Origin of the sequence: Stenotrophomonas sp. FR024 (assembly GCF_047500745.2) — a bacterium.
Lineage (GTDB): Bacteria > Pseudomonadota > Gammaproteobacteria > Xanthomonadales > Xanthomonadaceae > Stenotrophomonas > Stenotrophomonas maltophilia_A.
Map to the genome: position 1 here is coordinate 1,989 of NZ_JAXAXM020000009.1, position 56,063 is coordinate 58,051.

Below are 56,063 nucleotides of genomic sequence, written 5' to 3' on the forward strand. Positions count from 1 at the left end.
CTGGCCGGCAACTGCAGGTTGCGTCCGAAGCTCATGCAGTTGCCGGCCAGCGGCCGGCACTACCCGTGGCGTCCGAAGCTCATGCGGTTGCCGGCCGGCGGCCGGCACTACCCGTGCCGGTGCCGCGCGTTCCAGATATGCGTGGCGGCCAGCAGCAGGCTGCCAGTGACCGTCATCGGCGTTTCCCAGTCATGTGAGGGCAAGGCCAGCGCGCCGGCCAGCAGCAGGCCGAGCCCGGCGCCGGCGGTGGCCCAGGCCAGCACGGGCAGTGGGTGACGGCGCTCGGCCCGCCACAGCGCGTAGCCGGTCAGTGGCAGGGCGATGGCCACGAACAGCAGGTGGACCCATTCCGCTTCGGCCCAGGTGCCGAACAGCGGCAGCGCGGCGGCAAGCAGGGGCAACGCCAAGCAGTGCAGCAGGCACAGGCTGGACAGGGCGACCGCGCCGGCATCGAGCAGGGCGGCAGAAGGCGACTTCATCAGGGGAGGTTCCTTGCGCGGCAACTGTTATACAGTAACATTTCCGTTCCGCAGCCAACCCGCTCCGACATGAACACTGTTTCCCGCGCCGACCGTCGCCTTCCGGTCACCGTGCTGTCCGGCTTCCTTGGGGCCGGCAAGACCACCCTGCTCAACCAGATCCTGCGCAACCGAGAGGGCCTGCGCGTGGCAGTCATCGTCAACGACATGAGTGAGGTCAACATCGATGCGCAGCTGGTGCGCGAAGGTGGCGCCGAGCTGCGCCGCACCGAAGAGACGCTGGTGGAGTTCAGCAACGGCTGCATCTGCTGCACCCTGCGCGACGACCTGCTGCAGGAAGTGCAGCGCCTGGCCGAGGCCGGCCGCTATGACTATCTGTTGATCGAATCGACGGGCATCGGTGAACCGATGCCGGTGGCGGCCACGTTCGCGGTGCGCGACGAGCACGGCTTCAGCCTGAGTGATATCGCGCGGCTGGACACGATGGTGACGGTGGTCGACGGCAGCGCGTTCCTTGCCGACTTCGGTTCGACCCTGCGCCTGGCCGAGCGCGGCCAGCAGGCCGGGCCGGACGATGATCGCGGTGTGGTCGACCTGCTGTGCGAGCAGGTGGAGTTCGCCGACGTGATCGTGGTCAGCAAGATCGACCAAGTGGATGACGAAGTGTTGCAGGACACGCTGGCGGTACTGCGTGGCTTGAACCGGGATGCGAAGCTGCTGCTGTCCAGCTTCGGTGATGTGCCGTTGGCCGAGCTGCTGGATACCGGCCGCTTCGACATGGAGCGTGCGCAACGCGCGCCGGGTTGGGTGAAGGAGCTGCGTGGCGAGCACACACCGGAAACCGAAGAGTACGGCATCGGCAGCTTCGTCTACCGTTCGCGGCGTCCGTTCCACCCCGCGCGATTCGCCCGCGCGCTGCAGTCCGGCATGCCCGGCGTGATCCGCAGCAAGGGCTGGTTCTGGCTGGCCAACCGCATGGATTGGGTAGGCGAGTTGAACACCGTGGGCGCCGCGACGCGGACGCAGGCGGCGGGTTTCTGGTATGCCGCGCGCGACCGCGTGCGTGCCGGCCTGGAAGACACCGCACCGTTGTTGCCGCCGACACCGCTGCCCTACAGCGACCTTGGCTGGGCGCGGCAGCAGGCCGATTGCTGGAGCGCACCGTTGCCGGGGCTGGAAGAGTTTCCGGATGCAGCCGCGCACACGGCGATGCAGCGGCTGTGGCACCCGTTGTGGGGTGATCGCCGCCAGGAGCTGGTGGTGATTGGTGTGCACATGGATGAGCGTGCGGTGCGCGCGGAGCTGGATGCGTGCCTGCTCAATGACCAGGAGCTGCGGGCGGGGCCGCTGCTGTGGCAGCAGATGCCACAGGCGTTCCCGGTGTGGAAGCGCTGACGGTGCATTGAGGTTTCCTGGGCTGCCGGCCAGCGGCCGGCACTACCCCGGGTCGATACGCCATGCGTGGATCTACAAGGCGTCATGCCACTGCCAGCCCTCGGTGCTCACGTGCAGCACCTGGGTCGGCCGCAACGCCTGCAGCAGGTGCCGGTCGTGGCTGACCATCACCAGTGCGCCCGGCCATGCCGCAAGCAGTTCTTCCAGCGCCTGTAATGCACTGAGGTCCAGTGCATTGCCGGGCTCGTCCAGCAGCAACAGTTGGGGCGCGGGATCGGCGTAGAGCACACTGGCCAGTGTGCCCTTCACCCGTTCGCCATCGCTGAGGCTGCGGGCGGGGCGCTGGATGCGTTGTGCGTCCAGACCCAACAGGGCCAGGCGCGTGCGCAGCTCCCCGGGGTCGGCACTCGGGTTGGCGGCCTGCACGCTGTCGAGGATGCTGCATTCGCCGGACAGCCCCAGCAGCTGCTGGTCGAGCAGAGCCAGTGGCGCATGCCGTTGCACGATGCCGCTGCGCGCCGGCAGCTGGCCGGCCAGCACACGCAGCAGGGTTGATTTTCCACTGCCGTTGTCACCGACCACGGCGATGCGCTGCCCTCGACGGATCTCCAGCTGCAATGGTGCGCTGCAGCCATGTGGCAGGACCAGATCCTGTACCTGCAGCAGGCGTGCGCTGCCACGCTCGCCATCGGTGGCAAACAGCGCCAGTTCCGGTGCCGCATGAACCGCCGACGCCGCTGCGCGCAGCTGCTCTGCACTGGCCTGCAGGCGTTCGGCCTGCACCTGCTGCGCGCGGCCGTGGCTGGCCTCGGCGCGCTGCTTCTGCCGGCCGAGCAGGATGGGGGCCTGGTTGGCCTGCTTCGCATCACGGTTGCCACGTGCCTGGCGTTGCTGCTGGCGTTCGTGTTGTTCGCGCGCGCTGCGTTGCTGTTGCCGGTGCTGCGCACGCGCATGGTCAAGCTGGGCGGTGGCGGCTTCACGTTCGGCGGCGCGTGTGTCGGCGTAGTGCTGCCATGCGCCGCCATAGCGATGCAGGCCACGCCCATCGAGTTCGACAATCTGCTGCATGCGGCCCAGCAGTTCGCGATCATGACTGATCACCAGCAGGCCACCGCGCCACTGCTGCAACTGTTCGTACAGCTGTTGGCGATGGCGTGCGTCGAGGTGGTTACTGGGTTCGTCCAGGATCAGCCAGTCGGCACCGCTGGCCCAGGCGCCGGACAGCGCCACCTGCATGGCCTGGCCGCCACTGAGGCGCGCGGCCGGCTGGGCGGGATCGAGGTCGTCGGGAAGCTGCAGCGCACGCCATTGCTGCTGCAGGCGTTCGCGCAGGTCCCAGCGCTCGCCTAGGCAGGTGAAGTCGGCCTCATCGACGCTGCCGGCTTCGATGCGTTGCAGTGCGGCCAGTTCCGCGCCGACGCCGGCCAGTTCACCGACCGTGCCGGCGGGTGGATAACCGGGTGTCGGCAACAGGAACACGCGGCCACTGCCACGCACCTGGCCACTATCGGGCGACAGACGCCCGGCCAGTAGGCGTGCGAGCACGCTTTTGCCAGCGCCATTGGCACCGACCAGGCCGGTGGCGACCGGTTCGAAGGAAAACGTCAGATCGGAAAACAGCGGGCGGCCGTCGGCCAATCGATACGACACGCGATCGAGCGTGAGGGAATGCGGGGTCATGCGACCTCCATGGATGCCGGGTTCTCCCCTGCGCGCAGGGGCGGGAAGAGTCAGGCCGTCTGTTGCGAAGACGGCGGCATCAATGGCGCATTGGTCGCGAGCCTCTGGGAGGGATGAGGGGAGATTATACCGCCCGCAGGGCATGCGAATTGTAGAGTCGAGCTTGCTCGACTGCTTTTGAGGAGCAGTCGAGCAAGCTCGACTCTACGTGGCACGGCCATCGAGCGCGGATCTACCGGCCTACGGCACGGTTTCCAGGCGCGCGCTGACGAAGTCGATGAATACCCGCAGCTTCGGAAGCACGTGGCGGCCGGAGGGCCACAGCAGGTGGAAGATGCCGCAGGAGTGCACATGCTCGTCGAGCACGGTCAGCAGCCGGCCGTCGGCCAGTGCATCGCGCACCGAGTGCACCGGCACGAAGGCCAGGCCGATATCGCGCAATGCAAGCGCCACCCGCGCTTCGATGGTATTGGCCACCATGTGTACCGGCAGTTCCTGCGGTGTTTCATGGTCGGGCCAGTGGATCGGCCACAGTTCCAGCTTGCCGGTGCTGGGGAAGCGATAGTGCAGCAGCGTGTGCTGCATCAGATCGGCCGGCGTGCGCGGCGTGCCGCGCCGCTGCAGGTACGCCGGCGAGGCGACGATGCGGCGTGGGAACACGCCCAGGCGTCGGGCGTTCATGCGCGAGTCGCTGGGCTCGCCGACGCGCAGCACGGCATCGAAACCCTCCTCGATGACATCGACCAGGCGGTCGCAGAAATCGAGGTCGAGGCGGATGTCCGGATACGCGGTCATGAACTCGGCCATCAGCGGCAGGGTGAGATCGCCCACCAGCGGCAGGCTGATGCGCAGCGTGCCACTCGGTGCGGCATGCGGTTGCGCCAGCTCGGTGCGTGCGGCATCGCGTTCGTCGAGGATGCGCCGGCAGCGTGCCAGGAACAGCTGGCCCTCGGCGGTGAGGGTGATGCTGCGCGTGCTGCGGTGGAACAGGCGCACGCCCAGTGCCTGTTCCAGCCGGGCAACGCATTTGCCCGCGGCCGAGGCCGAGATGCCCTGCAGGCGCCCGGTCTCGACGAAGCTGCGGGTGTCGGCCGCGTGCACGAAGGTCTGCAGATTGGCGAGGTTGTCCAGGACTGACATGGGCGTGCGGGCAATGAAAGCGGCAGGGTAGGTCGGCGCGGCTGTAGCGGACGGCTCCGCCATCGCAACACTGTGGTGCGAAGTGGTGTGGAGCCCGTTGCGGCCTTGCAGTTCCGGCCATCATGCCGATTGCGGACTGCAGGGTCCATGATGCCCGGAGCCGCAACCGGCTTTTTGCACGAGGGCGTGGTGCCTAACGTGGCGGGCCTCTCCCCACGGATCACCGCGATGAACGCTGTTCCTTCCCTTGCACCTGCGCCGACGCTGCCGTCGGTGCAGCGGCTGCTGCAGCAGGTCCACCCACAGCGCCTGGTCGGTACGGTAGTGCTGGTGCGCGAGCACGGTGTGCTGCGCCACGCCAGCGCGACCGGGCTGGCCGATCGCGAGTCGGCCACGCCGATGCTGCGCGACCAGTTGTTCCGGCTGGCATCGGTCAGCAAGCCGCTGTTGACCACGGTGATCCTGCGCCTGGTAGCCGAAGGCGTGCTGGACCTGGATGCGCCGGTACAGCGCTGGCTGCCGGACTTCCGCCCGGCGCTGGCCGATGGCAGCACGCCGCCGATCAGCCTGCGCCAACTGCTCAGCCATAGCAGCGGGCTGGGTTACCGCTTCCTCGAAGCCGATGCGGATGGCCCGTACGCACAGGCCGGCGTCAGCGATGGCATGGATGCGAATCCGCTGACGCTGACCGACAACGTGCATCGCATCGCGCAGGCGCCGCTGCTGTTCGCGCCGGGCAGCCAATGGTTGTACTCGTTGGGCGTGGACGTCGCGGGCGCCGTGGCTGAAGCCGCGACTGGTGAAACGCTGCAGGCATTGTTCGCACGCCTGTTGGCCACGCCGCTGGGCCTGCGCGATACCGCGTTTGCCATCGACGATGCCGCACGGCTGGCCACGCCCTATGTCACCGACGCGCCGCAGCCGCATCGCCTGCAGGAAGGCGAGGTGGTCGCTCCATTCGAGGGTACCGTCGGCATCGAGTACAGCCTCGCCCGTGCTACCGATGCCAGCCGTTTCCCTTCGGCCGGTGCTGGACTGATTGGCAGCGCCGACGAGGTGATGGCGGTGTTGGAGGCCCTGCGCGATGTGCAAGCTTCGAATCTGTTGCCGCCCGCGCTGGTGGCGGCGATGGCCACCCCGCAGGTGGGCGAGCAGGGGCCGCCGGAACCGGCCGGCTGGGGCTTCGGGCTGGGCTTTGCGGTGCTGCGCGATGCCGCCGCCAGTGGCACGCCACAGAGCGAAGGCACCTGGCGCTGGGGCGGTGCCTACGGCCATAGCTGGTTTGTCGATCCTGCGCGTGGGCTGAGCGTGGTGGCGCTGACCAACACCCTGTACGAAGGCATGGACGGTGCCTTCGTTGATGAGCTGCGTGACGCGGTCTACGCCGATCTGGAGGCTGCGCGATGAGCGGCCATGCCATTGATGCGGCGAGTCCTGCCGGCGAAGCTACACGCCTGCCGTGGGCCGGCCTGCTGGCGCTTGCAGGTGGCGGCTTCATCACCCTGCTGACCGAAACCCTGCCGGCCGGTGTACTGCGGCCGATGGGCGAGAGCCTGGGCGTGAGTGATGCGGCGGTGGGCCAGCTGGTCAGCGTGTACGCGCTGGGATCGGTGATGGCCGCACTGCCGATGACCGCGTTGACCCAGCGCCTGCCGCGACGCCCCTTGTTGCTGGCCGCCATTGCCGGCTTCGTGGTGGTCAACACGCTGACCGCCGTGAGCAGCAGCTATCCGCTGATCCTGGCCGCGCGTTTCCTGGCCGGTGTGAGTGGTGGCCTGCTGTGGTCGCTGGTGGCCGGCTACGCGGCGCGCATGGTGGTGCCGTCGCTGCAGGGCCGGGCAATTGCGGTGGCGATGGTTGGATCGCCGTTGGCGCTGTCGCTGGGCGTACCGGCGGGCACGTTGCTGGGCCAGCAGATCGGCTGGCGCTGGGCGTTCGCGTTGATGAGCGTGCTGGGGGTCGGCCTGCTGGCGTACGCGCGCTGGGCATTGCCGGCGTTACCGGCGGCCGCGGCCGGTCAGCGCACGTCGTTGGGTACGGTGTGGCGCATGCCCGGCGTGCGCAGCGCGTTGGCGGTGATGGTGCTGTACGTGCTGGCGCACAACGTGCTGTACACCTACATCGAACCGCTGGCGGTGGAGGCCGGCGCCGGCCCGTGGCTGGACCGCCTGCTGCTGGCCTTCGGCGTGGCTGCCATCGTTGGTATCGGCATTGCCGGTTGGGGCGTGGACCGTCATCTGCGCACGCTGGTGTGGGCGGCCGTGATCGGTTTCATTCTTCCGGTGTTGGCCCTGCTGTTGTGGCCAGGACAGGCCACACCGCTGCTGCTGGCAACGATCCTGTGGGGCGTGGCGTTCGGGTCGGTTGCGACCCTGTTCCAGACCGCGCTCGCACGCCGTGCCGGTGCTGCTGCCGACCTGGCGCAGTCGATGCTGGTGACCGGCTGGAACCTGGCGATTGCCGCCGGTGGCGTAGCAGGCGGTGTGCTGTTGCAGGTCAGCGGCCCGAGCCAGCTGGGCTGGTTGCCGTTGCTGTTGCTGGCGGTGAGCGCGGCGTGGCTGTTGGCACGGCCGAAGGCCTGGGCGTAGGCGCAGACCAGACGTTACCGAGGTGCCGGCCAGCGGCCGGCACTACCGTGGTCCACGCCATCCACGCATGGCGTGGATCTGCCGAGCGCAGCGACCCGCGTTTGCTTTTGCTTTTGCTTTCTTCTGTTGATTCCGTGGTGGGACGCCGCCGCAATGTGTCCGTGGCCGGGTGGATGGGTTGCGCAGGGGCGTGAGCCGCATGGATGCGGCGACCGAGCTTACATGGACGTACTTGCAGCGCCCCCTGCGCGACCCATCCACCCGGCCCCAACTGATGGATCCACTGTACGCGACTCACCACGAGGGGCTCCGCCGTTGGCCGTCCTACTCGATCCCCTCACGCTCGATCGGCACGCTGCGCGGATTCTGCATGTGCTCCCGCGCCGCGCCATAGCGCTGCTGCCGCTTGTGATGGAACACCACGAACTCATCCCGCGGCAGCGGCCGCGAGAACAGCCAACCCTGCGCGAACTCGACCTTCCGGGTATGCAGATACGCCAGCTGTGCCTCGGTCTCCACGCCCTCGGCCACCACCCACAGGCCCAGCTCCTTGGCCATGTCGATGATGTGCGGGGTTACCGGGCTGGTGGCGCTCTCGGTGTCGATCGCATCGATGAATGATTTGTCGATCTTCAACGCGTCCAGTGGCAGCTGTTCCAGGTACTGCAGGCTGGAGAAGCCGACGCCGAAATCGTCAATGGCCACGCTGTGCCCGGCCCGACGCGCCTGCGCCAGCATCGTGCGGGCGCGGTCCAGATCCAGGAAGCCGCGCTCGGTGGCCTCCATCCAGATCTGCTGCGGCAGGATGCCGCTGCCGGCCATGTGCTTGGAGATCATCTTCAGCGCACGGCCGCTGCTGATATCTTCGGCGGCCAGGTTGATCGCGATGTGCGCGCTGCGGTCGGCCACCAGCAGTTCACGCATGTCGCGCACCACGTTCTCGATCACCAGATCGGTGACCGCGCCGATCATGCCGGCCTCTTCGGCCAGCGGAATGAACAGGTCCGGCCGCACCTGGGTGCCATCCGGGCGCTGCCAGCGCACCAGCGCTTCGGCGCCGACGCAGATGCCGGTATCCAGCTCGATGATCGGCTGGTAGTGCAGGTACAGCTCGCGGCGGCGGATCGCTGTGGCCAGCTCGCCGCGCAGGGACAGGCGGCGACGCGACAGCCAGATCACCAGGCCGGCACCGGCAGCGGCCAGCAGAACGCCGATCGGCACGAACAGCCACGCCTGCTGGCGGAAGGTCGCGGCAAGCGCGGTACGCGGCATGGTCGCGATCGCCAACCACTCTTCGTTGCGGGCGGTGGCATACAGGGTGTGGTGGTCCAGGCCTTCATCGGGGGCGCGCAGCAGGGTCTCCAGCAATGCCGGATCCATGCCGTCCTGCCTGGCCAGGAGACGCCCATCGGGGCTGGCCAGGGCAAGGCGCACGTTCGGGTCGGCGATGACATCGACGAAGCGGCGCGGATCGACCAGCACGTCGTAGTTGCCGTACAGGAACGACAGGACCTGGCGCCGTCCGCTGGCCTCGGGGCGCACATCCACGGCGATGCCGGCGCCATCACTGGTGACGTGGTCGGCCTTGGGCTGGTTGACGTCGGACAGGAACGGCCCCCACGACGTACAGCGCAGCTTGCCACCCTCGAAGTAGCCCATCTGGTCGACCGACGGCGAGGTCATCACCAGTGTCTGCATGCGCCGGATATGCTCGGGCCCGCAGGCGTCGTGGGCGCCGACCTCGGCCGACTGCAGTGCCGCCAGCGCTTCCTGGTAGGACTGGTCGGCGCGGCGCAGCGCGCGACCGGCGATGTCGCGCAGCCGCTGCTGCTCGACGCTGACTGCACGGTCCCAGGTGGCATAGGCCATCACCGCGATCGGCACGGCCGCGGCCAGCAGCGCCAGCGCGGTGCCACCAATGATCACGCGCAGCCGACTCAAGGCCGGAGCTCCAGCGGGGCGGGCAGGGCAGGGCACATGGTCGGGCCGATCCTTGGGCAGGTGCGGCTATCTGAGCATGACGCCGGGCCGGGCGGAATGGGACGAATCCGGTATTCGGTCACAATGTGATGAAAGCGACCATGATTGACGCAATCGGGCCGTCCAGCGCTGGCGCTCCGGGCCGGGGAGGACTAACGTCGAACGCTTCGCCCGCCCCAATGCACGCCCATGACCGAGCCCGCAACGCCCCCCGAGCACCTGCGCCGCAGCCTGTCCAACCGCCACCTGCAGCTGATCGCCATCGGCGGTGCCATCGGCACCGGCCTGTTCATGGGCTCGGGCAAGACCATCAGCCTGGCCGGCCCGTCCATCGTCTTCGTCTACCTGATCATCGGCGCGATGCTGTTCTTCGTGATGCGCGCGATGGGCGAGCTGCTGCTGTCCAACCTGCAGTACAAATCCTTCATCGATTTCTCCACCGATCTGCTCGGTCCCTGGGCCGGCTTCTTCTGTGGATGGACGTACTGGTTCTGCTGGATCGTCACCGCCATCGCCGACGTGATCGCGATTGCCGCCTACGCGCAGTTCTGGTTCCCTGGGCTGGATGCCTGGATACCGGCACTGGCCTGCGTGCTGCTGTTGCTGGCACTGAACCTGGTGACGGTGAAGCTGTTCGGCGAGATGGAATTCTGGTTCGCGCTGATCAAGATCGTGGCGATCTGTGCACTGATCATCACCGGCGCCGGGCTGGTGGCGTGGGGCTTCACCTCGCCCAGTGGCCACACCGCGTCGTTGTCGAACCTGTGGAATGACGGCGGCATGTTCCCGATGGGCCTGGTCGGCTTCTTCGCCGGTTTCCAGATCGCGGTGTTCGCTTTCGTCGGCATCGAGCTGGTGGGTACCACCGCCGCTGAAACCGCAGACCCCGAGCGCAACCTGCCCAAGGCGATCAACTCGATCCCGGTGCGCATCATCATCTTCTACGTGCTGGCGCTGATCGCGATCATGGCGGTCACCCCGTGGCGCCAGGTGGTGCCGGACAAGAGCCCGTTCGTGCAGCTGTTCGTGCTGGCCGGCATTCCTGCCGCGGCAAGCCTGATCAACTTCGTGGTGCTGACCTCGGCCACGTCCTCGGCCAACAGCGGCATCTTCTCCACCAGCCGCATGCTGTACGGTCTGGCCGAAGAGGGCCACGCACCGCGCGGGTTGTCGAAGTTGTCGCGCGCCGCAGTGCCCGCCCGTGGCCTGCTGTTCTCGTGCCTGTGCCTGCTGGGCGGCACGTTGCTGATCTACCTGATCCCGAACCTGGTGACCGCCTTCACCCTGGTGACGACGCTGGCCACCGTGCTCTTCATCTTCGTCTGGTCGCTGATCCTGGTGGCCTACATGGCCTACCGCCGCCGCTACCCGGAACGCCACGCCGCCTCGATCTTCAAGATGCCCGGCGGCGTCGCCATGTGCTGGGCCTGCCTGGTGTTCTTCGCCGCCGTGCTGGTGCTGCTGAGCCTGCAGGCCGACACCCGCCAGGCGCTGGTCGCCAGCCCGGTGTGGTTCGTGCTGTTGGGCGTGGGGTATTGGGTGCGGCGGAGGACCGCGAAGTAATCCAGCATTTGCGTTCCATCGATTGATCCAGAGATCTCTCTGGAGTGGGGTCAGAGACCGTTGCGCAGCAACGGGATCCGACCCCCGCAGGAAATCGGCCGTTGCCGTTGCTGTTGAGGTTGCCGGCCAGCGGCCGGCACTACCACGGGTGCAGGGCGCAGCCCTGCCGACCCCCATTCACCCAGCATTAGCGGGCGCGGCCGGATGATCCGGCCGCCATGTTCCGTCGCCCTCTCCTGCTTGCGCTGTTGCTGCTGCCCAGCCTGTGGCCCGGGCTGGCCGCCGCGCGCACCGTCTACCGCTGCGTGCAGGGCAACACCGTCAGCCTGGCCACCGCGCCGGAACCCGGTTCACGCTGCACCCCGAAGGAAATCGACGACAACGCCATCCAGACCCCGAATCTGTGGGGCAACATGGGCGTGTTCAGCGGCGTGCTGTACGAGCGCGAGCAGGATGGCGCGCTGGTCTACTCCACCCGCAACCTGCCCGGCTCGCGGGTGTTCCTGAAGTTCACCATGGCCACGCCGGCGGGTGAACCTGCCCACGAAGGCCTGGGCAAGGTGGGCAAGCCGCAGCTGGCGCAGCATGCCAAACAGTTCAAGGCCGCCGCCAAGGCCACCGGCGTGGATGACGCGTGGCTGCGCGCGATCGCCCATGCCGAAAGCAACTTCGATGCACTGGCGGTGTCCAGCAAGGGCGCACAGGGCGTGATGCAGTTGATGCCGGACACCGCGCAGGAGTACGGGGTGAATGATCCGTTCTCGCCGCAGCAGTCGATCGATGGCGGCGCCCGCTACATGCGCGCGTTGCTGCGTCGCTACAACGGTGATCGGCCGCTGGCAGCGGCCGCCTACAACGCCGGCATCGGCGCGGTCACCCGCTACAAGGGCGTGCCGCCCTATGCCGAAACCCTGGCCTACGTGGACAAGGTGATGGCCCTGTACGCACGCTACCGCGAGGCGATGGGCATCCGTACCGAGGTGCCGGCGCGCTAGGCGGGTGGTGCTGCACGCACGTGGTTCTACATGGGAGCTTGCTCAGCGCGAGGTGGAGGTGCTGACCAGTTCGTAGCGTTCGATGCGGCCCAGGCGGGCAACCTCGGCCTGCACGTCGGCGCGCTGCTTCAGCGCACGCCAGGCCGCATCGATCTTCACGTCACCGGGCAGCGACGGATAGGTGCGCATGTCCTGCAGGCTGGCCAGCGTTTCACCGCGTTCAACGGGTGAGCGCAACTGTTCGATCAGCACGGCAGCTGCGCCGTCGAGATTGCCCTCGTCCAGCAGCATTTCGCGCTGGAACAGGCGCGCGTCATCGCCCTGGGCCAGGATCGCTGCACGCGCGGCCTGTTCGGCCTTGGCATCGCCACGTTCACGGGCGGCAACGAACTGCAGCAGTGCCTGGGCCGCCTTGCCGTAACCGGCCAGGCCCGGTATGTCATTCACTGCCGTGGCGGCATCCTGCATGCGGCCCAGCGAACTGAACACGAAGCCGACGTTGAACTGGTGCTCGGCACCATCGGGGCCCAGTGCACCGATGCGTGCGGCCAGCTTGGCTGCCGCCAGCGCATCCTCGTTGCGACCCAGCCGGCGCAGCGCCGTAAGCCGGCTGTTGAGCAGCCATGCCACCCATTCGGCTTCCGCTGCCGAAGGCGCCTCGCCTTCGGCGGCCGCAGCGGCCATGCCATCGGTCAGCGCCAGCACTTCCTCGTTGCGGTCCAGCATCAGCAGCGTGCTGCTGAACTCGGCCATGCGCGCGTCCAGCGCCCGGTCGAGCAGGCCGGAAACCCGCAGTTCGTCGAGGTGCTTCTGTGCAGCCTGCACGGGATCAAAGCGCGGGTTGGCGCGGTCGACATAGGGATCGAAGCGCTTGTCACTGCGCAGCCGGATGATTTCGGCGGGCGCGGAGATGCGGGCCAGGGTCGCGGGGATGGCCTCGCCACGGCCGTTGTCGGCCTGCAGCGTGGCCAGTGCCAGCCACAGTCCGGTGGGTTCCAGGCCGCCGCTCTTCCAGCCGTTGTCGAACAGTGCCTGCAGCAGTTCCATGCGCTGCTGCGGCTGGTCCCGCAGGCGGAACTGCAGGTAGTTGATCGCGTGGTGGTCCACCGGCAACGGCGCTTCGGCATGCTTCAGCGCCTGCACCAGGTGCTTGGTGGCAGGCGCCGGTTGGTTCTCGGACAGTTCCACCGAGACCAGGGTCAGCAGGATCTGCGCATCGTCCGGCAGTGCCTCCTGCGCGCGCTGCAGATAGCGGCGAGCCTGGTCCGGCTTCTTCTGCACCATCGCGGTCCAGCCGGCCACCTGCGCGGCGCGGCCGCGATGTTCAGCATCGAAGTCATCCAGCATCGGATCTTCCATCAGCCGTTCCATCGCGATCAGTGCGCCCAGCGTGTTGCCACTGCGTGACTGCTGGATCGCCTCATCCCATCGCGTGGCATAGGCCTGGTGCATCGCATCGGCGGTGACTGACGGCTTCTGTGGTGCCACCGAGATCGAGGCGGAGGCCGGCGTGCTGGCCAGTGCGGCCACCAGCAGGGCGGCGAGGGGGAAGATGCGGGGCATGGAGGATCTCCATCCGTGGGAAGAGCATTGAACCCGCTGTAGCCAGGGAGAACAAGCGCAACGCATGGAACTCTGGTATCCGGCAGTACGTTTGGCCGTGGCGGATCCTGCGTTCAGCGTCTATTGTCAGTGCCTCTTCAGACAGCAGGCAGGCAGCACAGCACGATGGCACGGTGGCAATGGATGGCGGCAGGCGTAGCGTTGGCGACCGTAGTGGCACTGGCCGCGACCTGGTGGGAGACGCCGCTGCATACGCCGGCTGAACCGGCAGGCCCGGTTCCAACGCCGCTGGCGTGGACCGCGCAGATCGAGCCGCTGGCCGGCGATGGCCACCCGGGTGACCGCGATGGCGCGTCCGCGCAGGCGCGTTTCGCCGATCCGTACGCGTTGCTGCGCAGTGCCGATGGCAGCGTCTATTTCACCGATGCCGGTGACAACAACCGGATCCGTCGCCGCCTTCCCGATGGCCGCGTTGAAACGGTGGCCGGGCAGGGCGAGGGGCGTATCGATGGCCCGGCACTGCAGGCCAGTTTCAATACGCCCTCGGGCATCGCCGCCGACGCGCAGGGCAACCTGTATGTGGCCGACACCGGCAACCACGCGATCCGCCGTATCGGCACCGATGGCCAGGTGACCACGCTGGCCGGTGGCGAACAGGGCTACGCCGATGGCCCTGCCGCGCAGGCGCGCTTCGATGCACCGATGGGCATCGCGGTGGACGCGCAGGGCCAGGTCTATGTGGCCGACACCTTCAACGACCGCATCAGGGTGATCGGTACCGACGGCAACGTGCGTACCCTGGCTGGCGGCGAGCGCCCGGGGCTGGCCGATGGCCTGGCGGGTGATGCACGCTTCGATACACCGGTGGCACTGGCCTTCGATGCGCACGGCGCGCTGCTGGTGGCCGACCTGTTCAACAACGCGGTGCGTCGGGTCGGTGCCGACGGCATGGTCAGCACGCTGCTGGGCGATGGCGGCGTGATCAATGGGCCGCTGTCGCTGGCCACCACGCACGACGGCGTGCTTTACGTGGGTGACCTTGATGGCCGCATCGTGCAGGTAACACCGCAGGGCCACCAGATCGCGCTGGTGGGCAACGGCCGCCTGCCACGCCTGGCCCGCCCCAGTGGGTTGGCGATGGATGCCGATGGCAGCGTGCTGGTCGCCGATTCCGCCAGCTATCGCCTGCACCGCCTGCGCCCGCTGCCGGTGGGTGACCTGCCGGCACCGGCGCTGGTCGGGCCCGCTGCCGATGCAGCGTTGCCGGACACCGGTGGGCGCTGGCCATTGGCACCCCAGGATGGCTGGCATGAAGTGGTCGGCACGCTGGGCGAGGTGCGCGGCAACTTCAAGGGCGAGAGCCGCCACCACCTGCACGGCGGTTTCGATGTGCGCGGCGATGTCGGCCAGACCGTGCTGGCGATCGCCGATGGCAAGATCAGCAGCCCGGTAGCGGCGTGGAGCCTGGGTGGGCAGGCGGAGGGCCTGGCCGTGGACCGTCTCAAGTACATCCACATGCGGGTCGGCCGCACCCCGCGCGACCAGCCGTTCGATGCGCGCTGGCAGGCGCTGTACGACGAACAGGGCAAGCTGGAGCGGATGCGCGTGCGTCGTGGCATGCGCATCCACGTCGGTGATCGCCTGGGCAGCATCAACAACCAGGCGCACGTGCATCTGGCGGTGGGTACCGGCGGTTTCGAAACCAACGCGGTGGCGCTGGGCTTCCACAACTACGCCGACCACTTCGCACCGCGCATCACCGATGTGGCCCTGCTGGACGACAACGACCAGCCGATGACCGCAGGCAGCGACGGCGTGGTGATGGTGGCGCGGCAGGGACGTGGCGTGCAGATCGTGGTCGAGGCCTGGGACCAGGTCGACAACAACCTGCCGCGGCGCCGGCTGGGCATGTACCAGGTGGGTTACCAGATCCTCGATGCCGGCGGACAGCCGCTGCAGGGCTACGAACAGCCACGCTGGAACATCGTGTTCAACCGCATGCCGCCGCAGAACGAAGCGGTGCGCGTGGCCTACGCGCCGGACAGCGGCATCACCGTGCATGGCAGCGCGGTGACCCGTTTCCGCTACCTGGCCACCAACACCGTGCGTGACGGCCTGATGGAAACCGGGCGCTGGCAGCCGGCGGCATTGCCACCGGGCGAGTACACCGTGCGCGCCAGCGTGCGCGACTACAGCGGCAACGAAGGCGTGGGTCCGCGCGAGATCAGGGTACGGCTGCTGCCATAGCCGCAGCCGGGGCGCCGCAGCGTTCGCGCTCGGCGTCCATGTCTTCCAGCGGCCGCACCTCGATGCTGCCGAAGCGTGCCCACGGGAAATCGCGGGCGATGCGCATGGCTTCGTCGCGGTCGCGGGCGACGATCAGGTTGAAGCCGGCCAGCAGTTCGCGGGTTTCCGCGAACGGGCCATCCAATACACGGCTGTGGCCATCACGCACGCGCAGGGTCTGCGCGGTGTCAACCGGCTGCAGCTTCTGCGCGGCCAGCAGCGTGCCTTCCGCCTGCAGTCTGTCGGCGTGGGCGAGGCAGTCGCGCATCAGCGCGTTGAATTCTTCGGTGGGCAGGGCCTGCAGCAGGGCAGGCTCGATGTAGATCAGAAGCAGGTACTGCTGCATGGGACGGTCCTGGCGGGGGCGAGGTGTCCATGATGGCGCAGGTTTGCCTGCCAGCATGCTGCAGCGCGAAAAGCCGCCTGCGGCGGGCGATCGGCGAACGGCGGAGCCCCTCCGTGGTGGGGTGGGTTGGTTGCTGAAAGCTCGGGTTCTTGGATTTGGCCGGGTGGGGAGGCAGGGCAGGGGGCGCTGCAAGTACGTCCATGTAAGCTCGGTCGCCGCATCCATGCGGCTCACGCCCCTGCCCTGCCTCCCCACCCGGCCTTGGACAGATCTCTGCGGCTGACCCACCACGGGAGATCAACAACAAGAGCAAAAGCGGGTCGCTCCGCTCGCAAAGCCGAGGTCGCCAGCCACCCGCTGTTGCTGTTGCTTCTGCCTTTTTTCTTGATCTTCCCGTGGTGGTTCGGCCACCGGAATCTGTCTGGGGCCGGGCGGGTGGGGTTGGCGGGGTATCCGCGGCATGGATGCCGCGGCTAAGCCCCCATGGACGGGTTTACGGCGTCCCCGCCAATCCCACCCGCCCGGCCCACCCACAGGAAACCAGCTTTCAGCGACCAGCCCACCCCACCACGGAGGGGCTCCGCCGTTCGCCGACGCCCGCCGAAGGCGCGCTTTCCACGGAAGAAATAATTTTCAAAAGACGTGTCGATTCCCAGCCCCCTGGTTCGTTGTACCCAGTGAAGGGCACGCACCACGCGTCCCCACGGGAGACCGCAATGAAAGTGATGGTGATCGTGAAGGCCAACGCCGACTCCGAAGCCGGCCGCATGCCCAGTGAACAGGAACTGTCCGAAATGGGCGCCTTCAACGAACAACTCGTGGCCGCCGGCATCATGCTGGCCGGTGAAGGCCTGCATGCCACCCAGCGCGGACGTCGCATTCATTTCGGCAGTGGCGCGCCCAAGGTCGAGGCCGGTCCGTTTGGCCCTGCGGGCGAGCAGATCGCCGGCTTCTGGCTGTGGGACGTGCGCTCGCTGGACGAGGCCGTTGAATGGGCCAGCCGCGCGCCGTTCAACAGTGGTGGCACGCTGGAGCTGCGCCCGCTGATCTCCGCCGAAGACTTCGGTGAAGCCTTCACCTCCGAATTACAGCAGCAGGAACAGCGTCTGCGTGCACAGCTGGAAGGTTGACCCGATTCATTTCCCCCGCCGGGCATGGCCCGGCGCTACCCCCCTGAAACCCACGACGGAGTATTGCCATGAAACTGATTCCTTTCCTCGGCTTCAGCGGCCAGGCCCATGAGGCGATGGCGTTCTACGCCAAGGCACTCGGTGGCCAGGTCACCTCGGAAATGAAATACCGCGACATGCCGCCCTCCGATGGCTCGCCGGGCTGCAACGAGATGCCGCCGGAAACCCTGGACCACGTCGCGCACAGCCAGCTGGAAATCGGTAGCGCCATCGTGATGGCGGCCGACGGTCCCGGCGGTGGCGAGGGTGGCTCGACCACCATCAATGTCGACGTCGACAGCATCGAAGAAGCCGAACGCGTGTTCGCCGCGCTGGCCGACGGTGGCCAGGTGCAGATGCCGATCGCCGAAACGTTCTGGGCGCACCGCTGGGGCATGTTGATCGACCGCTACGGCAAGCCGTGGATGGTCAACTGCATGAAGCAGCCCTGATCCCTCTTCTTTTCATCCACAAGGAGCTTCACCGATGAATGCACCGCAACCGCAGATGATCTTCGTCAATCTTCCGGTGAAGGACCTGGAGAAATCCAAGGCCTTCTTCACCGCGCTGGGCTACAGCTTCAATCCAACTTACACCAACGATGACGCGGCAGGCATGGTCATCAGCGAGAGCATCTACGTGATGCTGCTGACCCAACCTTTTTTCCAGCAGTTCACCAACAAGCCGATTGCCGATGCGCACACCCACACGGAAGTGATCAACGCACTCTCGGCACCCAGTCGCAAGGCAGTTGACGAGTTGGTGGACAAGGCACTGGCCGCCGGCGGCAGCGAACCGCAGCCGGCGCGCGACCTGGGCTTCATGTACCAGCGCGGCTTCCAGGATCTGGATGGCCATCTCTGGGAAATCGCACACATGGACGGCGAACCGGGCTGACGGCCGCCGCAGGGAGAATCCTCATGGCTTACGTGGATGCTTACGTGCTGCCGTGCCCCCAGGACAAGGTGGCGGCCTACCGCCGCCTTGCCCGCAAGGCCGGTGCGGTGTGGAAGGACCATGGCGCGCTGCAGTACATGGAATGCGTGGCCGACGATGTGGAACCGGGAAAGAGCACGTCGTTTCCGCGTGCGGTCAAGGCCAAACCTGGCGAAACGGTGATCGTCGCCTTCGTGGTGTTCCGTTCGCGCGCGGCGCGCGACCGTATCAACGCGAAAGTGATGGTGGACCCGCGGTTGGCGTCGCTGGGCCCGAAGGACATGCCGTTCGACACCAAACGCATGTTCTGGGGCGGCTTCAAGCCGATTGTTGAAGCGTGAGCTGCGGCGCTTGTGCGGGCCGGGCGTGCGTGCTGTGATCGGCGCATGCTCGAGCCCGCACTGACGCAGCGTCTGGAAACCCTCTGGCGGATGGAGTCGCCGGTGTTGATCGCGCGCCTGGCGCGGCTGCTCGGGGGCGATGTCGGCCGCGCCGAGGAGCTGGCCCAGGACACCTGGCTGGCCGCGCTGGAGCGCTGGCCGGAGCAGGGCATCCCGGACAACCCCGGAGCCTGGCTGATGACCACTGCGCGCAACCGTGCCATTGATGTACTGCGCCAGCACCAGCGGGTGGCGCAGCAGCATGCGCAGTGGGGCGAGGAACTGCATCCGGCGCCGCTGCCGGCGCCCGACGACAGTCAAGCGCTGGAAGATGATCTGGGTGACGACCTGCTGCGGCTGATGTTCGTGGCCTGCCATCCGGTGCTGCCGGCCGATGCACGGGTGGCATTGACCCTGCGCCTGCTCGGTGGCCTGACCACTGTCGAGATCGCGCGCGCGTTCCTGCAGCCCGAGCCGACCATCGCCCAGCGCATCGTGCGCGCCAAGCGCACCTTGGCGCAGAAGCAGGTGCCCTACGAGGTCCCGCGTGCTGACGCGATGCCCGAGCGGCTCACTTCGGTGCTGGAGGCGATCTACCTGGTGTTCAACGAAGGCTATGCGGCCAGTGCCGGTGATGACTGGATGCGTCCGGCGCTGTGCGAGGAGGCATTGCGGCTCGCGCGCATCCTGGCGCACCGGCTGCCGGTGCCGCCGGTGCTGGGCCTGCTGGCGCTGATGGAGCTGCAGGCCTCGCGTGCCGCGGCACGGACCGATGCGCAGGGCGTGCCGGTACTGCTGGACCAGCAGAACCGCGCGCGCTGGGACTGGCTGCAGATTGAACGCGGGCAGCAGGTGCTGGCGCGCGCGCTGGCCGCCGGTGGCGCTGATGATCCCTATGTACTGCAGGCGCGTATCGCAGCGTGCCATGCAGCGGCGCGCCGCCCCGAGGATACCGACTGGCCGCGCATCGCAGCGCTCTATACGCAGCTGCTGCAGGTGCAGCCCTCGCCGGTTGTTGCATTGAACCGGGTCGTGGCGGTGCTGCGCAGTGACGGTGCCTTCGCGGCGTGGGCGCAGCTGCAGCCGTTGCTGGTGGACGCGCGACTGCGCGAGTACGCGCCGCTGCAGGTGGTGCGCGGGGAGTTACTACAGGCGCTGGGGCGCGACCTGGACGCACGTCACGCTTTTGCGGAAGCCGCCAGACTCAGCCAGAACCAGGCAGAGCGGGGCCTGCTGCGGCAACGGGCCGGCCTGCCTCCCACGGAGTGACCTCGACGAAGGCAGCACTTGTCGGCGGGCCCGCGAGCCGTTATGTTTCGCGCCCAGCGGACGCGTCAGCGTCCACTTTCCATGCGTATTGACCGAGGAGCGGTTGGATGTATTCAAGGACGAAGAGCGCATCGCGCGCTTTTGCGCGCCTGCTTGCCTGTGCCCTGTGCCTGGCCGTATGGCCGATGGCCGTGCAGGCGGCAGACAAATCACAGCAGGCCTATTGGGCCGGTTTTGCCTATACCGCTGATGCCGCTGCCGTGCAGGCGACCACGCCGCATGCGCACGCCGTGCTGGAAAAGCGTGGCTTGATCCCGCTCAACCAGACCCTGGGGCAGGGGCTCAAGCGTCGCCCGCCGGCCAATCTGGAACTGATCGACCAGCCGGTGGCGATGCTCGACGGCACCACCAGTGCGACAGTGCTGGCCGCGGCACTGGACCGCGAACTGGTCTCGGTCGAGCCGATCGGCGACCAGTACAAGGTGCTGGTGGAAGTGGCGCTGCAGGCGCTGTTCTTCGATTTCCGCGAGCGCCAGGTGATCGCGTCCTATCCGCTCACCCTGCAGCGCATCGATGTGCAGGATTACCGCCCCGACAACGACGATATCGATGCGATCGTCGCCGATCTGCTGTACGGCAACGCTGCGACCAGCCTGTCGCAGGTACTGGCCGCCAGCCTCGCCCAGGCCAAGCTGCCCGATGCCGCCGTGCGTCGCCTGCAGGTCGGTGGCGTAACCCTGTCCGACGCGGTCCGCGCCAAGCTGCCCGACCCGAAGTGGGAAGCCCCGCTGCGCGCCACGCTGGCCCATGAGCTGTCCAAGACGCTGTCGTCCAATACCGGCGTCGGCCTGCTGCCGCCGGCCTCGGGCCAGGCGATCGGTGGTGCGATGGCGGCGCGCTTTGCCGACGGCAAGGTCTACCAGCTGAAGATTCCCGAGCCGGACTACGTCATCAACCTGCAGGTGGATGCGCTGAAGAACGGCGTGATCGAAGAAACGCCGGCGATGAAGACGATGCTGTTCGGCGCGTTCTTCACCGCCAAGGTGACCGAGCCGTTCTCCGGCAAGGTCTATTTCGAACAGCCGCTGCGCAAGGGTGCCACCAAGGTGGTGCCGGTCACGCAGTGGCAGGTCGACCAGTGGTCGGCCAGCTACGAAACCCTGCTGGCCGGCTTCGACGCCTTCGCCGGCGCCGCCGCCAAGCGCGCCGATTCGCGCGGCTGGCTGGACGAACAGAAGCCGGGCGGCCGCCCGTTGCAGCAGCAGACCCAAGCCCTCCAGGAGTTGATCAAGTCATGTCGTTGATGCGTACCATCCTGCTCATCCTCATCGCCCTGGTGGTGGCCTCCCCGGTCGCTGCACAGACCGCCAGTTCACGCGGTACCGGTTCGGCCAGCTACGGCCTGCGCCTGAGTGCCGACACCCGCGCCCAGGCCCTGAACAAGGCCAAGGTCAATGCACTGGAGGCGTACATCGCCGAAACCGGTGCGGCCAAGCTGCGCCTGTTCGAAGCACGTCGCTCCGAGTTCATCGGCGAGATCGACCGCTACGTGCTCAGCGCCGTGCAGCTGTCGGACATTGAAGACAAGAAGGCCAAGACCTACACCGTCACCGTCCGCGCCGAGATCAACACCACACTGCTGCAGACCAAGCTGGATGCCGGCTCGGCCGTGGCCGGTGCCACCGCCGCGCAGCGCTCGCTGCTGACCTTCCTGTTCATGGCGCGCTCGCAGGACACCGTGCAGTCGTTCCAGGACAAGGAATACCGTCGCGTCGACGCCAGCAGCAGCTACAGCGAGAACACCCGTGAAGGCGACAGCTTCCGCGGCAACTCGGTCAGCACCAACGGCAGCATCAACCAGAATGGTTCGATGTCGGTCACCAGCGGTGGCAGCACCACCCAGCGCAGCGACAACATCAGCTGGAAGGTGGCCAACGCCGCCGAAGTGAACACCGCGATGACCGGCGCCTTCAGCGCCGCCGGCTACGAAGTGGTTGAAGCCGAATACGTGGAAGGCGAGTCGCGCGGTCTGCTCAGCATCGAGCGTATCCGCAAGGACTTCAGCACCGGCAACGACCTGGCCCCGGCCACCCTGCGTGATACCGCCAACGGCATCCGTGCGGCCAACATCCCGTACATCGCCGTCGGCACCCTCGACGTCGGCATGCGCGACCGCGACCCGGCCAGCGGCAACACCCGCGTGTTCGTCACGGTCACCGGCAAGGTGCTGGACGTGACCGGTCGCTTCCCGCGCACCGTGTCGTCGGTGGGCCCGGTGCAGTTCTCCGGTACCGGCCCGAACGAAACCGTCGCCCGTACCAACGCGCTGCAGCTGGCGGCTGAAAAGGCTGCCCAGCAGATGATCAACGAACTGAACGTCAAGGCAGTTCGTTGATCCGCCACCCCGGTGGGTGGGGCGCTCGCTCGGCATCGCCCGGGGTTACCGATTTCCCACGTGCCGCTTCGCGGCCGTCTCTCCCAAAAGGACACTCACATGATCCGCAATACCGCTCTTGTCGTGGCCATCGCGGCCGCCACCCTGTCGATGCCGGCCCACGCTGGCCTGGGCAAGCTGAAGGACCTGGCTGGCGCCGCTACCGGCACCTCCAGCAGCAGCGCCTCCAGCGCCGCCGCTCCGGACGAAGCCGCGCAGGAAGCGCTGGTGCGTCGTTTCGTCAGCTCGCAGTCGCACTCGCTGCAGGCCCAGACCTCGTTTGCCCGCGCCTTCGGCCTGGCCGAGCAGGTGCAGCTGCTGGAAGCCGAGCGCCAGGCGCTGTCGTCGGGTTCGGTCAGCGTCGATGCGATGAAGAAGTCGGTGTCGGTCAGTGAAGCTGCGCAGGCGGCGATCAACGAGCGCCAGGCCGCACAGCCGGAACTGAACGCTGAATCCAAGCAGCACTACGCCGAAGGCCTGGTCTCGCTGCTGTCCTCGGCGGCCGAAGCACAGAAGCTGGGCGGCGAAGCCAGCAACTTCACCGCCGGCATGAAGAACCTGGGCGCGACCCAGCTGGCCACCGTCGGCCGCAAGCTGGCAGCAGGTGCATGGGTGGCCAAGGAATCGCCGGGCTTCATCCAGGGCCTGTACGGTTCGACCAAGTCGGCCGTGACCTTCGCCAAGAAGAGCAAGGTGAAGGTGCCGTCCAACGCCGATTCGATGCTCGACACGCTCTGATCCGAGGCGAATCTCCATGCGTATGACCTACCGTTTGATCGGCCTGGGCCTGGCTGCCACGCTGCTTGCAGCCTGTGGCAAGCAGGACACCCCGGCCGCCGCGCCCGCCAAGGACAAGGCAACCAGTGCACTGGCCAGCAATGCGCCAGTGGAAGCAGCGCCCCTGCGTGGCACGCCGGATTTCGGCGGCATCACCCAGGTCGCGCGCGAAGCCGACGGCATTGGCAGCACCCCGGAACTGGCGGTGCTGGCGGCATTGCAGTCGGCGGTGGCGCAGGTCAACGGCGTACGCGTGGCCAGTCAGATGCAGAGCCTGCGTGCAGGCCTGCATGTGGATGTGGATGACGAACACGTCGGCGATATCCGCGCCGACGCGTTCACCCAGCAGATGATCGCCGGCTCGCAGGGCGCGGTGCTGGGCTATGAAATCCTGTCGCAGGATGAAGTGCGGCAGCTGGACGAGGAAACCATCGCCCGCGTGCGCGCCAGCGACGAAGGCTGGAGCTTCAAGGGCTCGGCGTCGGCCAGTGCCTCCGGCGAAGCATCGGCCAAGAGCGGTTCGGCCTCGGCCAGCGTCAGGGAAAGCTACGACGAGAAGGTCAACGTCGATGCCAAGCGTGGCGCCAGTTCGTTCGATTCCGACGTGACCCATCGCAGCATGCGCAGCTACTGGAAGGTGCGCGTGCGCGCACAGATTGCCCAGTACCGCGCGCCGGACGAGCAGGGCAAGCCGAAGATCGTGGTTGCCCTGCCGCGCACCAAGGCCGGCAGCTACGCCGTCGGAGACGGCCGCGTGGATGCCGATGAAGTGGCCGATGCGATCCGCGCACGGCTGTCCGACACGCTGACCCAGACCCAGCGCTTCATCGTGCTGGACCGCGAATTCGGCGACGAACTGCAGGCCGAGATCGATCACATCAACAGTGGCAACGTGCGCCTGCAGGACACCGCACGCGTGGGCCAGCAGCTGGCGACCGACCTGATCCTGATCCCGACCATCGAACGTTTCGAGTACCCGCGCAGCGTGCGCAACCTGCGCATGTCCGACCGCCAGGTGACCTCGTACTCCGGTGGCGGCCGCATTACCCTGCGCCTGATCAACGCCACCACCGGCCAGGTGGTGATGTCCGACAGCTTCGATCACCAGCTGGCCTCGACCGGCCCGAGCACCCTGCCGCGCGTGGTCAATGGCCGCAACATGGCCGCGGCGATGATGGAATCGCTGTCCGGCCAGATCGGCACCGCCATCGTCACCACGCTGTTCCCGGTGTCGGTGGTTTCGGTGGACGGAGACCAGGTGGTGCTGAGCCAGGGCGGTGACACCGTGCAGGCCGGCCAGCGCTGGCAGGCCGTGCGCCTGGGCGAAGAACTGAAGGACCCGCAGACCGGTCGCTCGCTGGGCCGCAGCGAACACCCGTGCTGCACCATCCGCATCGACCGCGTGGCTGCACAGACCTCGTACGGCACCATCGAAGACGGCGTCGACGCCATGCGCGGCGGCTTCCGTCCGGGCCAGATTGAATTGCGCCAGAAGCTGGGCAGCAAGCCGGCTGCTGCCGCTGCTGGCGCAACGGCCTCGGCTGCACCGGCTGCCGCCGCGCGCCCGGCGGCCAAGCCGAAGCCCAAGCCCGCTGCCGCCCCGGCCGAAGACCCGAACTGGTAACAGGCTCAAGCAACACACCGATGGGGTCAGAGACCGTTCCCGCTGGGAAAGGGAACTGACCCCTTCTTGTTTCCGTCCGTGTCGACCAAGGTCGACACCTACCAGCAGCGGTGTGTCGACCAAGGTCGACACCTACCAGCAGCGGTGTGTCGACCAAGGTCGACACCTACCAACAGCGGCGTGCCGACCAAGGTCGACACCTACCAACAGCGGCGTGTCGACCAAGGTCGACACCTACCAACAGCGGTGTGTCGACCAAGGTCGACACCCACCAACAGCAGCGGGAACCTGTCGAAGGCGGGGTGGGTCCGGTTGCGGGGGTGTAAGCGCCATGGATGGCGCGCCCAAGCCTCCAGGGACGGATTCACGGCGTCCCCCGCAACCGGACCTACCCCGCCTACCCTCAGGAACCCAGCTTTTGCTGTTGCTTCGGCCGTTGCCGTTGTTTCTGCGGGTGCAGGGCGCAGCCCTGCCGAACCCCTTACACTCCAGAAGGATTTCCCTGCTGGAGAGAGCAATGAAACGAGTAGTACTGGGCGTGCTGGCCCTTTCGGTGTCGAGCGCACTGATGGCGGCCACCCCGAAATTCGATGGCGTGCGGATCTCCGCCGACGTCAAGGAACTGGCCTCCGACGCCTACGAAGGCCGCTCCCCGGCCACCGCCGGCGAAGAGAAGACCATCGCCTTCCTCAGCAAGCAGTTCGCCGACGCCGGCCTGCAGCCGGGCGGCGACCTCAAGGACGGCAAGCGCCTGTGGACCCAGGCGGTGCCGCTGCGCAAGGGCGACATCGTCGGCGCACCGCAGCTGGCGCTGCACCAGGGCGGCAAGACCGTTGCGCTGGAACAGGGCAAGCAGATCGCCGTGCGCGCTGCCATGAACGGCGCCAGCAACGTCGACATCAGCAAGGCCCCGCTGGTGTTCCTCGGCTACGGCGTGAAGGCCCCGGAGCGCAACTGGGATGACTTCAAGGGCGTGGACCTGAAGGGCAAGATCGCCGTCGTGCTGATCAACGACCCGGACTTCGAGACCGGCCAGGGTGATTTCGACGGCAAGGGCATGACCTACTACGGCCGTTGGACCTACAAGTACGAAGAAGGCGCCCGCCAGGGGGCGCTGGGCGTGCTGATCGTGCACGAGACCGCACCGGCGTCGTACGGCTGGGCCACCGTGGCCGGTTCCAACACCAACACCATGTTCGACGTGGTGCGCGACAACCCGGCCGACAGCCACCCGCTGCTGGAAGGCTGGATCCAGCGCGACCTGGCCGTGGAGCTGTTCCGCTCGGCCGGGCAGGACTTCGAGGCGCTGAAGAAGAAGGCGCAGCAGCGCGACTTCACCCCGGTGCCGCTGACCGGCGCCAGCCTGGACGCGAAGTACGCGGTGAAGACCGAAGTGATCACCTCGCACAACGTGGCCGCACGCCTGGAGGGCAGCAGCCACCCGGACGAGACCATCGTCTACAGCGCGCACTGGGATCACATCGGCGTGGGCGAGCCCGACGCACGTGGCGACCGGATCTTCAATGGCGCTCTGGACAACGCCAGTGGCACCGCATCGCTGATCGAACTGGCCCGTGGCTTCGCCAAGGCCAAGCGCCCGCAGCGTTCGCTGCTGTTCCTGGCGGTCACCGCCGAGGAAAAGGGCCTGCTGGGTTCGGAGTACTACGCCACCCATCCGCTGTATCCGCTGGAAAAGACCGTGGCGGTGATCAACATGGATGGCATGGCGCCGTTCGGGCCGTCGCGTGATTTCGGCATCTACGGTGCCGCGCGCTTCGAGCTGCTGGACCAGCTGAAGGACGTGGCCAAGGGCTGGGATATCCGCTACACGCCGGACCCGAAGCCGGAAGCGGGCCTGTTCTTCCGCTCCGATCACTTCCCGTTCGCCAAGCGTGGCGTGCCGGCGCTGTCCTGGTCGGCCGGCCAGGACTGGGTGGACGGTGGCGTGGCCGCAGGCAAGAAGGCCTCCGAGGACTACACCGCCAAGCGCTACCACCAGCAGGGCGACGAGTGGCAGCCGGACTGGGTGTTCGCCGGTGCCGCCCGCGACCTGGAGGTGCTGTACACGCTGGGCAACCAGCTGGCCAACTCGCGCAGCTGGCCAAACTGGAGCAAGGACGAATCGTTCCGCGCCGTGCGTGACGCCAGCGCCGACCAGCGCAAGTAAGGGAATGCGCCGGGTTCGCCCGGCGCCTCCCGGGTAGTGCCGGCCGCTGGCCGGCAACCTTGTGATGCTTGTGGAGGTCATGGGGAGCCGGCCAGCGGCCGGCTCTACCAGAATGGCTTCCATCCCCGCTTTCCGGCCCTTCGTCGCAACCCGCTTGTTTGCCCGGCGGGCCGCCCTATGCTCGGCTCACCCCCTTCCTCCAAGGCGCCGCCGTGTTCGCCAGCCTCTCTCTCCTGCTTCGTCACCTGCTGGCCTGGGCTGCGGCGCTGTTCGTCGCCGGCATGGTCTGGAGCGGCATCTTCAGCGGCATGAACGATGGCCCCGGCTGGATCTTCGGCCTGCTGGCGATGTTTCTGATGATTTCCGCGCTGGGCAGCGCGATTACCCATGTACGCCGCGTCTGGCTGGTCGCCGGCCGGCTGGATTCGACCACGCTCTCCGGCCGCCAGCGCCGCCAGGTGGAACTGCCGATGGATGCCGGCCAGGCATTCTCGGTGGTGGAAGCGGCCATCGCTGAACTGCCGCGCGTTGAAGACGTGGAAAGTTCGGCCGGCAGCCTGCAGGTGCGGGCCTACGTGCGCCGCGTGGATGCCTGGAACGGCCGCCAGCCATCGCGCTGGAACCTGCCGGCACGGCTGGCGATCAAGCGCAACAGCGTGCTGGCGACGGTCACGCCGGGGCAGGGCACCAGTACCGTCACCCTGTTGTTTGAGCCGGATGCCGGCTGGTGGGCCGACCTGCTGGCACTGGATGAGGGCAGCAACTTCGAGAACGCCGAAGCGGTCACCCGCGCGATCAGCCGCCGTGTTGCCGACCAGCGTCGCGACGAGCAGGCCGCGGCCGAGCAGACCCAGGTGGAAAAGGAGCTGTCGGTGGCCCGGTTGAACCTGCTGCACGCGCAGGTGGAACCGCACTTCCTCTACAACACGCTGGCCAACGCGCAGGTGCTGACCCGCACCGACCCGGCACGTGCTGACCAGATGCTGGGCCACCTGATCCAGTACCTGCGCAGCTCGTTGCCACAGGTGGACGAATCGCTGTCCACGCTGGGCGTGGAGCTGGAGCGCACCCGTGCCTACCTGGAGATCCTGCGTATCCGCATGGGCGCACGGCTGGGGGTGGAGGTGCAGGTACCGAACGAACTGCACGGCGTGCAGCTGCCGGCGATGGCGCTGCAGACGCTGGTGGAGAACGCGATCAAGCATGGCCTGGAACCGAAGCCCGGCGGTGGCACGATCTGGATCCTGGCGCGTGGCTTCGATGACCATGTAACGGTGACGGTGGCCGACGATGGCCTCGGCTTCGGCCAGGGCACCAGCGGTACCGGCATCGGCCTGAAGAACCTGCGCGAGCGCCTGCGCCTGACCTGCGGCGAACAGGCCGGCGTGGCGATCGTCGCCAACTTCCCCAGCGGCGTGGCCGCGACCATGACCCTGCCGCAGTCGAGCAAGGAGCGCAGCCATGCCGCTTGAGGCGCTCATTGCCGAAGACGAGGAACTGCTGCGGCAGTCGCTGGTCGAGCAGCTGGGCCGGTTGTGGCCGGACCTGAAGCTGGTGGCCGAGTGCGAGGATGGCGCCAGTGCGCTGGAACAGCTGGCCGAGAAACAGCCGGACATCGCCTTCCTCGATATCCGCATGCCCGGCATCAGTGGCATTGAAGTGGCCCGTTCGCTGTCCGAACTGAGCCCGCGCACCCAGGTGGTGTTCGTTACCGCCTACGACCAGTACGCCATCGACGCGTTCGAGCAGGGTGCGATGGACTACCTGCTGAAGCCGGTCAGCGATGAGCGCCTGCTGGCCACGCGCGAACGCATCCTGTCGCGGCTGCCATCAACGCGCCAGGACGATGCCGTACTCGAACGCCTGCTTCAGCGCCTGGGGCCGTCGCAGAGGGCGGCAGAGCGCCCGCCCTTGGCCTGGATCACCGCCAGCAACGGCCGCGAGACGCAGCTGATCATGCTGGAAGACGTGGCCTATTTCCGTGCTGACAACAAGTACACCACCGTGATGACCGCGGCCGGTGAGAGCCTGCTGCGCACACCGTTGCGCGAGCTGCTGGAAGTGCTCGATCCGCAGCACTTCCGCCAGATCCATCGCTCGACCATCGTCAACATGAAGGCGGTGGCAGCGGTCAGCCGCGACGATACCGGGCGCGGGGTGCTGCGCCTGCGTGGGCGTACGGAGACGCTGGTGGTCAGCCAACCCTTCATGAGCCTGTTCCGCGGCATGTAGCCGCACCCTGGAGGCACCATGCGCCTGTTCCTGTTTGCCTGCGTTGCTGCGCTGTCGTTGGCCGGCTGCGAGAAGTCCAGCGAAACCTCGATCACCCGTACCAATGCCAACGGCGTGGACACGCTGTACAGCAAACGCACCGTGGTCGATGGCGAGGCGCGGTTCCAGTGCATCGCCAGCAGCAGTGGCCACTGCCACTACGTGGTGCTGGACCCTGCATGCAGCAGCGGGGCCGCGTGTGCCACGCCGCCGTTGCGTCGGTTCGCGGTGGCGGTGGGAAAGACCGAGGCGATGCGTGACCTGCCCAGGGGCTTCCACCAATGCGTCAGCCAGGACCCGATAGAACAATGCCACCGTGAGTGATCACGGTGGCATTGTGGGTCCCCCCGCTTCCCTGAAGGGTCAGTAGGCAGGTTGCAGTGTCAGGTCGTGGTGGTGCTCGTTCTCACCCACATGGTTCAGGCGGCCGACCAGTTCTGAGTGCTGCTTCATGCGCCCGATCTCGGTCATGATGCGGATGTCCTCATGGCGCAGCTCGCGCTTGGCGGTGACGGCCTGCTTGTAGTCCAGCACTTCCGGGTAGTGCTCGGCCAGGTCCAGTGCCTCGGCCACGTTCTCGACGCTGTCGGCCTTGGAGCTGATGCGGGCGCGGCTGTTGAAGGCCTTCATCCAACGCTCGAAACCGGCGGTGCGGTCGAACATGTTGGCCATGAACCAGATCACGAACAGGATCGAGATCCATGAGCCGAACACCACGACCACGCGGGTGAAGGTGATGTGGTAATCGTCGCGCCACAGGTAGTTGGTGATCAGCCCGAGGATCAGCAGCGAGGCCGCCTGCCAGCCGACGATCGAGGCGATCAGCCATTGGCACTTAGCCTGGGCCAGCACAGCCACTTCATCGCGGATCTGCTGCTCGCTGAGGCTGCGCCAGTGCGCGACCTGTTTTTCGAACGGGCTGCTGTAGAGCTCGTTGTCGCGAAGCAGTAGTCCCAAACCCTTGAACAAAGCAATCATGGCTGGCTCCTTGTGGAACGTGCGTCGATCAGCGTTGGACGGTGTGGCGGGTTCAGTTCTAGCACTTCCAGCGAGCCGTGCAATGGGCGCAATGCCTAGCGGCGTAAGGGTTTTGTCTGAATGGGTGAATGTTGTTGCACTGCAACATCATGGTCGCAGCCTGCGACAGGATGTCGCAGGGTGAAACGTGCTGCGGCTGCACATGAAACCGTGGCTGAGCGCGGAGACTCGCCGTCGGCGTCGTGATCGCCCAGAATCGGGGCCGACCGCGCAACCTGCGGCCGCTCTTCCGCCTTTCCTGGACCTGTGATGCCGGCTCTGCTGCAGCGACTTTCCCGCCCCGTCACCGCGCCTATCCGGCGCTGGGTGCTGGAGGCCTTCCCGCGTGGCCAGAGCGGCATCGATTACGACCACCCGCTGGGAGACCCGGGCTGGTTCGGCCCGGACAGCGTCACCTGGCGGCTGCATGCGGAATTCCCGTCGATGCTGGCCGGTGGCCTGTGTGCGCTGATGCTGCAGACCCTGCACCCGCGCGCGCTGGCCGGCGTCTACGACCACTCCAATTTCCGCCAGGACCTGGTGGGACGCCTGCGTCGCACCACCGCCTTCGTTGCCGGCACCAGCTATGCGCCCAGCGGCGAGGTGGAGGCGCTGGTGGCCAAGGTACGCCGCATCCATGCGCAGATCCGGGGCCAGACCGCGCAGGGGGAGCCCTATGCGGCGGACGATCCGCAGCTGCTGACGTGGGTGCACGTGACCGAGGCGTTTGGCTTCCTGCAAGGCTTCCGCCGCTACGGGCGCGAGGTGCCGGCGCACATCGCCGATCGCTACTACGACGAGTACCGCTGCGTGGCCGAGGCACTGGGTGCGGTGGATGTGCCACGCAGTGAAGCCGAAGTGGCCGCGTACTTCTGCGCGCGGCAGCCGGAACTGCGCGTCGACGAACGCTCGCGCGAAGTGCTGGAGGTGTTGTCCGGCGTGCGCCTGCCGGTACCGGTGCCGGGTCTGTCGCGCGAAGTGTTTCTGGGGGCCGGTGCCGCGCTGCTGCCGGACTGGGCCGAAGGCATGCTCGAGCGCAATGGCCGCCAACGGGCGCAGGCGGCCGCGTCGGCGAAGCTGATGCAGGGCATGGCGCCGCTGTTCCGCCGCGCGCTACCCGATGGCCTGGCCAGCCGCGCCTGCACGCGCATGGGCGTGCCGGTGGCGGTGTTGCGCGGGTGGCCCACCGTTCCCAGGTAGGTGCCAACCTTGGTTGGCACGCGTTTCGCGCGGTGCCGCAGAAGCGCCAACCAAGGTTGGCCTCTACCAGAGCGGATTCCGCAGTAGCTGGATCTACTGACACCTTGGTTCTGGTAGCTGCCGACCTTGGTCGGCACGCATTTCGCGCGGTGCCGAAGAAGCGCCAACCAAGGTTGGCCTCTACCAGAGCGGATTCCGCAGTAGATCCACGCCATGCGCGGATGGGCTTCACCCGGCCGACTTCAACCCACGCAACAGCATCTCCAGCGCCGCCGTCGCCTGCCGCAGGCGCGCGTCGCCATCCTCGCCCTCGGCGATCCAGAACGCGGCCTCGGCCAGGCTGCCGTAGATCAGCGACGCCAGCGCCTGCGCGTCCACCGGCGCCACCACGCCCTGCGCCACCAGATGTTCGATCAGGTGCTGCATCGAGTGCACGCAGTGGCGCTGCGATTCCGGTGAGGCACCACCCAGTACCGCGCGCGCATCGCGCAGCACAATGCGCTGGATCTCCGGCTCCAGTGCCATCTCCAGATAGGCGCGGCAACGCTGCACGAAGCCGTCCCAGGCATCATCCGCGCCATCGCTGATCGCCTGCAGACGCAGGTCGGTCTCGGCATCGAGCTGGGCGACGACAGCCGCCAGCAGACCCCTCTTGTCGCCGAAGTGGTGGTACAGCGCGCCGCGGGTCAGCCCGGCCTGGGCGGTCAGGTCGTCCATCGAGGTGGCGGCATAGCCATGCGCGCTGAACACCCGGCGGGCGGTGGCCAGCAGGGTGGCGCGGGTTTCTTCCATCTCGGCGCGGGTGCGACGAACCATCCGGAGCTCCTTACATACACAGTGCATGATTATTTACATACGGTGCGTATGAATGTAGCCTCTTATTCATACACTCTGTATGTATTGTCGTGGCGCCCAGTGCGCCAGGCAAGTCGCTGCCCTGGAGAACCTGATGGCCACCCCCTATCGCGACCTGTTCGCGGCCCCCGGCACCGCCGGCCTCGCCCTGGCCGGGCTGCTGGCACGCCTTCCTCTACCGATGACCGGTATCGGCATCATCACCCTGCTGTCCCAGCTGCGCGGCAGCTATGCACTGGCCGGTGCGGTGTCGGCCACCTTCGTGCTGACCTACGCGTTGCTGTCGCCGCAGGTATCGCGCTGGGTCGACCGGCGCGGGCAGGGCAGGGTGCTGCCGTGGGCCACCGCGGCCAGTGCGGCCGGGTTGCTGTTGCTGCTTGCGTGCACGCTGCTGGCCGCGCCGGACTGGACGCTGTTCATTGCGGCGATGCTGGCCGGTTGCATGCCCAGTGTGTCGGCGATGGTGCGCGCGCGCTGGACCGCGATCCATCGCGGGCGCCCGCAACTGCAGACCGCCTACTCGCTGGAGACGGTGTTCGACGAGGTCACCTTCATCGCCGGGCCACCGTTGTCAGTCGGATTGTCGGTAGCGGTATGGCCACAGGCCGGCGTGCTGGCTGCAGCCCTTCTGCTGGTGATCGGAGTGACCGCACTGTTCCTGCAGCGTGGTACCGAACCACCGCTGCAGCGCTGCGAAGGCGCAACACCCTCGCGCTCGCTGCTGCGGCAAGCGGAGATCCGCCTGCTGGCGTTGCTGATGCTGGCGATGGGTGTGATTGTCGGTACCGTCGACATCACCAGCGTGGCCTTCGCCGAACAGCGCGGGCAGCCACTGGCTGCCAGTTGGGTGCTGTCGGCCTATGCGCTGGGCAGCTGCGCGGCGGGCCTGCTGTTTGGTGCACTGAAGCTGCAGATCCCGTTGCCGCGCCTGTTGCTGACCGCAGCAGCGGCCACTGCATTGGCCACGCTACCGCTGCTGTGGGTCGGCAGCCTGCCTGCCCTGGCCGTTGCCGTGCTGCTGGCCGGGGTGTTCTTCGCGCCGACGATGATCGTGGCGATGTCGCTGGTCGAACAGTACGTGCCCGAATCGCGCCTGACCGAAGGCATGACCTGGTTGCTGGCCGGATTGAACATCGGCGTGGCGCTGGGCGCGGCACTGTCCGGGCAGGGTGTCGATGCGGGGGGCGTGCGCAGCGGTTTTGCTGTTGCGCTGGTGGCAGGCGGTGGCGTGCTGCTGTTCGCCGTGCTCGCGCACCGTGCACTGCGCCCGTCTGCCTCGACCACATCCCCTGAAGGAATCGTCCCGTGAGCGCTTCATCGCCTGCGCACGCCGCGCCTGTGCCTCGTCATCCGTGGTGGGCGGTTTCCGCCGTCGGCCTCGCCACGTTCTCGGTGGTCACCACCGAAATGTTGCCGGTCGGCCTGCTGACCCCGATCGCCGAAGATCTCGGCGCGTCCACCGGCACAGCCGGCCTCATGATCTCGCTGCCGGCCCTGCTGGCGGCAGTGTTCGCACCGCTGGTGGTGATCGCAGCCGGTGGCATCGATCGCCGTCGCATCCTGTGCGCGCTGCTTGCGCTCCTGCTGGTCGCCAACCTCGCGTCGGCGCTGGCACCGGGCATCGGCTGGCTGTTGGCCGCACGGGTGCTGGTGGGGTTCTGCATGGGCGGCATCTGGGCCATCGCCGGCGGTCTGGCTGCGCGTCTGGTGCCGGCTGACCGCATCGGCCTGGCTACCTCGATCATCTTCGGCGGCGTGGCCGCAGCGTCGGTGCTGGGCGTTCCGTTGGGCGCGCTGATCGGGGATGCATTGGGTTGGCGCAGCGCCTTTGCGGCGATGGCGTTGTTCAGTGCGGCGGTGATGCTGCTGCATCTGCGGGTGGTTCCCGCGTTACCTGTAAGTACATCGGCGCAGCCGCGGCAGTTCGTACAGCAGCTTGGCCAGCGCGACCTGCGGCGTGGGCTGTGGCTGACCGTGCTGCTGGTGTCCGGGCACTTCATCGCCTTCACCTACGTGCGGCCGCTGCTGACGTCCGTCTCGGGCGTGGAGGCGTCGTGGATCGGTGCACTGCTGTTTGCCTACGGCCTGGCCGGCATCGCCGGCAACTTCATCGCCGGGCCGCTGGCAGCACGCCATCCGCGCGGTACGTTGCTGGCGATCGCATCGGGCCTGCTGCTGACGCCGCTGCTGTTGCTGTGGGTGGGGGGCACGCCGAGCGGTGGCATTGCGGTGCTGCTGCTATGGGGCCTGGCCTATGGCGGCGTATCGGTGGGCCTGATGAGCTGGATGATGAAAGCGGTGCCGCAGGCCGTGGAGATCGCCACCGCCCTGTATGTAGGCGTGTTCAACATCGGTATCGCACTTGGCGCGTGGGGCGGGGGACGGCTGCTGGATGGTGTCGGGCCGTACGCCACGCTTTGGGCTGCTGCGGTGTTGGCTGCGAGCGCTCTGCTGATGGTTGCCACCACCCGCAGGTAGATCCACGCCATGCGTGGATTCCTGCTCCGTGCCAACCAAGGTTGGCACCCACCAGAGCGGGGCATTTGCCAACCAAGGTTGGCAGCTACCAGAGCGGGGCATTTGCCGACCAAGGTTGGCACCCACCAGAGCGGGGCATTTGCCAACCAAGGTTGGCAGCTACCAGAGCGGGGCATGTGCCGACCAGGGTTGGCACCCACCAGAGCGGGGCATTTGCCAACCAGGGTTGGCAGCTACCGGGAAATGAAACAGGCGCCTTTCGGCGCCCGTTCCGGTTACATCACCACACCTTGACCCGCTTGTCCGGGGCCAGGTACAGCTTCTGGCCTTCCTTCACTTCGAACGCCGGGTACCAGGCGTCGATGTTGCGCACGGTGAGTGCGCGGAACTGGCCCGGTGCATGCACATCGGTCAGCAGCGAGTTGCGCAGCGCCTGCTCGCGGCTCTTGCTGCGCCACGCCTGGGCGAAGCCGAGGAAGAAGCGCTGGTCGGGGGTGAAGCCTTCCAGGGTCTGCCCCGGCTTGCCCTGCAGCGACAGCTGGTAGGCATCGTAGGCGGTACCCAGGCCAGCCACGTCGGCGATGTTCTCGCCCAGGGTCAGCTTGCCGTTCACATGCACGCCCGGGAACGGCTCGTAGCTGCTGAACTGTGCGGCCAGCGCATCACCAGCGGCGTTGAACTGCTTCAGGTCTTCAGCGGTCCACCAGTTGTGCAGCTTGCCGGTCTCGTCGAACAGCGCACCGGCGTTGTCGAAGCCGTGGCTGATCTCGTGGCCGATCACTGCGCCGATGGCGCCGTAGTTCACCGCGTCGTCGGCAGCACCGTCGAAGAACGGCGGCTGCAGGATCGCGGCCGGGAACACCAGGCGGTTCTCCAGCGGCACGTTCATCGCGTTGATGGTCTGCGGCAGCATCGCCCACTCGCTGTGGTCGACCGCCTTGCCCAGCTTGGCGATGTTGCGCTGGTACTCGAACAGTTCGGCGCGCTGCGCATTGCCCAGCGCGTCATCACGGCGGATCTCCAGGCCGGTGTAATCACGCCACTTTTCGGGGTAGCCCATGCCCACGGTCAGGCCGGCCACCTTGGCCTTGGCGCTGGCCTTGGTCTGCGGCGACATCCACGCGAGCGCGTCGATGCGCTTGGCGAAGGCGGCGATGATGTTCTTCGCCATCTCGTCCGCGCGTTCCTTGGTCTTGGCGTCGAAGTGCTTCTCGACGTAACGCTTGCCGATCGCTTCGCCGATGGCATGGTTGGCGTCGTCCACTGCACGCTTCCAGCGGTCGCTCTGCTGCGGCGTGCCGCTCAGCGTGGTGCCGTGGAAGGCGAAGCGGGCATCAGCGAATTTCTTCGGCAGGTAGGCAGCGGCGCGGTCCAGCGCGTGGAAGGCCAGGTAATCCTTCCAGACATCCAGCGGCTCGGTGGCGACCAGCTTGGACAGGCCGGCCACGGCCTTGGGCTGCCAGACGATGAAGTCCTGCTGCTTGCCCAGCGCGGCCGCGTCGAGGAAGGCGTTCCAGTCCATGCCCGGCGCCTTGGCATTGAAGTCGGCCTGGGTCCAGGGATTGGCGCCCTTGGTCACATCATTGGTTTCTTCCTGGGTGGCGTGCGCCTGCGCGATCTTCGTCTCCAGCGCGAGGATGCGCTGCGCCTTGCCCGCCGGATCGGCGACACCGGCCAGCTGCAGCATCTGTGCGATGTAGGCCTGGTACTGCTTGCGCAGCTCGGCCATGCGGCCGCCGCCCAGGTAGAAGTCACGGTCGGGCATGCCCAGGCCGCCCTGCACCAGGTAGGGCGCGTTGCGGTCCGGCTGCAGCAGGTCCACCGACACCCACAGGCCGAACAGGCGGTCGGTGTAGAAGTTGGTCGCATTGAGCAGGTCGACGTCGGCACGCACGTCGCCGCCCAGGGCACGGGCCAGCCCGGCCTTGTCGGCGATCGCATCGATGGCCTTCAGCTGCGGCTGCACCGGCGCGATGCCGTGCTGCTCGATGCCGGCTTCGTCCATGTAGGCGGCGTAGTAGTCGCCGATCAGCTTGTCGTCACCGCTGGCCTGGGTGTTGCCGGCGGCGCCTTCGAGAATGGCGCGGGTGTCGGCCAGGGTTTTCTCGGCGATGACGTTGAAGCTGCCGAAGCGCGAGCGGTCGGCCGGGATCTCGGTGTTCTTCACCCAGGTGCCGTTGGCGAAGCCGAAGAAATCATCGCCGGCGTTGATGCTGCGGTCCATGCCGCTGGCATCGAAGCCGAAGCTGCCCAGCATCGGCTTGGCGGCCGCAGGTGCGGCATCGGCAGGCGCGGCGGTGCCGGCAGCCGGATCGGCCGGGCGGTCGCAGGCGGCCAGGGACAGGCTGGCAACGATGGCCAGTGCCAGGGTGGGACGGCGCAGCTTGGACATGGACTTCTCTTGCAGCGGAAAACCCCAAGTCTAATCCGCTCCGCCCCGGCTGGCCCTCCCGTAGTGCCGCCCGCCCTGTGCGGGATCTGGCTGAACGCGCGGAAGCGATCTTCACGCCGTCACCGGTGTGGTGCATGCTGGCCTCAGGAGCCCTGCGCGGACACGGGGAGGTGGCCATGCGGGGGCGGGTCAGGCGTCAAGAATGGCGTCCGCCGGCCGTTGAGGTCGGGGATGTGGAGGATTCGTTCGCGCATGAAGCCAGCCGACTGCACAAGGAAGACCAACCGATGCCCGCGCTGAAACGGGCGTTGGCCCGGCCGCTGCGCGCCATTACCTGGGGCGGGGTGTTGCTGGGCATTCTGCTGGTGGCCGGGTTGACCACCATGCTGGCCAACGACCATCACCGCCGGCTGGAGGCCGCACAGCGCCAGAGCCGTGCACTGGCGGTGGGCAGCGAGCGCCTGCTGGCGCTGGAGCTGCGCAACCTGGAGCGGGCGATGTCCGGCATCGCCGCCGATGCCGTTGAAGTGTTCCGCAGCGTGCCCGCGCAGGCGCCGGCGCTGCTTGATGCCTCCATCGGCGGCGTGCTGCGCCGGCATGCCGAGCTGCACAGCATCGTGGTGCTGGACAGCTATGGCCGCGCCCTGACGGCCGGCAAAGGTGACCTGAACCTGCCGCTGTGGACCGATCCGCAGCGCCGCGGCCTGGGCAGTTCGCTGTACATCGGCCCGCCGCTGCGCGCCAGCGACGGTGGCTGGGTGGTGCCGCTGGCGCTGCCGATGGCCGGTGACCGCTGGTTGCTGGCGCGGCTGCGCTGCGGCGAACTGCAGCGCATCATCGGCGGCCTCGATGTTGGCCCGAACGGGCTGGTGTCGATCAGCGATGCGGAAGGCTACATGCTGGCCCGCGTACCGGACCCGCACGGCACGGTCGGCCGACGCTACGATCTCGCGCATCGCGACCTGCTCGGCAAGCAGGCCGTGGTCGAGCTGGGCAGCCTGCCGGGCGCGGTCGATGGTGTGCAGCGCATCATCACCATCAGCACGCTGGAGCGCAGCCCGCTGGCGGTGCAGGTCGGGTTGGCCGATGAGGACGTGCTGGCGCCATGGTGGCCCTACCTGCAGGCGTCAGTAGCAATCGTGCTGGCCTACGTCGGGGTGCTGCTGGTCCTGCTGTACGCGGTGCGCCGCAGCACCCGCCGCCAGCAGTCGATGGCGGAGGAACTGAAGACCGGGCATGCCGAACTGCGCCTGGCCCACCAGGTTGGGCGCGTCTGCACCTGGTACGTGGACGAGGATGCCGCACTGTTGCGCTGGTCACCGCTGGCGCGTGAGATCTTCGGCGTGCAGACCGATGCGCTGCCGGTGGCCGATTTCTTCGCGCGCGTGCATCGTGATGATGCAGCGCGCCTGCAGCAGGCCTTCGACCAGGCCTTCGCCGGTGGCGCGGTGCTCGACCAGGTGTTCCGCCTGGTGCTGCCCGGAGGCGCAGTGCGCTGGGTGGGCGCACGCGGGCAGCGGGTGGAGGTGGCCGACAGCGAGCGCCGCATGATCGGTGCCCTGACCGACCTGAGCGAACGCTACCAGGCCCGCGAGCAGATGAGCGAAGTGGAACGCCGCTTCCGCCTGTTGTTCGACCGCAATCCAGCGCCGTTCTGGGTGTTCGATCCGGATACGCTGCGCTTCATCGAGGTCAACGATGCCGCCGTGCGCCAGTATGGCTACAGCCGCGAGGAATTCCTGGCGATGAGCATCCTCGACATCCGCCCGCGCGAAGGCTGGGACGAGGTGAAGGGTGCGATCGCCAAGGCCCGTGTCGGCGAGCTGCAGGATGCCACCGTGCGCCTGCACCGGCGCAAGGACGGCAGTGTGTTCGAAGTGCGCGCACACCTGTCCAAGCTCGATTTCGATGGCCAGCCCGCCTGCCTGGTGCTGGCCGAGGATGTGAGCGAGCGGCTGGCTTACGAGCGCGACCTGGCCTACCAGGCGCGGCACAACCCGGCCACCGGCCTGCTCAACGTGCGTGCGTTGACCGAACAGCTGGACGAACAGCAGGAGGGCTACACCATCGCCTTCGTGCAGTTGCGAGGACTGCAGCTGGTGGCCGACACGCTGGGCCGCGAGATCGGCGATGCGGTGCTGCAGTCGATGGCGACCCGGCTCGGTGGCCTGGGCGCGCGCTGCGGCACGCTGGCATTCCAGCCGGCGGAGGACTTCGTGTTCGCCATCGGTGCCGAGCACGATACCCAGCGCGTGCTGGACGACCTGCTGCAGATCGTGTCGGCGCCGATGCGCGGCAAGGATTCGCTGCACCAGTTCGAGCCGCGCATCGGCGTGGCCGTGCACATTGCCGGCGACGGCCACAGCGCCGAGCAGGTGATCGGCATGGCCGCACAGGCCGCGCATGCCGCGCGCGCCGAAGGCAACGTGGTGGTCTGGTTCGACGCGGCGGTGACCACGCGGTTGGCCGACCGCCTGCGCCTGGCCGGACGCATCCACGCCGCCATCGACAACGAGTTCCAGCTGTATTTCCAGCCGATCCGGCACGCCAGCGATGGCAGCCCGGCCGCGCTGGAGGCTCTGCTGCGCTGGCCGCAGGCCGATGGCAGCTTCATCCCGCCCAACGAGTTCATCCAGCTGTGTGAGGACACCGGGCTGATCCTGGCACTGGGGCGCTGGGTGATCCGTGCGGCGGCGAAGGCGCAGCGCCGGCTGGTCGAGGCCGGTTGGGGCGAGCTGCCGATCGCGGTCAATGTATCGGCGGTGCAGTTCTTCAACAGCGATCTGGTGGCCGAGTTCACCCGCGCGCAGCAGGAGTTCGGCCTGGCCCGCGGCGCGCTGCACGTGGAGCTGACCGAGAGCAGCCTGATGCGCAAGCCGGCGCAGGCGATGCAGACCATGCAACGCCTGCACGAGCAGGGCATCAGCGTGTCGCTGGATGATTTCGGTACCGGCTATTCCAGCATGTCCTACCTGCAGCACCTGCCATTGGACATCCTGAAGATCGACCGCAGCTTCGTCGCCGACGTGGAAACCAATCCGCGCAATGCCTCGATCTGCCGCGCGCTGCTGTCGCTGGGCCACAGCATGGGCCTGACCATCATCGCCGAGGGCGTGGAAACGCCGGGGCAGCTGGACTGGCTGGCTGCGCACGGCTGCGACCAGGTGCAGGGTTACCTGCTCGGGCGGCCGGCGCCGCTGGAACGGATCATCGAGGCGCTGGATGAGGTTGCCGCCTAAGTGGTAGTGCCGGCCGCTGGCCGGCATTCGCCCAGGACCGGGATGTGTCTGATTGCCGGCCAGCGGCCGGCACTACCGGCAAGCGCCAGATTCGGCTACACCCCGGCCTCCACCAGATGGTCGATGAAACTGCGCACCTTCGGTGCCAGATGGCTGCGGCTGGTATAGACCGCGAAGATGCCGATCGGCGAGGCCTCCCATTCGGGCAGGATGCGCACCAGGCGGCCATCGGCCAGCGCGTCTTCCAGCAGGAAATCGGGCTGCAGGATCACGCCCATACCGGCGATCGCCGCTTCGCGCAGCACGTCGCCGTTGTTGGCGTGCAGCAGGCTGCTTACCGCCACCTTCACTTCGCCGCCCGGTCCCTGTAGCGGCCAATGGTCGCCAGCGGCCCAGTAGCTGTAGCTCAGGCAGGCGTGGGCCTGCAGCTCCTGCGGCGTCTGTGGCGTACCGCGTGCGGCCAGGTAGGCCGGCGCGGCGCACAGGCTCACCCGCGATTCGCCCAGACGTCGCGCGATCAACGTCGGCCCCGGCTCGCGGGTGATGCGGATGGCGACGTCGTAGCCTTCCTCGACCATGTCCACCAGCCGGTCGGACAGGGCCAGGTCCAGTTCCACCTGCGGGAAGCGTTCGCGGTAGCTGGCCAGCAGCGGGCCGAGGCGGGCGATGCCCCAACTGACCGGTGCGTTGATGCGCAGCGTGCCGGAGGGCTCCAGCGCCTGCGCGCCGATGCTGGCCTCCAGCGCGTCGAACTCGGCCAGCAGGCGCACGCACTGGGCGTAGTAGGCGGCACCGGCACTGGTCGGGCTGACCCGGCGCGTGGTGCGGTGGAGCAGGCGGGTGGACAGGCGCTTTTCCAGCGCGGCGACCTGGCGGGTGACGCCGGCAGTGGACATATCCAGGGCCTGGGCGGCGGCACTGAAGCCGTTGCGCTCGACCACCGCCACGAACACGCGCATCGCCTCGAGGGTGTCCATTGTTGCGCCTTTTGAAATAAATACGGTCAATCCATCGTATTTATTGGTCCACGAAGGCGCAATAACCTGTGCCTACTCCCTTCAAGGTGTTTCCCCATGCACACCACGACCGCTCCTGTTTCGCCGCTGGCCCCGTACGGCGCCACCCTGCTGCGCCTGGCCCTGGGCGTGCTGTTCCTGGTCCATGCGCTGATCAAGCTGCTGGTATTCACCCCGGCCGGCACGGCGGCGTTCTTCGAGTCGCTGGGCCTGCCCGGCGTGCTCGGCTACCTCACCATCGGCGTCGAGCTGGTGATCACCGTCGCGCTCCTGCTGGGCATCTACGCACGCTGGGTGGGCCTTGTCGGTGTGCCGCTGCTGCTGGGCACCATCGTCACCGTGCACGGCGCCAACGGCTTCGGTTTCGCCAATGCCGGCGGCGGCTGGGAATACCCGGCGTTCTGGGCACTGGCGCTGGTAGTGCTGTTCCTGGTCGGCGATGGCAAGTGGACCCTGCGTTCGCGCTGATCGCCGCCTGACCCTGCAACTGGAGAATTCCATGTCCCGCCTGCCTTCGCTGTACATCTCGCATGGTTCGCCGATGACCGCCCTGCATCCGGGCCAGGTTGGCGTGCGCCTGGCCGAGCTGGCGCGCGACCTGCCGACGCCGCGCGCCATCGTGATGGCCTCGGCGCACTGGCTGGGCCGGCAGCCGCTGGTCGGCGCGCATCCGCAGCCACCGACCATCCATGACTTCGGCGGCTTCCCGCGCGCGCTGTTTGAACTGCAGTACCCGGCGCCGGGCGATCCGGCGCTGGCCGAAGAGGTGGCCGGCCGCATCGCCGCCGCTGGCCTGCCGGTGGCACTCGACCCGCAGCGTGGCCTCGACCACGGTGCCTGGGTGCCGCTGCGGCTGCTGCGCCCGCAGGCCGACATCCCGGTGGTGCCGCTGTCGATCCAGCCGATGCTCGGCCCCGAGCACCAGTTCGCGCTCGGCCGCGCGCTGGCGCCGCTGCGCGAGCAGGGCGTGCTGCTGGTCGGCTCGGGCAGCATCACCCACAACCTGCACGACTGGGGCGACTACCAGGACGGCAAGGAAGCGCCGTACGTGCGGCCCTTCATCGAGTGGGTGGAGCAGCGCCTGGCCGCCGACGACCGCCAGGCCCTGCTCGATTACCGTCGGCAGGCGCCGTTCGCCGAACGTGCGCACCCGACCGACGAGCACCTGCTGCCGCTGTTCTTCGCGATGGGCGCGGCCGGCGAGGGCGGCTTCGGTGCACGCCGCATCGACGCCGGTATCGATGCCGGCTTCCTCGCCATGGATCTGTACCGCTTCGACGGGGCATGAGCCGGGGCTGACGCGCGGCGGCCCCGGCCGTCGCGGTCATGGCCGCATGTGGTAGTTTTTTCCGGGTTTCCGGCGCTGGCTTGCGAGCCTCCCCGCGCGCCGCTTCCTGGAAGAAGCATGCATACCATTGAAGTCGTCCTGGCGATGCTGGTGGCCGTTGTCGCCAGCGGCTACCTGGTTCGTGTCCTGCCGTTCTCGTTGCCGCTGCCGCTGGTGCAGATCGGCCTGGGTGCGGTCATCGCCGGCGTGTTCAACCGCGGCCACGCGCTGGAGCCGGAGGTGTTCTTCCTGCTGTTCCTGCCGCCGCTGCTGTTCCTGGATGGCTGGCGCATTCCCAAACAGGGCCTGTTCCGCGACAAGGGCGCGATCCTCGAGCTGGCGTTCGGCCTGGTGGTGTTCACCGTCATCGGCGCCGGCTTCCTCATCCACTGGCTGATTCCAGTGATGCCGCTGGCGGTGTGCTTCGCGCTGGCGGCCATCGTGTCGCCGACCGACCCGGTGGCGGTCGGGGCCATCGCTTCCAAGGCGCCGATTCCCAAGCGCCTGATGCACATCCTTGAGGGCGAGTCGCTGCTGAACGATGCCTCGGGCCTGGTCTGCTTCCGCTTCGCGGTGGCGGCAGTGATGACCGGCACCTTCTCGCTGGCCACCGCCTCGCTGACCTTCGTGTGGGTGGCGGTGGCCGGCCTTGCTGTGGGAGTGGCAGTGACGCTGGGTGTGTCCACCTTCCAGCGCTGGCTGTGGCGCCGCTTCGGCGAAGAGCCTGGCGCGGCGATGCTGGTCAACCTGCTGATTCCGTTCGCGGCCTACCTGCTGGCCGAAGAGATCCATGCCTCGGGCATCCTCGCCGCGGTCGCTGCCGGTATCGCGATGAGCTATGTCGAGCTGACCGGCCGTGTCTCCGGCAGCATGCGCGTGCAGCGTGCCGGGGTCTGGAACATGCTGCAGTTCAGCTTCAACGGCATCATGTTCGTGCTGCTGGGCGAGCAGCTGCCGGGCATCGTCGAACGCGCCACCACCACCATGAACGAGACCGGCCACCAGAGTGCGTGGTGGCTGCTGGTGTATGTGGTGGTGATCAATCTGGCACTGGTCGTGCTGCGCCTGCTGTGGGTGTGGCTGTCGCTGCGCTGGAACCTGCTGCGCGCGCGTCGTCGCGGCCTGGAGCGGGGCGAGGCGCCGAACTGGCGCATCGTGGTGGCGACCTCGGTGGCCGGCGTGCGCGGTGCGATCACCCTGGCCGGCGTGTTGACCCTGCCGCTGTTCCTGCCCGACGGCAGTGCGTTCCCGGCGCGTGACCTGGTGATCTTCCTGGCCGCGTCGGTGATCCTGTTCTCGCTGCTGGGCGCCAGCATCGCGCTGCCGCGGCTGTTGAAAGGCCTGCAGCTGCCGTCCGATTCGGGTGAGCGCAAGGAAGAGGATCTGGCGCGCCGGCTGTCGTCGAAGGCGGCGCTGGCCGGGGTCGAGCGCATGCGCCAGCAGATGGTGATGAACCAGAACACCGAGAACGTGCAGCTGTACAACGACGCCGCCTCGCGGGTCAGCCTGCTGTACCAGCGCCACCTGGAGAAGGACAGCGACGGGCCCGACGTGGACCCGGAGAAGGTGCGGCGCATGGAACTGGGCTACCGCCAGCTGCGCAGTGCCGGCCTCAATGCCGAGCGCGAGGAGCTGTTCCGGCTGACCCGGCGCGGGGTGATCTCCGATGAGATCTCGCGGCGCCTGATCCGCAACCTGGACCTGCTGGAATCGCGCAAGCGCGAGTGACCCTGCCCCGAAGCGTAGAGTCGAGCTTGCTCGACTGCTCTTTCGCAAAGCAGTCGAGCAAGCTCGACTCTACCGATCCCACGGCGCGGGTTATTCCGGCTTCTGGTCCAGGAAATACGCCTCGACCTTGCCCTTGACCTTGATGGTCATCGGGTTGCCGCGGCGGTCGCGGGCCTTGCCGGCCTGCACGCGGATCCAGCCTTCGCTGACCGAGTATTCCTCGACGTTGTCGCGCTCGACGTCGTTGAAACGCACGCCAACGCCGCGCTCCAGCGCCTGCGCATCATGGAAGGGGCTGGCCGGGTTGATCGCCAGGTGGTCGGGAGGGGTATCGCTCATCGCTTCATTCACAGTGACGGCCACCAAGGCCGGCTTCAGCGGCACAGGATAAACCGTAGAATGCCGGCCTGCCCCAGAGGAAGTTCCGCCATGCCCGACAACAGCGACTATTTCGACTTCGAGGAAGACATCCACGACTTCGACGAAGACGGCTTCGAGGCGCGGGTCTGGAACCTGCTGGTACTGATCAACCCGGGCGACGAAGAGCTGGCCCTGCAGCAGTTCAACCGCTGGCGCGAGCACCTGGCCGAGGACGGGCAGCCGCTGGAAGCGGACAGCGACTGGCTGCCAGCGCTGTTCACGGCCATTGCCTGGCAGTCCGGTTTCGAGGTGGAACGAGATGACCTGGAATCGCTGCAGTCGGCGGTGAACGAGCTGTCGGCGCGCTTCAACCTGCAGCTGGACTGGGGCGGCGACCTGGACGACGAGGACTTCGCCGAAGACCTGGACGGCGTGCAGCTGATGTCCACCGCATTCGACCGCCTGCGCGAGCACAATTACACGCTGTGGAGCGTGGATGCCGGCAGCGACGGCTTCACCGGCGTGATGGCGCTGACCCGCGACGACGACGCGATGCTGGCGCTGTGCTCGCTGCTGAACGTGGAAATCCGGCTGGGCAGCGACCCGTTCTGAGATTGATCGGTAGCGCCGGGCCATGCCCGGCGCTCCCATCTACGGCCGGTACTGCGCCCTGGCGTTGGCGATCACCGCTTTGACCAGCGCGCGGTCGGTGTGCCTTGAGATCGCCCGCGCACCGAGCGCGATCGCCTGTGCGCGCAGCTCGGAAGTGACATCGTAGTGGGCACCGCTGGCCTTGTTCTGGAAGGCCCGCGGGGGAATGCCGAGCTGCGCCGCCATCGCGTGCAGCTCGGCCAGGGTGTCGGCCATCAGGTGCGCCCAGCGCTGTCCGCGCCAGGGATGCACCGCGTCATCGACGTAGACTGTCACCGCCGCGGCCGGTTCAGGCCTGCGGCTTGCTGTCGCTGTCAGCGGCCGGAGTGGCCTCGGCAGCGGCTTCTTCGGCCACGTCGCCCTCGGCGGCTTCGCCTTCCTCGCCTTCAGCAGCGTCGACGCCTTCGAACTCGGCAACCAGCTTGTCCAGGTACTCGTCGGCGGTCTGCTCGGATTCGGCCGCCAGGGTGTCCAGCAGCTTCTGCAGCAGTTCGGAGTACTCCAGGTTGACCTTGCGGCCTTCCTTCTCCTGCACGTTGGCCAGGTGCTTGAGCATGGCCAGCATCGGCACCGGGTTCTCGGCGTTGCCCATGGTCTGGCCGCCGATGGCCAGCAGCCACTCACGGCCCTGCAGGCCGATGGCCGCGACCACCTGGCCGTCTTCGTTGGTCAGCACGGCATGGTTCTGCACCTGCTGCTGCGCGTTCAGGCGCAGGAACGGGCGCTTGGCCTGCTGCTTCTTGCGCTTGTCGCGCTTGGCCTTGGAGTTCTGGGACATGGGGTGGGGTCACCTGGAAACGGAAAGACCACCATTGTAGCGGGTGCGCCGGGTCATGCCCCTGGTGGGTGCGGACCTTGGTCCGCACGCTTTTCCCGGATGTGCGGACCAAGGTCCGCACCTACCGTTTACTTTGCCGGACCCTGCGCGGCCTGCACGTCCGGGTCGGCGGCGGGGGCCGACAGCCCCACCTGCGGGCCGGCACCGGCCAGGGCGGCTGCTTCGGCGGCCTGGGTCATCACCACGATGCTGATGCGGCGGTTGATCGGATTCTGCGGGTCGGCCTTGTCGAACAGCACCGACGAAGACAGGCCGACCACGCGGGTGATCTTGCTGTCCTCCAGGCCGCCGTCCACCAGTGCGCGCCGTGCGGCGTTGGCACGATCGGCGCTCAGTTCCCAGTTGCCGTAGCCGCGCGCGGCCGAATAGGCGGTGATGTCGGTGTGGCCGGTCAGGCTGATCCGGTTCGGCACGTGGTTCAGGTAGTTGGCCAACTCGTGCAGGATCTGCTGCGTGTACGGCTTCAGCGTGGCGCTGCCGAGGTCGAACATCGGCCGGTTCTGCTTGTCCACGATCTGGATGCGCAGGCCTTCCGGGGTCAGATCCAGCAGCAGCTGGTCCTTGAACGGCTCCAGCGCCTGGCTCTTGCTGATCGCCTCCTGCAGTTCCTTCATCAGCGCTTCCAGCTGCTGCTTGTCGCGCTGCTGCTGGTCCACCGGCTGCGGCACCGCTTCCTTCTGGTTCTGGAAGGGATCGTTGCTGCTGCCCCGCGAGATGTCGGTGGCACCACCGAGCTTGATCATCGAGGTGCTGGCGCCACCCGGGCCGGCCATGCCGGGCGCCGGCGTGGCGTTCTGCCCGCTCAGCGGGCTGGGGTTGCGGAAGTACTCGGAAATGGCCGCACGGTCGTTCTTGTTGGTGGTGGCCATCAGCCACAGCACCAGGAAGAACGCCATCATCGCGGTCACGAAGTCGGCATACGCCACCTTCCACGAACCGCCATGATGGGCGGCGTGGCCGGCCTTCTTGACCCGACGGACGATGACGGTGGGCTTGGTCTCGGCCATGGCTTACTTGACCGTCTTCAGGTGCTGCTCGAAATCGGAGAAGGCCGGGCGCACGTTCGACGGCAGCGTCTTGCGGGCGAATTCCAGCGCGATCTTCGGGTTGTAGCCACGCAGGCAGGCCAGCAGCGCGGTCTTCACCGATTCGTAGATGCGGCTGTCCTGCTCGGCGCGCGCTTCCATCGCTGCCGCCATCGGGCCGACGAAACCGTAGCCCAGCAGGATGCCCAGGAAGGTACCGACCAGCGCGCCGGCCACATGGCCGCCGACCTCGACGATATCCCCGCCGATCGAACCCATGGTGATGACGATGCCGAGCACCGCCGCGACGATGCCGAAACCGGGCAGTCCGTCGGCGACCTTGGTCAGCACCTGCGACGGCGCCATGGCCTCGGCGTGGTGCTTTTCCAGCTCCAGTTCCAGCAGCGGCTCCAGCTCGTGTGGCTCGATGTTGCTGCCGATCATCAGGCGCAGGCAGTCGGTGATGAAGTCGATCAGGTGGTGGTCGGCCTGCACCTTGGGGTAGTTGCCGAACAGCGCGCTTTCGGCCGGGCGCTCGACGTGGTCTTCCAGCGCCATGAAGCCTTCGCGGCGGGCCTTGTTGAGCAGTTCATAGAGCAGGCTGAGGACATCGATGTAGTCCTGCTGCTTGTAGCGCGGGCCCTTGAACACGCCGACCATGGCCTGCAGGGTCTGCTTGACCGTCTTGGCCGGGGTGCCGACCAGGAAGGCGCCGAGCGCGGCGCCACCGATGATGACCAGCTCGTAGGGCTGCCAGAGGGCACCCAGGCGGCCGTGGGCACCGAGATAGCCCCCGATCACGCTGACGATGACGACCAGGAATCCAACGATGATGAGCATGGGGCGACGCAAGGAGAGGGGATATCTCCTTGTCGGCCCGTCGCCCGGTTTTCTGAAGAGGGAATTCTGTGAAATCGGTCAGCGGGGTGTTTCAGCCCGCCACGCCGCTTTCGGCGCCGCCACGCTGCAACGGGTCGGGCCAGGGCTCGCCATTGCCGGTGAACAAAAGTGAGACGGAGTTCAGGCAGTGGCGCTCGTAGGTGGGCGGCGGGCCGTCCGGGAATACGTGGCCCAGATGGCTGCCACAGCGCGCACAGGTGATCTCGGTGCGGACCATGCCGTGGCTGGTATCGCGGATTTCGCGCACGTGTGCCGGGTCGAACGGGGCGAAGAAGCTCGGCCAACCGGTGCCGGAATCGAACTTGGTGCTGGAGCGGAACAGCGGCAGTGCGCACAGCCGGCAGCAGTAGACGCCCTCGCGCTTGTTGTCGAGGAACACGCCGCAGAACGGCGCCTCGGTACCGTGCTGCAGCAGCACGCGGCGCTCTTCACTGCTGAGGCCGGCGATCAGCGCCTCGGTCTGGGTGGCGGTGGGGGGCGTCAGGTCGAAGGCAGTCATGGCGGCGCTCCGTGGGGGTTGATGGCCTGGGGATGGCGGAAAACGTGGGGGTGCCGGCGCGCGCTTGCAAGTGTGATGGCCGTTCATGGCCGGCACACAGGTGCAGGCGCAAGGTAAATGTGATCCACGCCGGAGCGTGACATGAAACCGACCCTTTCCCTGCTGTTGATGGCCCTGTTGCCCCTGGTCGCGCAGGCCCAGGTACCGACGTCGTCGAGCCCGACCGCCACCCGCAGTGCCACCACCGTGGCACCGCAGCCGGTGATGCCGCCGCCGCAGGCCGCTCGCCCGCAGCCGCAGGTCCTGCCGTCGCCGCAGCCGGCGCAGCCGATCAGGTCCACCGGTCCCGCCCAGATCGCGCCCACCCCGGCGCCGAAGCCGGCCGACAAGGTGTACGACCGCAATGGCCGCATCGTCCCCGGGGTACGCCCGGCCGGTCCGAACCGCGTGTTCGATTCGCGTACCGGCCGCTATTACGACAGCGTGCCGGCCGGCGATGGCCAGCAGATCAAGCGCTGATCTCGGGTGCCAAACGAGGTTGGCGGCTACCGCACGCTGTCCGGCCTGAACGCACGAAAACAACCCGCTGCAGATCACTGCTTTTTCGCCTGCGATTAACCGTTCCGGGACCAACGTGACCGTGCGCCGGCATTGCGCCGCCGCATGTCCTTCGTCCACTGGATCGCGATCATGAAAAACCAGCAGAACCGTCATCCCGGCAAGGAACCGCAGGGCCGCAACCCGCAGCAACAACAGCAGCAACAGCAACAGCAACAGCAACAGCAGCAGATGGAGCCGCAGCAGCCGCACAAGGGTGGCAAGCAGCAGGAACAGCGCTCGCAGAAGCATCCGCAGCAGCGCTGACGGACCCGGGGGTCAGAGCCCGCTGCACGGGATCTGGCCCCACTACCGTTCCGGACTCAATCCGGAATCGGCAGGCTCAGCGTTTCCTTCACTTCTTCCATCACGATGTAGCTCTTCGACTCACGCACATGCGGCAGTGTCAGCAGGGTGCTGCCGAGCAGCTTGCGGTAGGAGGCCATCTCGCTGATCCGCGCCTTCAGCAGGTAATCGAAGTCGCCCGAGACCAGATGGCACTCCAGCACGTTGGGCAGCTTCAGGGCGGCGCGCCGGAACTCCTCGAAGATGTCACCGGACTTGTAGGCCAGGCTGATCTCCACGAATACCAGCAGGCTGGCCTTCACCGCCGCCGGGTCCAAGTGGGCGTGGTAGCCGGTGATCACCCCCTCGCGCTCGAGCCGGCGCACGCGCTCGGTACACGGGGTGGTGGACAGGCCGACCCGCTCGCCCAGTTCGGTGAAGGAGATACGGCCCTCGGCCTGCAGGATGCGCAGGATCTTGCGATCGATCTTGTCCAGTTCGCGGGTACGGGTGGCCATGGCCGTCAACCTTGGGGAATGAATTGCAGGGGAACATCCTGCCGGTTGATCGCAAATCAGGCAAATCAACTGGGAATGGCTGTCTATACTTCCCCAATTATGGTCCCGGCACGCTCCAGTGCAGGGAATGATCGGGTTGGAGAAGTCCCATGCGAGTCCTAGTTCTCGGCAGCGGCGTGATCGGCACCACCAGTGCCTGGTACCTGCGACAGGCCGGGTTTGAAGTCACGGTCATCGACCGCCAACCCGGCCCGGCGCTGGAAACCAGCTTTGCCAATGCCGGCCAGCTGTCGTTCGGCTACACCTCGCCGTGGGCCGCCCCGGGCGTGCCGAAGAAGGCCATCGGTTGGCTGTTCGAGAAGCATGCGCCGCTGGCGATCAAGCCGGGCATGGACCTGGCCCAGTACCGCTGGCTGTGGCAGATGCTGCGCAACTGCACCCACGAGCGCTACGCGATCAACAAGGCGCGCATGGTGCGCATGTCCGAGTACAGCCGCGACTGCCTGAACGAGCTGCGCGCGCAGATCGGCATCGAGTTCGAAGGCCGCGACCTGGGCACCACCCAGCTGTTCCGCACCCAGCAGCAGCTGGATGCCTCGGCGCAGGACATCGAGATCCTGGCCCAGTACGGCGTGCCGTACGAGGTACTGGACCGCGCCGGCATCATCCAGGCCGAACCGGCCTTGGCCCATGTCGATGGCTTGGTCGGCGCGCTGCGCCTGCCACGTGACCAGACCGGCGACTGCCAGCTGTTCACCCGCCGCCTGGCGCAGATGTGCGTGGATGCCGGTGTCGAGTTCCGTTTCGACCAGGACATCACCGGCCTGGAATTCGATGGCGACCGCATCACCGGCGTACGCATCGACGGCAAGCTGGAAACCGCCGACCGCTTCGTGGTCGCGCTCGGCAGCTACTCGCCGGCGCTGGTCGCATCGTTGGGCATGCGCCTGCCGGTGTATCCGCTGAAGGGTTACTCGCTGACCTTGCCGATCACCGACCCGGCGATGGCGCCGACCTCGACCATCCTCGATGAGAGCTACAAGGTGGCGGTGACCCGTTTTGACGACCGCATCCGCGTCGGTGGCATGGCCGAAGTGGCCGGCTTCGACCTGTCGCTGTCGCAGCGCCGTCGCGAGACCCTGGAGCTGGTGGTCAGCGATCTCTACCCGAAGGGCGGTGACCTGTCGCGCGCGCAGTTCTGGACCGGCCTGCGCCCGGCCACGCCGGACGGTACGCCGGTGATCGGCGCCACGCCGTTCCGCAACCTGTACCTCAACACTGGGCACGGCACGCTGGGCTGGACCATGGCGTGCGGCTCGGGCCGCTACCTGGCCGACCTGATGAGCGCGCGCCAGCCGCAGATCAGCACCGAAGGCCTGGATATTTTCCGCTACGGCCAGTACGGTCACGCGCCGCAACAAGAGAACCGCACATGCGTCCTGCCCGCGCGCTGATCGATCTGGGCGCCCTGCGCAGCAACTACCGGCTCGCCCGTGAACTGGGCGGTGGCAAGGCCCTGGCGATCATCAAGGCCGATGCCTATGGCCACGGCGCAGTGCGCTGTGCGCAGGCACTGGAAGGCGAGGCCGATGGTTTCGGCGTGGCCACCATCGAAGAGGCGCTGGAACTGCGCCAGGCCGGCATCCGTGCGCCGATCCTGCTGCTGGAAGGCATCTTCGAGCCCAGCGACATGGCGCTGGTGGCCGAACACGATTTCTGGTTCGCGGTGGGCTCGCCGTGGCAGCTGGAAGCCCTGGTCGCGTTCGACAGCCCGCGCCCGCTGACGGTGTGGCTGAAGCTGGACAGCGGCATGCATCGCCTCGGCCTGGACGTGGACAGCTTCCGCGCGGCGCATGCACGCCTGTTGGCGCTGCCGCAGGTCGAACGCATCGTGCTGATGACCCACCTGGCGCGTGCCGACGAACTGGACAGCGAACGCACCCACGAGCAGGCGGCGACGTTCGCGCGGGCCATCGACGGCCTCGATGGCGAGACCAGCGTGTGCAACTCGCCGGCGCTGCTGGGCTGGCCAGATGTACGCAGCGACTGGGTGCGCCCGGGCCTGATGCTGTACGGCGCCAATCCGCTGCCTGACAACACCGCGCTGACCGAGCGCCTGCGCCCGGTGATGACGATGCAGTCGAAGGTGATCGCCGAACGCTGGATCGAGGCCGGTGAGCCGGTGGGCTATGGCGCGCGCTTCGTGGCCAAGGCACGCACCCGCGTGGGCGTGGTCGCGCTCGGCTATGCCGACGGTTATCCGCAGTTTGCCCCGAATGGCACCCCGGCGCTGATCGATGGTCAGCCCGGTGCCCTGATCGGGCGCGTGTCCATGGACATGCTGACCGTGGACCTGACCGCGCACGCGCAGGCCGGCATCGGCAGTGTGGTGGAACTGTGGGGCAGTGCACCGACGCTGTCCGAACTGGCGCCGCGCTGCGGCGTGAGTGCGTACCAGCTGCCCTGCGCGGTCAAGCGCGTGGCGAAGGTCTATCAGGACTGACCGAACGCTGGCCGTGCACGGCTCTGGTAGCGGCCGACCTTGGTCGGCGCTGTGAATGCGTGTCGACCAAGGTCCACACCTACCGGTAGGGACCGGTCGGCGCGCACGGCTCTGGTAGCGGCCGACCTTGGTCGGCGCTCTGAATGCGTGTCGACCAAGGTCGACACCTACCGGTAGGGACTGGTCGGCGTGCTCGGCACTGGTAGCGGCCGACCTTGGTCGGCGCTTTGAATGCGTGTCGACCAAGGTCGACACCTACCGGTGAGTCGCGCCGCCCGGGATCATCGCGCGGCGGTGGCCTGGCTGGCCAGCTGCCGCTTCACCCAGTCATCGATCAGGCGCTTCTCGTAGCGCAGCGGATCACTGTCGCTCTTCAGCCCCAGGTTGTGCAGGTAGCCGGTATCGCTGAGGCGCACATCGCCCTCGCTGACGATACGGCCGCTGGCGTCCTTCAACGTGTACTGCAGGCTGATCCGCGGCGGGTAGATGTCACGCATGATCCGGATGTCGCGGCCACGCGGGCCATGCCACGGCTCGTAGTCACCGGCGCGCTTGATGTCGACCAGGGTCACATCGAGGGTCTGCCCAGGCTGCAGCGGCTTGGCGGCGGTGGTCTGCAGGTAGCGTGCCAGCTGCTGTACCCAGTCGCCACGCTCGGCCTCGAAGCGGTTGGTGCTCTGGCGGATCTCGGTGAATTTGGCCGGGTCCTCCCATTTCACGCTGACCGGGCCATCGGCCTGCAACGCACGTGGCGCGTCCGCATCGGTCACGGTGCGCGGTGCAGCGGCGGCGCCGCCCGCCACCAGGGCGCCTGCCAGCAGGGCAATCGCGAGTGAGCGTTTCATGACGGTCTCCTGCGTCCCCGCGATGGGGACGATGTTGATCACAGATCGAGTGTGATCCTGCGGCCGGGGCGCCGCAATGGCAGATTGCGTCATGCGCAAGAGTGGTTGCCGCCAATTCATCGTCGTCAACCATGACTGACGGCGCTTGACGCTGTGAATACGCCCTTTGGAAGATGCTGTGCCTCCAACCCGGCCTGCACTGACGCCCTTGTCCACACTGCCGCCCCTCGTGGAGCGCCCACCGATGATGGTGCCGGCGCCCGAACCCGACCTGCATCATGGCGTGCTTGAGCGCATCAACGCCGGTTTCTGCGTGATCCAGGTGCTGTTCGAGGGCGATCGTGCGGTCGACTATCGTTTCATCGAGGTCAACGACGCATTCGAGCGCCACACCGGCCTGAAGGATGCGCGTGGCCAGCGCATGACGGCGCTGGAACCGGGCCACGAGGAAGACTGGTTCCGCATCTACGGCGAAGTTGCCCGCAGTGGCCGGCCGGCACAGTTCGAGATGGAAGCGCGTGCGCTGGGCCGCTCGTTCGCGGTGGATGCGGTGCGCGTGGGCCGCCCGGGTGAGGACAAGGTCGGCATCCTGTTCTTCGACATCACCGCGCGCAAGCAGATGGAAGTGGAGCTGGGCGAAAGCGAAGCCCGCTTCAGTGCGCTGGCCGATGGCCTGCCGATGCCGGTGTGGGTGCTCGACGAGCGCGGCCATGCCCGTTTCGTCAACAGCGCTTTCAGTGAGTTCTTCGGCGGCGACGAGACGCGCGTGCCGGAAGATGTCTGGCGTGGCCTGGTGCACCCGGACGATGCGTCGGTGTTCGAGTACGAACTGCAGGAAGCGCTGAAGGCGCAGCGGTCGATGCATGCGCTGGTGCGGGCCCGACGCGCCGATGGCGACTGGCGTTGGTTGGAGATGAACGCGCGTCCGCGCTTCTCGCGGATGGGCCGCTTCATCGGCCTGGCCGGCAGCAGCCCGGACGTGACCGAACGCCGCGAGATCGAACTGGCCCGCGAGGAGCTGCTGCAGTCCGAGCGTGCCGCGCGCAGCGCAGCCGAGAACATGGCGCGGCTGAAGGACGAGTTCCTGGCCACGCTGTCGCATGAACTGCGTACGCCACTGACCACCATCCTCGGTTGGAGCGAACTGCTGCTGCAGCGCGTGGACAACACCAGCCCGCTGTACAAGGGCCTGAACGTGATCGCCAACAGCGCCGGTGCGCAGAAGCGGCTGATCTCGGACATGCTCGACCTCAGCAGCATGCTGCTGGGCAAGGTGCAGCTGGAGGTGGAGATACTGGATCTGCGCGACCTGCTGGGCGAAGCCATCGGCGCGCAGGAGCTGGTCGCCGAAGGCAAGGCGCTGGACGTGAGCCTGCAGCTGCCGGAGCAGCCCAGCCTGGTGCTGGGCGATGCCACCCGCCTGCAGCAGGTGTTGTGGAACCTGCTGTCGAATGCGATCAAGTTCACCCCGGCCGAAGGCCGCATCGATCTGCAGCTGCAGGCCGACGGCAACCACTGGGTGATCACCGTGCGCGACACCGGCGACGGCATCGCGCCCGAATTCCTCAATCATCTGTTCAGCCGCTTCCGCCAGGCCGATGGCACCACCACCCGACGGCATGGCGGCCTCGGCCTGGGTCTGGCAATCGTGCAGCAGCTGGTCGAACTGCATGGCGGTACCGTCGCCGCCGCCAGCGAGGGCCATGGCCACGGCGCCACCTTCACCGTGCGCCTGCCGCAGCACATTCCCGATGCCGAACGGCGGCCGCTGCGCGAAGTGATCAGCGGACCGATCCTGGAGCCGGTGATCGTCGAGCCGTATCCGCTGCGTGGCATGCACGTGCTGGCGGTGGAAGACCAGCCGGAAGTGCTGGAGTACCTGCGGCGCATGCTGGAAGAGCAGGGCGCAAGCGTGTCGGCAGCCAGCTCGGCCGGTGAAGCGCTGGCGCTGCTGGCCGATACCGGGCACCTGCAGTACCACGTGATGCTGACCGACATCGGCATGCCGGGCATGGATGGCTATGGCCTGGTGCGCACGCTGCGCGAGGACATGGGCGTGGATGCGATGACCCTGCCGGCGGTTGCCGTGACCGCGCTGGCACGTGCCGATGACCGGCGCCGAGCGCTGGCGTCGGGCTTCCAGGAACACGTGGCCAAGCCGTACTCGGTGGCACAGCTGGTGGCTGCGGTACGCAAAGTGCAGGTGCCACGCGCGGACAGCGCGCTGCACTGAGCATTCACGGCCGATCGGCGACCCTGCACGCAGGAGGTCGCCGATGTCCCGTACAGCTCCCCGCATCCACACCGATCCGGCGCAGATCGCGCGCCTGGAAGCCCTGCTGCCGCAGCTGGAAGGCGAAACGCAGGTGGAACTGACCCTGCACGATGGTCGCCGACTGCTCGGCACCGTCGCCGTGAAACCGACGGTGCAGCAATACCGCAACGAGGCCGGCGACGAAGGCAGCAACGGCCAGCTGCGCCTGGATGACTACGACACGCCGGTGCAGCAGCACCATGTGTGGCTGGATGAGATCGCCAGCATCCGCAGGTTGCCGCCCAGGGTCTGACGGCAACCTGCCAACCCCATCCACGCATGGCGTGGATCTACTGGAAAGGGCCACGCATGGATGTGCGTGACCTCGTCATCGGCCAGGCCTCATGCCGTCCACGCACAGCGTGGATTTTCCAGAGGTTGCAGTAGAGCCACGCCATGCGTGGCTGTTGGGATCAATGCTCGAACAACGTAGG

At 67.4% G+C, this 56,063-nt stretch carries 52 protein-coding genes (1 of these 52 only partly in view); 33 read left to right on the forward strand and 19 right to left on the reverse strand.

The window, feature by feature from the left end; translation table 11 throughout:
• Positions 1-107 precede the first annotated feature (107 nt).
• Complete coding sequence (locus tag ACMZ91_RS11475; RefSeq protein WP_014645760.1) at positions 108-479, reverse strand: MerC domain-containing protein; 372 nt, start codon at positions 477-479, stop codon at positions 108-110.
• A 69-nt stretch (positions 480-548) separates the two neighbouring features.
• Here ACMZ91_RS11475 and ACMZ91_RS11480 point away from each other — a divergent pair, with 69 nt between their 5' ends.
• Entirely contained in the window at positions 549-1,874 is a 1,326-nt protein-coding gene (locus ACMZ91_RS11480; RefSeq protein WP_049461444.1) for a GTP-binding protein, read from the forward strand.
• A 72-nt stretch (positions 1,875-1,946) separates the two neighbouring features.
• On the opposite strand, the gene ACMZ91_RS11485 is transcribed toward ACMZ91_RS11480, so the two are convergent.
• Positions 1,947-3,554: an ATP-binding cassette domain-containing protein gene (locus ACMZ91_RS11485; protein WP_049461442.1), complete on the reverse strand. Its 1,608-nt coding sequence runs from the start codon at positions 3,552-3,554 to the stop codon at positions 1,947-1,949.
• A gap of 240 nt (positions 3,555-3,794) precedes the next feature.
• Positions 3,795-4,694, reverse strand: a complete 900-nt coding sequence (locus ACMZ91_RS11490; protein ID WP_049461440.1) for a LysR family transcriptional regulator — start codon at positions 4,692-4,694, stop codon at positions 3,795-3,797.
• Between the two features lie 228 nt (positions 4,695-4,922).
• Here ACMZ91_RS11490 and ACMZ91_RS11495 point away from each other — a divergent pair, with 228 nt between their 5' ends.
• On the forward strand, positions 4,923-6,101 hold the full coding sequence (locus tag ACMZ91_RS11495) for a serine hydrolase domain-containing protein (RefSeq protein ID WP_049461438.1): 1,179 nt from the start codon (positions 4,923-4,925) through the stop codon (positions 6,099-6,101).
• The gene (locus ACMZ91_RS11500; RefSeq protein WP_049461436.1) at positions 6,098-7,282 is read left to right on the forward strand and encodes an MFS transporter; all 1,185 of its coding nucleotides are present in this window, start codon (positions 6,098-6,100) and stop codon (positions 7,280-7,282) included. The genes ACMZ91_RS11495 and ACMZ91_RS11500 overlap by 4 nt, the downstream gene beginning before the upstream one ends.
• Positions 7,283-7,606: 324 nt before the next feature.
• On the opposite strand, the gene ACMZ91_RS11505 is transcribed toward ACMZ91_RS11500, so the two are convergent.
• The gene (locus tag ACMZ91_RS11505) at positions 7,607-9,223 is read right to left on the reverse strand and encodes an EAL domain-containing protein (protein ID WP_049461408.1); all 1,617 of its coding nucleotides are present in this window, start codon (positions 9,221-9,223) and stop codon (positions 7,607-7,609) included.
• A 228-nt stretch (positions 9,224-9,451) separates the two neighbouring features.
• On the opposite strand from ACMZ91_RS11505, the gene cycA reads away from it, so the two are divergent.
• Both cycA and ACMZ91_RS11515 read left to right on the forward strand, forming a co-directional pair.
• On the forward strand, positions 9,452-10,825 hold the full coding sequence (cycA, locus tag ACMZ91_RS11510) for a D-serine/D-alanine/glycine transporter (RefSeq protein WP_049399140.1): 1,374 nt from the start codon (positions 9,452-9,454) through the stop codon (positions 10,823-10,825).
• Positions 10,826-11,043: 218 nt separating this feature from the next.
• Positions 11,044-11,820, forward strand: coding sequence for a lytic transglycosylase domain-containing protein (locus ACMZ91_RS11515; protein ID WP_049461406.1), 777 nt, complete (start codon positions 11,044-11,046; stop codon positions 11,818-11,820).
• Between the two features lie 42 nt (positions 11,821-11,862).
• Here ACMZ91_RS11515 and ACMZ91_RS11520 read toward each other — a convergent pair whose 3' ends face one another.
• The gene (locus ACMZ91_RS11520; protein WP_049461404.1) at positions 11,863-13,383 is read right to left on the reverse strand and encodes a tetratricopeptide repeat protein; all 1,521 of its coding nucleotides are present in this window, start codon (positions 13,381-13,383) and stop codon (positions 11,863-11,865) included.
• A gap of 165 nt (positions 13,384-13,548) precedes the next feature.
• Between ACMZ91_RS11520 and ACMZ91_RS11525 the strand changes: the two genes are divergently transcribed.
• Positions 13,549-15,630 carry an NHL repeat-containing protein gene (locus tag ACMZ91_RS11525; RefSeq protein ID WP_049461402.1) on the forward strand — a complete coding sequence of 694 codons (2,082 nt, stop codon included), beginning with the start codon at positions 13,549-13,551 and terminating at the stop codon, positions 15,628-15,630.
• On the opposite strand, the gene ACMZ91_RS11530 is transcribed toward ACMZ91_RS11525, so the two are convergent.
• Positions 15,608-16,015: a YciI family protein gene (locus tag ACMZ91_RS11530; RefSeq protein WP_049461400.1), complete on the reverse strand. Its 408-nt coding sequence runs from the start codon at positions 16,013-16,015 to the stop codon at positions 15,608-15,610. The two genes, ACMZ91_RS11525 and ACMZ91_RS11530, sit on opposite strands and share 23 nt — an antisense overlap.
• A 716-nt stretch (positions 16,016-16,731) precedes the next feature.
• On the opposite strand from ACMZ91_RS11530, the gene ACMZ91_RS11535 reads away from it, so the two are divergent.
• The 13 genes from ACMZ91_RS11535 to ACMZ91_RS11595 all read left to right on the forward strand — a co-directional run bounded on the left by ACMZ91_RS11535 (position 16,732) and on the right by ACMZ91_RS11595 (position 29,366).
• Positions 16,732-17,145 (forward strand): YciI family protein, encoded by a 414-nt coding sequence (locus ACMZ91_RS11535; RefSeq protein WP_049463533.1) that lies wholly within the window; start codon positions 16,732-16,734, stop codon positions 17,143-17,145.
• Positions 17,146-17,213: 68 nt separating this feature from the next.
• Positions 17,214-17,636, forward strand: a complete 423-nt coding sequence (locus ACMZ91_RS11540) for a VOC family protein (RefSeq protein ID WP_012509913.1) — start codon at positions 17,214-17,216, stop codon at positions 17,634-17,636.
• Between the two features lie 34 nt (positions 17,637-17,670).
• A complete protein-coding gene (locus ACMZ91_RS11545) occupies positions 17,671-18,081 on the forward strand; it encodes a VOC family protein (protein WP_032128772.1) in 411 nt (136 codons plus the stop codon).
• 23 nt (positions 18,082-18,104) lie between these two features.
• Complete coding sequence (locus ACMZ91_RS11550) at positions 18,105-18,461, forward strand: DUF1428 domain-containing protein (protein WP_049463532.1); 357 nt, start codon at positions 18,105-18,107, stop codon at positions 18,459-18,461.
• A 45-nt stretch (positions 18,462-18,506) separates the two neighbouring features.
• A complete protein-coding gene (locus ACMZ91_RS11555; RefSeq protein WP_032128770.1) occupies positions 18,507-19,769 on the forward strand; it encodes an RNA polymerase sigma factor in 1,263 nt (420 codons plus the stop codon).
• 107 nt (positions 19,770-19,876) lie between these two features.
• Complete coding sequence (locus ACMZ91_RS11560) at positions 19,877-21,073, forward strand: hypothetical protein (protein WP_049463531.1); 1,197 nt, start codon at positions 19,877-19,879, stop codon at positions 21,071-21,073.
• Entirely contained in the window at positions 21,064-22,164 is a 1,101-nt protein-coding gene (locus ACMZ91_RS11565; RefSeq protein WP_032128768.1) for a hypothetical protein, read from the forward strand. Before ACMZ91_RS11560 ends, ACMZ91_RS11565 begins: the two co-directional genes overlap by 10 nt.
• Positions 22,165-22,263: 99 nt before the next feature.
• On the forward strand, positions 22,264-22,941 hold the full coding sequence (locus tag ACMZ91_RS11570; RefSeq protein WP_049398327.1) for a hypothetical protein: 678 nt from the start codon (positions 22,264-22,266) through the stop codon (positions 22,939-22,941).
• Positions 22,942-22,957: 16 nt separating this feature from the next.
• Positions 22,958-24,604: a CsgG/HfaB family protein gene (locus ACMZ91_RS11575; protein ID WP_049463530.1), complete on the forward strand. Its 1,647-nt coding sequence runs from the start codon at positions 22,958-22,960 to the stop codon at positions 24,602-24,604.
• Positions 24,605-25,121: 517 nt separating this feature from the next.
• Positions 25,122-26,771, forward strand: coding sequence for a M28 family metallopeptidase (locus tag ACMZ91_RS11580; RefSeq protein ID WP_049460669.1), 1,650 nt, complete (start codon positions 25,122-25,124; stop codon positions 26,769-26,771).
• Between the two features lie 212 nt (positions 26,772-26,983).
• Positions 26,984-28,243, forward strand: a complete 1,260-nt coding sequence (locus ACMZ91_RS11585) for a sensor histidine kinase (protein ID WP_010484138.1) — start codon at positions 26,984-26,986, stop codon at positions 28,241-28,243.
• Positions 28,233-29,003, forward strand: a complete 771-nt coding sequence (locus ACMZ91_RS11590; RefSeq protein ID WP_032128763.1) for a LytR/AlgR family response regulator transcription factor — start codon at positions 28,233-28,235, stop codon at positions 29,001-29,003. The genes ACMZ91_RS11585 and ACMZ91_RS11590 overlap by 11 nt, the downstream gene beginning before the upstream one ends.
• Before the next feature lie 18 nt (positions 29,004-29,021).
• Positions 29,022-29,366 (forward strand): hypothetical protein, encoded by a 345-nt coding sequence (locus ACMZ91_RS11595; RefSeq protein WP_032128762.1) that lies wholly within the window; start codon positions 29,022-29,024, stop codon positions 29,364-29,366.
• A gap of 39 nt (positions 29,367-29,405) precedes the next feature.
• Here ACMZ91_RS11595 and ACMZ91_RS11600 read toward each other — a convergent pair whose 3' ends face one another.
• Complete coding sequence (locus ACMZ91_RS11600; protein ID WP_032128761.1) at positions 29,406-30,020, reverse strand: hypothetical protein; 615 nt, start codon at positions 30,018-30,020, stop codon at positions 29,406-29,408.
• Positions 30,021-30,329: 309 nt separating this feature from the next.
• Between ACMZ91_RS11600 and ACMZ91_RS11605 the strand changes: the two genes are divergently transcribed.
• Entirely contained in the window at positions 30,330-31,259 is a 930-nt protein-coding gene (locus ACMZ91_RS11605) for an oxygenase MpaB family protein (protein WP_049460666.1), read from the forward strand.
• A gap of 228 nt (positions 31,260-31,487) precedes the next feature.
• On the opposite strand, the gene ACMZ91_RS11610 is transcribed toward ACMZ91_RS11605, so the two are convergent.
• Complete coding sequence (locus ACMZ91_RS11610; RefSeq protein WP_049460665.1) at positions 31,488-32,075, reverse strand: TetR/AcrR family transcriptional regulator; 588 nt, start codon at positions 32,073-32,075, stop codon at positions 31,488-31,490.
• 133 nt (positions 32,076-32,208) lie between these two features.
• Here ACMZ91_RS11610 and ACMZ91_RS11615 point away from each other — a divergent pair, with 133 nt between their 5' ends.
• Positions 32,209-33,423: an MFS transporter gene (locus ACMZ91_RS11615; RefSeq protein WP_049460663.1), complete on the forward strand. Its 1,215-nt coding sequence runs from the start codon at positions 32,209-32,211 to the stop codon at positions 33,421-33,423.
• Positions 33,420-34,592, forward strand: coding sequence for an MFS transporter (locus ACMZ91_RS11620; RefSeq protein WP_049460662.1), 1,173 nt, complete (start codon positions 33,420-33,422; stop codon positions 34,590-34,592). Before ACMZ91_RS11615 ends, ACMZ91_RS11620 begins: the two co-directional genes overlap by 4 nt.
• A gap of 280 nt (positions 34,593-34,872) precedes the next feature.
• On the opposite strand, the gene ACMZ91_RS11625 is transcribed toward ACMZ91_RS11620, so the two are convergent.
• On the reverse strand, positions 34,873-36,984 hold the full coding sequence (locus ACMZ91_RS11625; protein ID WP_032128756.1) for a M13 family metallopeptidase: 2,112 nt from the start codon (positions 36,982-36,984) through the stop codon (positions 34,873-34,875).
• A gap of 176 nt (positions 36,985-37,160) precedes the next feature.
• Here ACMZ91_RS11625 and ACMZ91_RS11630 point away from each other — a divergent pair, with 176 nt between their 5' ends.
• Positions 37,161-40,223 (forward strand): bifunctional diguanylate cyclase/phosphodiesterase, encoded by a 3,063-nt coding sequence (locus ACMZ91_RS11630; RefSeq protein ID WP_049463473.1) that lies wholly within the window; start codon positions 37,161-37,163, stop codon positions 40,221-40,223.
• A 95-nt stretch (positions 40,224-40,318) separates the two neighbouring features.
• Here the strand turns inward: ACMZ91_RS11630 and ACMZ91_RS11635 are convergent, their stop codons facing one another.
• Positions 40,319-41,200, reverse strand: coding sequence for a LysR family transcriptional regulator (locus ACMZ91_RS11635; protein ID WP_049424802.1), 882 nt, complete (start codon positions 41,198-41,200; stop codon positions 40,319-40,321).
• A 96-nt stretch (positions 41,201-41,296) separates the two neighbouring features.
• Here ACMZ91_RS11635 and ACMZ91_RS11640 point away from each other — a divergent pair, with 96 nt between their 5' ends.
• From ACMZ91_RS11640 to ACMZ91_RS11650, 3 genes are all read left to right on the forward strand, one after another.
• Complete coding sequence (locus ACMZ91_RS11640) at positions 41,297-41,707, forward strand: DoxX family protein (RefSeq protein ID WP_049424804.1); 411 nt, start codon at positions 41,297-41,299, stop codon at positions 41,705-41,707.
• Between the two features lie 31 nt (positions 41,708-41,738).
• Positions 41,739-42,527, forward strand: a complete 789-nt coding sequence (locus ACMZ91_RS11645; RefSeq protein WP_049463471.1) for a dioxygenase family protein — start codon at positions 41,739-41,741, stop codon at positions 42,525-42,527.
• A gap of 117 nt (positions 42,528-42,644) precedes the next feature.
• A complete protein-coding gene (locus ACMZ91_RS11650; protein ID WP_032128751.1) occupies positions 42,645-44,294 on the forward strand; it encodes a Na+/H+ antiporter in 1,650 nt (549 codons plus the stop codon).
• Positions 44,295-44,384: 90 nt separating this feature from the next.
• Here the strand turns inward: ACMZ91_RS11650 and ACMZ91_RS11655 are convergent, their stop codons facing one another.
• Positions 44,385-44,633: a DUF3297 family protein gene (locus tag ACMZ91_RS11655; protein ID WP_032128750.1), complete on the reverse strand. Its 249-nt coding sequence runs from the start codon at positions 44,631-44,633 to the stop codon at positions 44,385-44,387.
• A gap of 90 nt (positions 44,634-44,723) precedes the next feature.
• Here ACMZ91_RS11655 and ACMZ91_RS11660 point away from each other — a divergent pair, with 90 nt between their 5' ends.
• Positions 44,724-45,266, forward strand: a complete 543-nt coding sequence (locus ACMZ91_RS11660; RefSeq protein ID WP_005407911.1) for a DUF6630 family protein — start codon at positions 44,724-44,726, stop codon at positions 45,264-45,266.
• A 39-nt stretch (positions 45,267-45,305) separates the two neighbouring features.
• On the opposite strand, the gene ACMZ91_RS11665 is transcribed toward ACMZ91_RS11660, so the two are convergent.
• From ACMZ91_RS11665 to msrB, 5 genes are all read right to left on the reverse strand, one after another.
• Entirely contained in the window at positions 45,306-45,581 is a 276-nt protein-coding gene (locus ACMZ91_RS11665) for a DUF4031 domain-containing protein (RefSeq protein ID WP_049463469.1), read from the reverse strand.
• A 13-nt stretch (positions 45,582-45,594) separates the two neighbouring features.
• The gene (locus ACMZ91_RS11670; protein ID WP_049463467.1) at positions 45,595-46,083 is read right to left on the reverse strand and encodes a hypothetical protein; all 489 of its coding nucleotides are present in this window, start codon (positions 46,081-46,083) and stop codon (positions 45,595-45,597) included.
• 128 nt (positions 46,084-46,211) lie between these two features.
• On the reverse strand, positions 46,212-47,150 hold the full coding sequence (gene motB / locus ACMZ91_RS11675; protein WP_049398339.1) for a flagellar motor protein MotB: 939 nt from the start codon (positions 47,148-47,150) through the stop codon (positions 46,212-46,214).
• Positions 47,151-47,153: 3 nt separating this feature from the next.
• Positions 47,154-48,008, reverse strand: coding sequence for a flagellar motor stator protein MotA (motA, locus tag ACMZ91_RS11680; protein ID WP_032128746.1), 855 nt, complete (start codon positions 48,006-48,008; stop codon positions 47,154-47,156).
• 91 nt (positions 48,009-48,099) lie between these two features.
• Positions 48,100-48,567, reverse strand: coding sequence for a peptide-methionine (R)-S-oxide reductase MsrB (gene msrB / locus ACMZ91_RS11685; RefSeq protein ID WP_049463465.1), 468 nt, complete (start codon positions 48,565-48,567; stop codon positions 48,100-48,102).
• Positions 48,568-48,708: 141 nt separating this feature from the next.
• On the opposite strand from msrB, the gene ACMZ91_RS11690 reads away from it, so the two are divergent.
• A complete protein-coding gene (locus ACMZ91_RS11690) occupies positions 48,709-49,086 on the forward strand; it encodes a hypothetical protein (protein WP_049398340.1) in 378 nt (125 codons plus the stop codon).
• Positions 49,087-49,230: 144 nt separating this feature from the next.
• Positions 49,231-49,431 carry a hypothetical protein gene (locus ACMZ91_RS11695; protein WP_049463463.1) on the forward strand — a complete coding sequence of 67 codons (201 nt, stop codon included), beginning with the start codon at positions 49,231-49,233 and terminating at the stop codon, positions 49,429-49,431.
• Between the two features lie 56 nt (positions 49,432-49,487).
• Here ACMZ91_RS11695 and ACMZ91_RS11700 read toward each other — a convergent pair whose 3' ends face one another.
• Positions 49,488-49,967, reverse strand: coding sequence for an Lrp/AsnC ligand binding domain-containing protein (locus ACMZ91_RS11700; RefSeq protein WP_005407919.1), 480 nt, complete (start codon positions 49,965-49,967; stop codon positions 49,488-49,490).
• Between the two features lie 149 nt (positions 49,968-50,116).
• Here ACMZ91_RS11700 and ACMZ91_RS11705 point away from each other — a divergent pair, with 149 nt between their 5' ends.
• Both ACMZ91_RS11705 and alr read left to right on the forward strand, forming a co-directional pair.
• Positions 50,117-51,421, forward strand: coding sequence for a D-amino acid dehydrogenase (locus ACMZ91_RS11705; RefSeq protein ID WP_032128742.1), 1,305 nt, complete (start codon positions 50,117-50,119; stop codon positions 51,419-51,421).
• A complete protein-coding gene (alr, locus tag ACMZ91_RS11710) occupies positions 51,400-52,470 on the forward strand; it encodes an alanine racemase (RefSeq protein WP_049463462.1) in 1,071 nt (356 codons plus the stop codon). Before ACMZ91_RS11705 ends, alr begins: the two co-directional genes overlap by 22 nt.
• A 281-nt stretch (positions 52,471-52,751) precedes the next feature.
• Here alr and ACMZ91_RS11715 read toward each other — a convergent pair whose 3' ends face one another.
• Positions 52,752-53,315 (reverse strand): DUF3016 domain-containing protein, encoded by a 564-nt coding sequence (locus tag ACMZ91_RS11715; RefSeq protein ID WP_049463461.1) that lies wholly within the window; start codon positions 53,313-53,315, stop codon positions 52,752-52,754.
• A gap of 244 nt (positions 53,316-53,559) precedes the next feature.
• Between ACMZ91_RS11715 and ACMZ91_RS11720 the strand changes: the two genes are divergently transcribed.
• Together ACMZ91_RS11720 and ACMZ91_RS11725 are read left to right on the forward strand one after the other, a co-directional pair.
• The gene (locus ACMZ91_RS11720) at positions 53,560-55,548 is read left to right on the forward strand and encodes a hybrid sensor histidine kinase/response regulator (protein WP_032128739.1); all 1,989 of its coding nucleotides are present in this window, start codon (positions 53,560-53,562) and stop codon (positions 55,546-55,548) included.
• 43 nt (positions 55,549-55,591) lie between these two features.
• On the forward strand, positions 55,592-55,882 hold the full coding sequence (locus ACMZ91_RS11725) for a DUF3247 family protein (protein ID WP_049463459.1): 291 nt from the start codon (positions 55,592-55,594) through the stop codon (positions 55,880-55,882).
• A 160-nt stretch (positions 55,883-56,042) separates the two neighbouring features.
• On the opposite strand, the gene ACMZ91_RS11730 is transcribed toward ACMZ91_RS11725, so the two are convergent.
• Positions 56,043-56,063: the final stretch of a hypothetical protein gene (locus ACMZ91_RS11730; RefSeq protein WP_005407925.1), read on the reverse strand. 243 nt of this gene lie beyond the right edge of the window; only the last 21 of its 264 coding nucleotides appear in the window; its start codon lies off the right edge, out of view — the gene reads right to left on this strand; its stop codon occupies positions 56,043-56,045.

Coding starts and splice junctions, on each gene's coding strand:
- ACMZ91_RS11635 (WP_049424802.1), bottom strand. CDS start 41,200: ATGGACACCCTCGAGGCGATGCGCGTGTTCGTGGCGGTGGTCGAGCGC.
- ACMZ91_RS11645 (WP_049463471.1), top strand. CDS start 41,739: ATGTCCCGCCTGCCTTCGCTGTACATCTCGCATGGTTCGCCGATGACC.
- ACMZ91_RS11520 (WP_049461404.1), bottom strand. CDS start 13,383: ATGCCCCGCATCTTCCCCCTCGCCGCCCTGCTGGTGGCCGCACTGGCC.
- ACMZ91_RS11630 (WP_049463473.1), top strand. CDS start 37,161: ATGCGGGGGCGGGTCAGGCGTCAAGAATGGCGTCCGCCGGCCGTTGAG.
- ACMZ91_RS11690 (WP_049398340.1), top strand. CDS start 48,709: ATGAAACCGACCCTTTCCCTGCTGTTGATGGCCCTGTTGCCCCTGGTC.
- ACMZ91_RS11550 (WP_049463532.1), top strand. CDS start 18,105: ATGGCTTACGTGGATGCTTACGTGCTGCCGTGCCCCCAGGACAAGGTG.
- ACMZ91_RS11580 (WP_049460669.1), top strand. CDS start 25,122: ATGAAACGAGTAGTACTGGGCGTGCTGGCCCTTTCGGTGTCGAGCGCA.
- ACMZ91_RS11535 (WP_049463533.1), top strand. CDS start 16,732: ATGAAAGTGATGGTGATCGTGAAGGCCAACGCCGACTCCGAAGCCGGC.
- ACMZ91_RS11475 (WP_014645760.1), bottom strand. CDS start 479: ATGAAGTCGCCTTCTGCCGCCCTGCTCGATGCCGGCGCGGTCGCCCTG.
- ACMZ91_RS11530 (WP_049461400.1), bottom strand. CDS start 16,015: ATGCAGCAGTACCTGCTTCTGATCTACATCGAGCCTGCCCTGCTGCAG.
- motA (WP_032128746.1), bottom strand. CDS start 48,008: ATGCTCATCATCGTTGGATTCCTGGTCGTCATCGTCAGCGTGATCGGG.
- ACMZ91_RS11640 (WP_049424804.1), top strand. CDS start 41,297: ATGCACACCACGACCGCTCCTGTTTCGCCGCTGGCCCCGTACGGCGCC.
- ACMZ91_RS11600 (WP_032128761.1), bottom strand. CDS start 30,020: ATGATTGCTTTGTTCAAGGGTTTGGGACTACTGCTTCGCGACAACGAG.
- ACMZ91_RS11725 (WP_049463459.1), top strand. CDS start 55,592: ATGTCCCGTACAGCTCCCCGCATCCACACCGATCCGGCGCAGATCGCG.
- ACMZ91_RS11720 (WP_032128739.1), top strand. CDS start 53,560: ATGATGGTGCCGGCGCCCGAACCCGACCTGCATCATGGCGTGCTTGAG.
- ACMZ91_RS11490 (WP_049461440.1), bottom strand. CDS start 4,694: ATGTCAGTCCTGGACAACCTCGCCAATCTGCAGACCTTCGTGCACGCG.
- ACMZ91_RS11570 (WP_049398327.1), top strand. CDS start 22,264: ATGATCCGCAATACCGCTCTTGTCGTGGCCATCGCGGCCGCCACCCTG.
- ACMZ91_RS11480 (WP_049461444.1), top strand. CDS start 549: ATGAACACTGTTTCCCGCGCCGACCGTCGCCTTCCGGTCACCGTGCTG.
- alr (WP_049463462.1), top strand. CDS start 51,400: ATGCGTCCTGCCCGCGCGCTGATCGATCTGGGCGCCCTGCGCAGCAAC.
- ACMZ91_RS11500 (WP_049461436.1), top strand. CDS start 6,098: ATGAGCGGCCATGCCATTGATGCGGCGAGTCCTGCCGGCGAAGCTACA.
- ACMZ91_RS11700 (WP_005407919.1), bottom strand. CDS start 49,967: ATGGCCACCCGTACCCGCGAACTGGACAAGATCGATCGCAAGATCCTG.
- ACMZ91_RS11695 (WP_049463463.1), top strand. CDS start 49,231: ATGTCCTTCGTCCACTGGATCGCGATCATGAAAAACCAGCAGAACCGT.
- ACMZ91_RS11715 (WP_049463461.1), bottom strand. CDS start 53,315: ATGAAACGCTCACTCGCGATTGCCCTGCTGGCAGGCGCCCTGGTGGCG.
- ACMZ91_RS11610 (WP_049460665.1), bottom strand. CDS start 32,075: ATGGTTCGTCGCACCCGCGCCGAGATGGAAGAAACCCGCGCCACCCTG.
- ACMZ91_RS11670 (WP_049463467.1), bottom strand. CDS start 46,083: ATGTCCCAGAACTCCAAGGCCAAGCGCGACAAGCGCAAGAAGCAGCAG.
- ACMZ91_RS11545 (WP_032128772.1), top strand. CDS start 17,671: ATGAATGCACCGCAACCGCAGATGATCTTCGTCAATCTTCCGGTGAAG.
- ACMZ91_RS11555 (WP_032128770.1), top strand. CDS start 18,507: ATGCTCGAGCCCGCACTGACGCAGCGTCTGGAAACCCTCTGGCGGATG.
- ACMZ91_RS11495 (WP_049461438.1), top strand. CDS start 4,923: ATGAACGCTGTTCCTTCCCTTGCACCTGCGCCGACGCTGCCGTCGGTG.
- ACMZ91_RS11525 (WP_049461402.1), top strand. CDS start 13,549: ATGGCACGGTGGCAATGGATGGCGGCAGGCGTAGCGTTGGCGACCGTA.
- ACMZ91_RS11605 (WP_049460666.1), top strand. CDS start 30,330: ATGCCGGCTCTGCTGCAGCGACTTTCCCGCCCCGTCACCGCGCCTATC.
- ACMZ91_RS11565 (WP_032128768.1), top strand. CDS start 21,064: ATGTCGTTGATGCGTACCATCCTGCTCATCCTCATCGCCCTGGTGGTG.
- cycA (WP_049399140.1), top strand. CDS start 9,452: ATGACCGAGCCCGCAACGCCCCCCGAGCACCTGCGCCGCAGCCTGTCC.
- ACMZ91_RS11595 (WP_032128762.1), top strand. CDS start 29,022: ATGCGCCTGTTCCTGTTTGCCTGCGTTGCTGCGCTGTCGTTGGCCGGC.
- ACMZ91_RS11660 (WP_005407911.1), top strand. CDS start 44,724: ATGCCCGACAACAGCGACTATTTCGACTTCGAGGAAGACATCCACGAC.
- ACMZ91_RS11590 (WP_032128763.1), top strand. CDS start 28,233: ATGCCGCTTGAGGCGCTCATTGCCGAAGACGAGGAACTGCTGCGGCAG.
- msrB (WP_049463465.1), bottom strand. CDS start 48,567: ATGACTGCCTTCGACCTGACGCCCCCCACCGCCACCCAGACCGAGGCG.
- ACMZ91_RS11560 (WP_049463531.1), top strand. CDS start 19,877: ATGTATTCAAGGACGAAGAGCGCATCGCGCGCTTTTGCGCGCCTGCTT.
- motB (WP_049398339.1), bottom strand. CDS start 47,150: ATGGCCGAGACCAAGCCCACCGTCATCGTCCGTCGGGTCAAGAAGGCC.
- ACMZ91_RS11655 (WP_032128750.1), bottom strand. CDS start 44,633: ATGAGCGATACCCCTCCCGACCACCTGGCGATCAACCCGGCCAGCCCC.
- ACMZ91_RS11540 (WP_012509913.1), top strand. CDS start 17,214: ATGAAACTGATTCCTTTCCTCGGCTTCAGCGGCCAGGCCCATGAGGCG.
- ACMZ91_RS11615 (WP_049460663.1), top strand. CDS start 32,209: ATGGCCACCCCCTATCGCGACCTGTTCGCGGCCCCCGGCACCGCCGGC.
- ACMZ91_RS11485 (WP_049461442.1), bottom strand. CDS start 3,554: ATGACCCCGCATTCCCTCACGCTCGATCGCGTGTCGTATCGATTGGCC.
- ACMZ91_RS11515 (WP_049461406.1), top strand. CDS start 11,044: ATGTTCCGTCGCCCTCTCCTGCTTGCGCTGTTGCTGCTGCCCAGCCTG.
- ACMZ91_RS11650 (WP_032128751.1), top strand. CDS start 42,645: ATGCATACCATTGAAGTCGTCCTGGCGATGCTGGTGGCCGTTGTCGCC.
- ACMZ91_RS11625 (WP_032128756.1), bottom strand. CDS start 36,984: ATGTCCAAGCTGCGCCGTCCCACCCTGGCACTGGCCATCGTTGCCAGC.
- ACMZ91_RS11705 (WP_032128742.1), top strand. CDS start 50,117: ATGCGAGTCCTAGTTCTCGGCAGCGGCGTGATCGGCACCACCAGTGCC.
- ACMZ91_RS11575 (WP_049463530.1), top strand. CDS start 22,958: ATGCGTATGACCTACCGTTTGATCGGCCTGGGCCTGGCTGCCACGCTG.